Source organism: Enterococcus sp. LJL51, assembly GCF_049894025.1.
In the GTDB taxonomy this organism is placed as follows: domain Bacteria; phylum Bacillota; class Bacilli; order Lactobacillales; family Enterococcaceae; genus Enterococcus_L.
Window position 1 is genome coordinate 1 of the sequence record NZ_JBNEQE010000021.1, and the last position, 57,671, is coordinate 57,671.

58 protein-coding genes, 2 pseudogenes and 1 riboswitch (1 of these 61 running past the window's edge) are annotated in these 57,671 nt (G+C 39.7%); of the genes and pseudogenes, 12 read left to right on the forward strand and 48 right to left on the reverse strand.

The features are described from left to right. Positions 1 to 6 precede the first annotated feature (6 nt). Entirely contained in the window at positions 7 to 87 is an 81-nt protein-coding gene (locus ACPWSO_RS15660) for an IS3 family transposase (RefSeq protein ID WP_426081163.1), read from the forward strand. 610 nt (positions 88 to 697) lie between these two features. Here ACPWSO_RS15660 and ACPWSO_RS15665 read toward each other — a convergent pair. The 12 genes and pseudogenes from ACPWSO_RS15665 to ACPWSO_RS15720 all read right to left on the reverse strand — a co-directional run bounded on the left by ACPWSO_RS15665 (position 698) and on the right by ACPWSO_RS15720 (position 9,803). Then, positions 698 to 1,618 carry a helix-turn-helix domain-containing protein gene (locus ACPWSO_RS15665; RefSeq protein WP_426084525.1) on the reverse strand — a complete coding sequence of 307 codons (921 nt, stop codon included), beginning with the start codon at positions 1,616 to 1,618 and terminating at the stop codon, positions 698 to 700. 10 nt (positions 1,619 to 1,628) lie between these two features. Further along, positions 1,629 to 2,551, reverse strand: a pseudogene (locus tag ACPWSO_RS15670) (helix-turn-helix domain-containing protein). Between the two features lie 177 nt (positions 2,552 to 2,728). Continuing rightward, entirely contained in the window at positions 2,729 to 3,349 is a 621-nt protein-coding gene (locus ACPWSO_RS15675; protein ID WP_426084526.1) for a GyrI-like domain-containing protein, read from the reverse strand. Between the two features lie 207 nt (positions 3,350 to 3,556). Further along, the gene (locus ACPWSO_RS15680; protein WP_426084527.1) at positions 3,557 to 4,117 is read right to left on the reverse strand and encodes a helix-turn-helix transcriptional regulator; all 561 of its coding nucleotides are present in this window, start codon (positions 4,115 to 4,117) and stop codon (positions 3,557 to 3,559) included. Between the two features lie 252 nt (positions 4,118 to 4,369). Beyond that, positions 4,370 to 5,215, reverse strand: coding sequence for a class I SAM-dependent methyltransferase (locus ACPWSO_RS15685; RefSeq protein ID WP_426084528.1), 846 nt, complete (start codon positions 5,213 to 5,215; stop codon positions 4,370 to 4,372). A 284-nt stretch (positions 5,216 to 5,499) separates the two neighbouring features. Further along, positions 5,500 to 6,063 (reverse strand): DNA-3-methyladenine glycosylase I, encoded by a 564-nt coding sequence (locus tag ACPWSO_RS15690; protein ID WP_426084529.1) that lies wholly within the window; start codon positions 6,061 to 6,063, stop codon positions 5,500 to 5,502. A 179-nt stretch (positions 6,064 to 6,242) separates the two neighbouring features. Further along, positions 6,243 to 6,383 carry a hypothetical protein gene (locus ACPWSO_RS15695; protein WP_426084530.1) on the reverse strand — a complete coding sequence of 47 codons (141 nt, stop codon included), beginning with the start codon at positions 6,381 to 6,383 and terminating at the stop codon, positions 6,243 to 6,245. Between the two features lie 511 nt (positions 6,384 to 6,894). Continuing rightward, positions 6,895 to 7,173: a hypothetical protein gene (locus ACPWSO_RS15700; protein WP_426084531.1), complete on the reverse strand. Its 279-nt coding sequence runs from the start codon at positions 7,171 to 7,173 to the stop codon at positions 6,895 to 6,897. Further along, entirely contained in the window at positions 7,170 to 7,538 is a 369-nt protein-coding gene (locus tag ACPWSO_RS15705) for a hypothetical protein (RefSeq protein WP_426084532.1), read from the reverse strand. The genes ACPWSO_RS15700 and ACPWSO_RS15705 overlap by 4 nt, the downstream gene beginning before the upstream one ends. Then, positions 7,535 to 8,794 (reverse strand): hypothetical protein, encoded by a 1,260-nt coding sequence (locus tag ACPWSO_RS15710; protein ID WP_426084533.1) that lies wholly within the window; start codon positions 8,792 to 8,794, stop codon positions 7,535 to 7,537. The genes ACPWSO_RS15705 and ACPWSO_RS15710 overlap by 4 nt, the downstream gene beginning before the upstream one ends. Further along, on the reverse strand, positions 8,784 to 9,239 hold the full coding sequence (locus ACPWSO_RS15715) for a DUF1310 family protein (RefSeq protein ID WP_426084534.1): 456 nt from the start codon (positions 9,237 to 9,239) through the stop codon (positions 8,784 to 8,786). Before ACPWSO_RS15715 ends, ACPWSO_RS15710 begins: the two co-directional genes overlap by 11 nt. Positions 9,240 to 9,584: 345 nt before the next feature. Then, a complete protein-coding gene (locus tag ACPWSO_RS15720) occupies positions 9,585 to 9,803 on the reverse strand; it encodes a hypothetical protein (protein ID WP_426084535.1) in 219 nt (72 codons plus the stop codon). Between the two features lie 93 nt (positions 9,804 to 9,896). Here ACPWSO_RS15720 and ACPWSO_RS15725 point away from each other — a divergent pair. Next, a pseudogene (locus ACPWSO_RS15725) lies at positions 9,897 to 10,034 on the forward strand (transposase); the annotation flags it as partial. 418 nt (positions 10,035 to 10,452) lie between these two features. Here ACPWSO_RS15725 and ACPWSO_RS15730 read toward each other — a convergent pair. Beyond that, positions 10,453 to 11,187 (reverse strand): C39 family peptidase, encoded by a 735-nt coding sequence (locus ACPWSO_RS15730; protein ID WP_426084536.1) that lies wholly within the window; start codon positions 11,185 to 11,187, stop codon positions 10,453 to 10,455. 187 nt (positions 11,188 to 11,374) lie between these two features. Here ACPWSO_RS15730 and ACPWSO_RS15735 point away from each other — a divergent pair, with 187 nt between their 5' ends. Continuing rightward, complete coding sequence (locus tag ACPWSO_RS15735) at positions 11,375 to 11,740, forward strand: hypothetical protein (RefSeq protein WP_426084537.1); 366 nt, start codon at positions 11,375 to 11,377, stop codon at positions 11,738 to 11,740. Positions 11,741 to 12,351: 611 nt separating this feature from the next. Continuing rightward, entirely contained in the window at positions 12,352 to 13,113 is a 762-nt protein-coding gene (locus ACPWSO_RS15740; RefSeq protein WP_426084538.1) for a CAMP factor family pore-forming toxin, read from the forward strand. Between the two features lie 171 nt (positions 13,114 to 13,284). Here ACPWSO_RS15740 and thiT read toward each other — a convergent pair whose 3' ends face one another. After that, complete coding sequence (gene thiT, locus ACPWSO_RS15745; protein ID WP_426084539.1) at positions 13,285 to 13,893, reverse strand: energy-coupled thiamine transporter ThiT; 609 nt, start codon at positions 13,891 to 13,893, stop codon at positions 13,285 to 13,287. Positions 13,894 to 13,948: 55 nt separating this feature from the next. Continuing rightward, a riboswitch (TPP riboswitch) is annotated at positions 13,949 to 14,048 on the reverse strand. Positions 14,049 to 14,191: 143 nt separating this feature from the next. Between thiT and ACPWSO_RS15750 the strand changes: the two genes are divergently transcribed. Beyond that, the gene (locus tag ACPWSO_RS15750; RefSeq protein WP_426084540.1) at positions 14,192 to 14,575 is read left to right on the forward strand and encodes an ACT domain-containing protein; all 384 of its coding nucleotides are present in this window, start codon (positions 14,192 to 14,194) and stop codon (positions 14,573 to 14,575) included. Between the two features lie 143 nt (positions 14,576 to 14,718). Next, complete coding sequence (locus ACPWSO_RS15755) at positions 14,719 to 15,102, forward strand: DUF1622 domain-containing protein (protein WP_426084587.1); 384 nt, start codon at positions 14,719 to 14,721, stop codon at positions 15,100 to 15,102. A gap of 66 nt (positions 15,103 to 15,168) precedes the next feature. On the opposite strand, the gene ACPWSO_RS15760 is transcribed toward ACPWSO_RS15755, so the two are convergent. Beyond that, positions 15,169 to 15,951 (reverse strand): hypothetical protein, encoded by a 783-nt coding sequence (locus tag ACPWSO_RS15760; RefSeq protein ID WP_426084541.1) that lies wholly within the window; start codon positions 15,949 to 15,951, stop codon positions 15,169 to 15,171. Positions 15,952 to 16,167: 216 nt separating this feature from the next. Here ACPWSO_RS15760 and ACPWSO_RS15765 point away from each other — a divergent pair, with 216 nt between their 5' ends. Further along, entirely contained in the window at positions 16,168 to 16,923 is a 756-nt protein-coding gene (locus ACPWSO_RS15765) for a class A sortase (protein ID WP_426084542.1), read from the forward strand. Positions 16,924 to 17,010: 87 nt separating this feature from the next. Here the strand turns inward: ACPWSO_RS15765 and ACPWSO_RS15770 are convergent, their stop codons facing one another. From ACPWSO_RS15770 to ACPWSO_RS15785, 4 genes are all read right to left on the reverse strand, one after another. Further along, the gene (locus ACPWSO_RS15770; protein WP_426084543.1) at positions 17,011 to 17,286 is read right to left on the reverse strand and encodes a hypothetical protein; all 276 of its coding nucleotides are present in this window, start codon (positions 17,284 to 17,286) and stop codon (positions 17,011 to 17,013) included. An 87-nt stretch (positions 17,287 to 17,373) separates the two neighbouring features. Next, on the reverse strand, positions 17,374 to 17,844 hold the full coding sequence (locus ACPWSO_RS15775) for a low molecular weight protein-tyrosine-phosphatase (protein WP_426084544.1): 471 nt from the start codon (positions 17,842 to 17,844) through the stop codon (positions 17,374 to 17,376). Positions 17,845 to 18,117: 273 nt separating this feature from the next. Continuing rightward, the gene (locus tag ACPWSO_RS15780) at positions 18,118 to 19,458 is read right to left on the reverse strand and encodes a 6-phospho-beta-glucosidase (protein ID WP_426084545.1); all 1,341 of its coding nucleotides are present in this window, start codon (positions 19,456 to 19,458) and stop codon (positions 18,118 to 18,120) included. 32 nt (positions 19,459 to 19,490) lie between these two features. Next, positions 19,491 to 20,900 carry a PTS sugar transporter subunit IIC gene (locus tag ACPWSO_RS15785; protein ID WP_426084546.1) on the reverse strand — a complete coding sequence of 470 codons (1,410 nt, stop codon included), beginning with the start codon at positions 20,898 to 20,900 and terminating at the stop codon, positions 19,491 to 19,493. 164 nt (positions 20,901 to 21,064) lie between these two features. Between ACPWSO_RS15785 and chbG the strand changes: the two genes are divergently transcribed. After that, the gene (gene chbG / locus ACPWSO_RS15790) at positions 21,065 to 21,844 is read left to right on the forward strand and encodes a chitin disaccharide deacetylase (RefSeq protein WP_426084547.1); all 780 of its coding nucleotides are present in this window, start codon (positions 21,065 to 21,067) and stop codon (positions 21,842 to 21,844) included. 101 nt (positions 21,845 to 21,945) lie between these two features. On the opposite strand, the gene ACPWSO_RS15795 is transcribed toward chbG, so the two are convergent. The 15 genes from ACPWSO_RS15795 to chvE form a co-directional block, all read right to left on the reverse strand. Beyond that, entirely contained in the window at positions 21,946 to 22,722 is a 777-nt protein-coding gene (locus ACPWSO_RS15795; RefSeq protein WP_426084548.1) for a MurR/RpiR family transcriptional regulator, read from the reverse strand. A gap of 266 nt (positions 22,723 to 22,988) precedes the next feature. Beyond that, positions 22,989 to 23,567: a TetR/AcrR family transcriptional regulator gene (locus ACPWSO_RS15800; protein WP_426084549.1), complete on the reverse strand. Its 579-nt coding sequence runs from the start codon at positions 23,565 to 23,567 to the stop codon at positions 22,989 to 22,991. Between the two features lie 334 nt (positions 23,568 to 23,901). Next, on the reverse strand, positions 23,902 to 24,108 hold the full coding sequence (locus ACPWSO_RS15805) for a hypothetical protein (protein ID WP_426084550.1): 207 nt from the start codon (positions 24,106 to 24,108) through the stop codon (positions 23,902 to 23,904). 200 nt (positions 24,109 to 24,308) lie between these two features. After that, complete coding sequence (locus tag ACPWSO_RS15810; protein WP_426084551.1) at positions 24,309 to 25,211, reverse strand: helix-turn-helix domain-containing protein; 903 nt, start codon at positions 25,209 to 25,211, stop codon at positions 24,309 to 24,311. Positions 25,212 to 25,429: 218 nt separating this feature from the next. Next, the gene (gene ruvB, locus ACPWSO_RS15815) at positions 25,430 to 26,440 is read right to left on the reverse strand and encodes a Holliday junction branch migration DNA helicase RuvB (RefSeq protein WP_426084588.1); all 1,011 of its coding nucleotides are present in this window, start codon (positions 26,438 to 26,440) and stop codon (positions 25,430 to 25,432) included. A gap of 12 nt (positions 26,441 to 26,452) precedes the next feature. Next, positions 26,453 to 27,055 carry a Holliday junction branch migration protein RuvA gene (ruvA, locus tag ACPWSO_RS15820; protein WP_426084552.1) on the reverse strand — a complete coding sequence of 201 codons (603 nt, stop codon included), beginning with the start codon at positions 27,053 to 27,055 and terminating at the stop codon, positions 26,453 to 26,455. A 222-nt stretch (positions 27,056 to 27,277) separates the two neighbouring features. After that, positions 27,278 to 28,963, reverse strand: coding sequence for a peptide ABC transporter substrate-binding protein (locus ACPWSO_RS15825; RefSeq protein WP_426084553.1), 1,686 nt, complete (start codon positions 28,961 to 28,963; stop codon positions 27,278 to 27,280). 268 nt (positions 28,964 to 29,231) lie between these two features. Next, positions 29,232 to 29,666 carry a ribonuclease toxin immunity protein CdiI gene (gene cdiI, locus ACPWSO_RS15830; protein WP_426084554.1) on the reverse strand — a complete coding sequence of 145 codons (435 nt, stop codon included), beginning with the start codon at positions 29,664 to 29,666 and terminating at the stop codon, positions 29,232 to 29,234. A 29-nt stretch (positions 29,667 to 29,695) separates the two neighbouring features. Then, positions 29,696 to 31,351: a CdiA family toxin C-terminal domain-containing protein gene (locus ACPWSO_RS15835; protein WP_426084555.1), complete on the reverse strand. Its 1,656-nt coding sequence runs from the start codon at positions 31,349 to 31,351 to the stop codon at positions 29,696 to 29,698. Next, positions 31,341 to 31,700 carry a DUF3958 family protein gene (locus tag ACPWSO_RS15840; protein ID WP_426084556.1) on the reverse strand — a complete coding sequence of 120 codons (360 nt, stop codon included), beginning with the start codon at positions 31,698 to 31,700 and terminating at the stop codon, positions 31,341 to 31,343. The genes ACPWSO_RS15835 and ACPWSO_RS15840 overlap by 11 nt, the downstream gene beginning before the upstream one ends. Further along, a complete protein-coding gene (locus ACPWSO_RS15845) occupies positions 31,697 to 31,996 on the reverse strand; it encodes a TIGR04197 family type VII secretion effector (RefSeq protein ID WP_426084557.1) in 300 nt (99 codons plus the stop codon). The genes ACPWSO_RS15840 and ACPWSO_RS15845 overlap by 4 nt, the downstream gene beginning before the upstream one ends. 436 nt (positions 31,997 to 32,432) lie before the next feature. After that, positions 32,433 to 32,768: a PTS sugar transporter subunit IIB gene (locus ACPWSO_RS15850; protein WP_426084558.1), complete on the reverse strand. Its 336-nt coding sequence runs from the start codon at positions 32,766 to 32,768 to the stop codon at positions 32,433 to 32,435. Positions 32,769 to 32,783: 15 nt separating this feature from the next. After that, positions 32,784 to 33,986, reverse strand: a complete 1,203-nt coding sequence (gene mmsB, locus ACPWSO_RS15855; protein ID WP_426084559.1) for a multiple monosaccharide ABC transporter permease — start codon at positions 33,984 to 33,986, stop codon at positions 32,784 to 32,786. A 1-nt stretch (position 33,987) separates the two neighbouring features. Continuing rightward, on the reverse strand, positions 33,988 to 35,520 hold the full coding sequence (mmsA, locus tag ACPWSO_RS15860; RefSeq protein WP_426084560.1) for a multiple monosaccharide ABC transporter ATP-binding protein: 1,533 nt from the start codon (positions 35,518 to 35,520) through the stop codon (positions 33,988 to 33,990). Between the two features lie 116 nt (positions 35,521 to 35,636). After that, positions 35,637 to 36,731, reverse strand: coding sequence for a multiple monosaccharide ABC transporter substrate-binding protein (gene chvE / locus ACPWSO_RS15865; protein WP_426084561.1), 1,095 nt, complete (start codon positions 36,729 to 36,731; stop codon positions 35,637 to 35,639). 248 nt (positions 36,732 to 36,979) lie between these two features. Here chvE and ACPWSO_RS15870 point away from each other — a divergent pair, with 248 nt between their 5' ends. From ACPWSO_RS15870 to ACPWSO_RS15880, 3 genes are read left to right on the forward strand one after another with little or no spacing between them, the layout of a single operon-like run. Further along, positions 36,980 to 37,942, forward strand: a complete 963-nt coding sequence (locus ACPWSO_RS15870; RefSeq protein WP_426084562.1) for an ABC transporter substrate-binding protein — start codon at positions 36,980 to 36,982, stop codon at positions 37,940 to 37,942. Between the two features lie 11 nt (positions 37,943 to 37,953). After that, positions 37,954 to 39,396 carry a sensor histidine kinase gene (locus ACPWSO_RS15875; RefSeq protein ID WP_426084563.1) on the forward strand — a complete coding sequence of 481 codons (1,443 nt, stop codon included), beginning with the start codon at positions 37,954 to 37,956 and terminating at the stop codon, positions 39,394 to 39,396. Further along, complete coding sequence (locus ACPWSO_RS15880; RefSeq protein WP_426084564.1) at positions 39,389 to 40,945, forward strand: response regulator transcription factor; 1,557 nt, start codon at positions 39,389 to 39,391, stop codon at positions 40,943 to 40,945. The genes ACPWSO_RS15875 and ACPWSO_RS15880 overlap by 8 nt, the downstream gene beginning before the upstream one ends. A 98-nt stretch (positions 40,946 to 41,043) precedes the next feature. Here ACPWSO_RS15880 and msrB read toward each other — a convergent pair whose 3' ends face one another. The 13 genes from msrB to ACPWSO_RS15945 form a co-directional block, all read right to left on the reverse strand. Next, positions 41,044 to 41,478 carry a peptide-methionine (R)-S-oxide reductase MsrB gene (msrB, locus tag ACPWSO_RS15885; RefSeq protein WP_426084565.1) on the reverse strand — a complete coding sequence of 145 codons (435 nt, stop codon included), beginning with the start codon at positions 41,476 to 41,478 and terminating at the stop codon, positions 41,044 to 41,046. Between the two features lie 240 nt (positions 41,479 to 41,718). Next, positions 41,719 to 42,210 (reverse strand): acyl-CoA thioesterase, encoded by a 492-nt coding sequence (locus tag ACPWSO_RS15890; RefSeq protein WP_426084566.1) that lies wholly within the window; start codon positions 42,208 to 42,210, stop codon positions 41,719 to 41,721. 12 nt (positions 42,211 to 42,222) lie between these two features. Then, complete coding sequence (locus tag ACPWSO_RS15895; RefSeq protein ID WP_426084567.1) at positions 42,223 to 42,786, reverse strand: Maf family protein; 564 nt, start codon at positions 42,784 to 42,786, stop codon at positions 42,223 to 42,225. 22 nt (positions 42,787 to 42,808) lie between these two features. Beyond that, the gene (mutL, locus tag ACPWSO_RS15900) at positions 42,809 to 44,899 is read right to left on the reverse strand and encodes a DNA mismatch repair endonuclease MutL (protein WP_426084568.1); all 2,091 of its coding nucleotides are present in this window, start codon (positions 44,897 to 44,899) and stop codon (positions 42,809 to 42,811) included. Between the two features lie 30 nt (positions 44,900 to 44,929). After that, complete coding sequence (mutS, locus tag ACPWSO_RS15905; protein WP_426084569.1) at positions 44,930 to 47,500, reverse strand: DNA mismatch repair protein MutS; 2,571 nt, start codon at positions 47,498 to 47,500, stop codon at positions 44,930 to 44,932. A 1-nt stretch (position 47,501) separates the two neighbouring features. Beyond that, complete coding sequence (locus tag ACPWSO_RS15910) at positions 47,502 to 47,873, reverse strand: YlbF family regulator (protein ID WP_426084570.1); 372 nt, start codon at positions 47,871 to 47,873, stop codon at positions 47,502 to 47,504. 143 nt (positions 47,874 to 48,016) lie between these two features. Next, positions 48,017 to 48,169 (reverse strand): hypothetical protein, encoded by a 153-nt coding sequence (locus ACPWSO_RS15915; protein WP_426084571.1) that lies wholly within the window; start codon positions 48,167 to 48,169, stop codon positions 48,017 to 48,019. A gap of 21 nt (positions 48,170 to 48,190) precedes the next feature. Further along, positions 48,191 to 48,988 carry a TIGR00282 family metallophosphoesterase gene (locus tag ACPWSO_RS15920; protein WP_426084572.1) on the reverse strand — a complete coding sequence of 266 codons (798 nt, stop codon included), beginning with the start codon at positions 48,986 to 48,988 and terminating at the stop codon, positions 48,191 to 48,193. Positions 48,989 to 49,167: 179 nt separating this feature from the next. Further along, positions 49,168 to 50,841 (reverse strand): peptide ABC transporter substrate-binding protein, encoded by a 1,674-nt coding sequence (locus ACPWSO_RS15925; protein WP_426084573.1) that lies wholly within the window; start codon positions 50,839 to 50,841, stop codon positions 49,168 to 49,170. A gap of 574 nt (positions 50,842 to 51,415) precedes the next feature. Beyond that, complete coding sequence (gene rny, locus ACPWSO_RS15930; protein ID WP_426084574.1) at positions 51,416 to 52,972, reverse strand: ribonuclease Y; 1,557 nt, start codon at positions 52,970 to 52,972, stop codon at positions 51,416 to 51,418. A gap of 472 nt (positions 52,973 to 53,444) precedes the next feature. Beyond that, a complete protein-coding gene (recA, locus tag ACPWSO_RS15935) occupies positions 53,445 to 54,488 on the reverse strand; it encodes a recombinase RecA (RefSeq protein ID WP_426084575.1) in 1,044 nt (347 codons plus the stop codon). Positions 54,489 to 54,591: 103 nt separating this feature from the next. Next, positions 54,592 to 55,839, reverse strand: coding sequence for a competence/damage-inducible protein A (locus ACPWSO_RS15940; RefSeq protein WP_426084576.1), 1,248 nt, complete (start codon positions 55,837 to 55,839; stop codon positions 54,592 to 54,594). A 153-nt stretch (positions 55,840 to 55,992) separates the two neighbouring features. Further along, complete coding sequence (locus tag ACPWSO_RS15945) at positions 55,993 to 56,610, reverse strand: NAD(P)-dependent oxidoreductase (RefSeq protein WP_426084577.1); 618 nt, start codon at positions 56,608 to 56,610, stop codon at positions 55,993 to 55,995. 240 nt (positions 56,611 to 56,850) lie between these two features. On the opposite strand from ACPWSO_RS15945, the gene ACPWSO_RS15950 reads away from it, so the two are divergent. Next, positions 56,851 to 57,360 carry a hypothetical protein gene (locus ACPWSO_RS15950; RefSeq protein ID WP_426084578.1) on the forward strand — a complete coding sequence of 170 codons (510 nt, stop codon included), beginning with the start codon at positions 56,851 to 56,853 and terminating at the stop codon, positions 57,358 to 57,360. A 236-nt stretch (positions 57,361 to 57,596) separates the two neighbouring features. On the opposite strand, the gene ACPWSO_RS15955 is transcribed toward ACPWSO_RS15950, so the two are convergent. Further along, a protein-coding gene (locus ACPWSO_RS15955) for a hydrolase (protein WP_426084579.1) crosses the window boundary here: on the reverse strand, positions 57,597 to 57,671 show its 3' portion. Its footprint extends 624 nt past the window's final position; only the last 75 of its 699 coding nucleotides appear in the window; its start codon lies beyond the right edge, outside the window; its stop codon occupies positions 57,597 to 57,599.

Below are 57,671 nucleotides of genomic sequence, written 5' to 3' on the forward strand. Positions count from 1 at the left end.
AATTACATTAAGAATTATAATACCCATAGAATTCAACGGAAGTTGGGTTATCTATCACCGATAGCCTATCGAAAACAGACCGTTTAATCGCCTCTCTTTTGCCCTCTCACTTTTGGGGGTCAGTGCCCTTTTCTCACAACCTCTTGATGCTATCGTAACGAAGTGTAGTAAGCTGCTTCTGTCCTCCGTTGATTCGGATGGTAGAGCAGACGTAGTTTGGATATTTAGTTATATTCCAAACTTATTTTGATTCTCCTCCTATGACATCGATGTCATTTACAATCCAGCAGCCCTTACATATAATTAAAAAAACGCCAAAAGTCGTTTACGCGTTATAAAAACCCTAATAAAATCAGCATTTCTCAGGACCTTTTTAGAAATGCTGATATATCTTCACAAAAAGGAGGCAGGTAAAAGAAAACAAATTGATTCAAGTAAATAGTTGGGGAAAGAGTAAAAAATAAAAAAGTTGTTTAGATCCGTTTTAAGAACAATACGCTTCACATATGATGATTGACAGCGGCTGCCTTTACTGTTATTTGTCTCACTTACTACAATCTATTTGTACTAATCATGACAAATCAGCACTAAACAGCTAAAAGTGATGTATATTCTAAATAGCCCGGAGCATAAGATTTTAGGAGGTCTTATGTTTCGGGCTTCTTGCTGATTCGATAGCTATTATTTTTCTATTTTACTAAAACTCTCCTTTGCGAAAGCGTTCCAAGTCATCCTGCCATTCCTTTAGCAGCTTATCGCTTAGAACCTTATCACCAAAAAGCTTTGCACACTGAATACTATCCCTATATTTATCTTCAGCCTTTTTCCAGTTTTTTTGAGAAAAAAGCCAGTATTTTCCTTCCAACATTTTTACTATAGGTTTTTTTTGAAAATCTTGACTGACCTGTATAATATTATTCAAAAAATCTATTGCATCAAGTAGTCTATCATGATAATTGAATTCCAAAAAGATACTACTTGCTGTCAATGCCACTCTGTTTAATACTATTAACTCAGCTTGATTGTAATCCTCTATATGATTTACCAAATTATCAAATAAATAGTTGAATGTCTTTTCATCATAATCTTTGTAATGGATATAATGAAAATATAAATTAATAATCAGCAAATCATTGATTGAATAGTTCTTTTTTAACAGTAACTGAGAAAAGTAATCTTCCAAGAGCTCCTCTCCAAAAGCTGCCTCCTTCGTTAAGTGGATTATCATCACCGCTTGTTGAACATCAATTATAACCTGCTCTTCTTCCGGAAGTTTATCGTAATAAGTATCATAAATTTCCAAAAAATAGTTTTCTTTTTTTCCTACCAATTTTTCCTCTTTATATGTATACATTTTATATAGCTTTTCCTTTAACTGCTCATACCTTCTAGGCAACTCCACATGCCTTTCGTCAACTAATTGACCTATAGGAACACACAGCTGTTTTGATATGAACCCCAGCTTAGGCAAGGTTGGTAAAGACTCGCCAGCCTCGATCCGTGCCAGCTGACGAACGGTCAGCTCAGCTTCCGTATCACAAAATTCTGCCCGGGATAAGCCTTTGGATTCCCGTAATCCCCTGATTTTCTTACCCAACTCTTCCTTAATATTTTCCATAGCGCCACCTTTACTTATCCTTCTTGGTTTGGAATATTTCGAGATCGCTCTCCCATTCCAGCATAATCTTTTCACTTAATACTTGGTCTCCATGTAATTGTGCTAATTGAGCTCCTTCTTGATATTTCTGTTTCGCTATCTTTATATTTCCTTGGGAATGAAGATAGTATTTTCCTTCAATCATATCCATTACAGGTTTCTTTTGAAAATCTTGATTTATCTCCATAATCCTTTCGGAAACTGAAACAATCTCAATCATTTTTTCATACCTATTATTAATTTCCATTACAGTAACTGCTGTCAATAATAATTTACTTAACAAAAACAATTCAGTTTCCATAAAAATTGCTAGTTGATCTACTACTTTACTAACAATTAATATAAATATTTTTTCGTCATAATTATTATAAAAGATACAATGAAAATACAGATTAATAATCAACAAATCGTTTGTTGTATATTTTTTTTCTGCATAATTTGATAAAAATAGTCATTAAGTAGCCCTTCACCAAAATCTGCATTTTCGGTTAAATGGACATCCATCGCAGCTTGTTGTACATCAATAGCCAACTGTTCTTCTTCAGGTAATCGACTATAATAATTTTCATATATTTCACTAAAATATTTTTCTTGTTTTAAAAGTCGTTCTTTTTCATTATAGGTAGAGAGTCTATATAATCTATGTTTTAGTTGTAAATATCTCTTTGGTAATTCAACATGTTCTTTATCAATCAACTGACTAACAGGAACTGATAACTGTTTGGCTATAAAATCTAACTTAGGCAGTGTTGGCAATGATTCTCCCGCCTCTATTCTAACCAGCTGGCGAACAGTCAGCTCAGCTTCCGTATCACAAAATTCTGCCCGGGATAAGCCTTTTTCCTCCCGCAGCTTCCTAATTTTCTTTCCTAATTGATCTTTAATGTCTTCCACATTTTCACCCCCTCTTCTCGACTATAAAACAATTGAAAACAAGAAGCAATAGCTTGCTGACCTATTGACCATTTTCTCTATGTATTTCAGTATTTTAGCCTTGATATAAAAGAGAAGCAGCAGCTGTTTGACGGCTACTGCTTTTGTCCTGCTAAATCAATCTAGGCATCCTATTACTTATTCAACATAGTATCGCAACACGGTATGCATCTTTTCGAGGGCAGTTTTTCTTGCGTCCTTTAAATAAATTTCTTTATGTGCTAGGGTTCTGCGAGTCAAACCGTTTTGCTCGCAATACACATCCATTTTAGCAAAGCTCTCCGGCTCATCATCATAGGGACCCACATGAAGAATCTGAACACAATGTCCCTCTTCCAACTCTTCAAATTTTACGCTGTTGTTACTGGAACTAGGTTTCTTTTTACTCACCTGCTCGATATTCATCAACGCTACTTCTTCAGTGACAAAATCCGGCTGGCGAATCATCAGCTTATAAATCAAATCTTCCTTATCAAATGTGCCATCCGGCCGAACATCTTCCTTGTTTAGCGTCCAGATACCTTCTAATGGATATACTACATACTCCTCATAGCCTTCTGGTATGAAGCCACTCTTCGGCATCATTTTCATTCCCCACGACATAGCAAATAATGCTCCAGTATCTATACCAAACTGCTCGTTATTTGGATTTCCCTTCCCAGTAATTGTGTAAAATTTTTGTTTAGGAATCGTTAGTTCCATCGGTTTTTTCTTGGGAAAATACAATTCTTTTTCTTCTTTGCGCCATTCATGCTTCATATGTTTGCCCTCCCTGATACTTTGTTTTTGTATAGTCCTATTATAAACTATGACCTTAAGGAACGAGTCAAGAGATTTTGTTTATTATAGAATTAACAAAGAGGAGATAAGACAATCCTATGCCCTATCTCCTAGAATCTGGCTAAAGAAGAAGCCTACGACTTCCCCTAATCCGAGAAGACCGCTCAGCGATACATGTTAGATACTTTAGAAAATTTTTAATACAATATAAAGAAGAATGATTGTTAGAATTCCTGACCCCAAAGCCAACAGCCATTTTTGCCGTTTCAGGTGGCGGCGTTCTTTTTCAACCTGCTCAGTCGTCATTTCTTTATTCTCCATAAAACTTAATATTTCAGAATAGGTTTGAACATCATGCTTCTTCTTCAGGCGTTCAATCGCAACTGCGGCTCCCAGCATGATACTCATGCCAATAGCGGGACCCACGGCTCCTAACCAGCCATAATATTTTACCAAGGGCATTAAGGCAATCATCAGGATAAAGCCTCCACACATCACCCACGCCAAATGGTTCATCTTTCTTACCTCTACTGTTTTTTTCATCATTGGAACATCTCCTCTCACTAATTCGTCAAGAGAGACTTCAAAATAATCACTAAGCAGAAGCAGACTCTGCAAATCAGGATAGCTTCGTCCTGTCTCCCAATTCGAAACGGTTTGTCTGGAAACATGAACGACCTCAGCTAACCCTTCTTGAGAGAGCTGTTTTATTTTTCGATGTTTTTTTAATTGCTCACTGATTTTCATAAAATCTCCTTTCGACACCTTAAAGATAGCCAATAATATATCTTCTTTCTACCAAATCTCTTTGACAAAGAAGAAAAAACAGTGATAAAAGTTTTTGACAAGCTTATTATATCAGTATTTCCTGTAAATTTGGGATTTTTTCTTGCTTTTTATTTCTAAACAAATGAACAAATATTTTTCTACATTTTATTAACGTCAACAAATAGCTTACTAATAAAATCACGTTATTTTATCTCTATTCTTTTCTATTATTTAATCCAGGCTTCCGGGCTTTTCTGCGATGACTGCTACTGTTTCACTATTCACATTAAAAGGAGCTCCTGCAACATTCTCATAGAACTCTCTAACTACAAAACCCGCTGCTTCTAACTCTCCGAGCAATGTTTCCCTAGTTGAAAAGTATTTCCAGATATTGTATATCTTTTGCTGTTCATTCGTATTAACAATCGCTTGATCTAAAACAAGATTTCCGCTATATTTCTTTGTTCGACTTAGAACAATATGCTCCCCATCTGACCAGAAGCTGCTTTCTCCCCAATAACTCCACTGTGATTTTTCTTGGACTTCTGCTAACTGATTGATTGTAAAGTTATCCATCAGTAACTGACCGCCTTCATTCAAAGAATCAAAGATTACAGCTAATGTTTTCCTACGTTCTTCTTCATTAAGTGCTCCATAATCGCAATAAATGAAGAGGGCTAAATCATACGCTGTAGACGGTTGCCACTCTAAATAGTTAGCTTGAATATACTTAATCCCCAACCGCTGTTCTTCAGCCCTACGCTGCCCTTTTGTAATCGACCGCCGAGAAAAATCAATGCCTGTTACTTGATACTCTCTCTTAGCTAAGCGTTCTGCATATAAGCCCGGACCACAACCAAAATCAATCACTTTTGAAAATTGTTTAACAGGAAACTCTTTTTCGATCCAATCTACAGAAGCATCAATAAATGCCGCTTTTCTACTAGCACCATCAAAATCGGGATCTAAATGTGCCGTTAACAGCTGTTGGGAAATATAGGAATCATTCCAGATATTTCCATTGCCTTTTTCATAGGCCTGCGGCAGCCTATAGTCCTTTACTTGTCTTTTTGTCATTTCCTTTCCCTCCTAAATAAAATAAAACACAAAAAAAGCTGTAGAGTCTATTTACTCTACAGCTTAGAAAAAGGCTCAGCTAGAGTAAATAAAACCATTGAAGCAAGCCTAAATAAGCATCCCCTTTGAGAATGTTTTTTGCTTGTTCAATTGATTTTATCTACTCGTTTCCAATAACTTTTATCCTGCCGATTATACAGAATCAAAAGAAATCGGATGCTTCACCAGCCTTATTTTTGTGTTTCAACTAGTTTAACAGAATTTTTCTAAAAATGAAACCCTGTTTATGTGGCAGCTCGTTTGAAGCAATAGGGTAAATGATCATCAACAAGACCTGCTGCCTGCATAAATGCATAAACTGTTGTGGTACCTAAAAATTTAAAGCCTCTTTTTTTCAAATCCTTGCTGATTCTATCTGATAGTCCTGTCGAAGCTGGCACTTCGTTTGCTTCTTGCCAGTGATTAACTAGCGGCTGGTAGTCAACAAATGACCAAATATATTGATCAAAGCTGCCAAACTCTTGCTGAACAGCTATAAATTTTTGAGCGTTGGTTATTGCTGCTGCAATCTTTAGTTTATGCCTGATAACACCTGGATTTTGAAGCAGCGCCGCTTCTTTCTGTTCCGTATAAGATGCAATCTTCTTATAATCAAATTGATCAAATGCCTCTGTCAACGTTGCTCTTTTTTTCAAAATTGTTGACCAGCTCAGACCAGCCTGCATGCTTTCTAATAATAAAAATTCAAAGAGCTTTTGATCATCATGAACAGGTACACCCCATTCTTCATCATGATATGTTTGGTCCAATTCACTAGTGTTTGCCCACTCACATCGTACAGTTTTCATAGATTACCTCCGTTATCCTTTTATTTAGGATACCACAAGAACGTACGTTTGCATACGCGAACTATACTTTTTTATGAAGAAAGCGATACAACGTCAAAAAAAAAACAGAATAAAGACACTGAGACTGCTGCAGCTTCTGAATGCCGGATTTTACTCAAACACTCAGAAGCAGTTTCTCTTTAGAAAATTCTTCTGGTTTTTTCAGTTATACAATAAAGAGCCAACTGTTCCATGTATTGGAATTCCAAAGTATGGTTCATTTGTGTTACTGTGCCCATATGTTCATCTTGAATTAAAAAACCAGTCATTTCTACAGTCAAAATACTCCCCTCCTTCCTAAAAATAGTCTATAAAAGTGTAGCATAAAATGTCTCGCGGATAATTGTTTAACTAGAATCAAGTTAAGGGGATCGGGTCGCTTCGCCTCTGTGCGCCAAAACGAACAAAAACCACTATCTCATGGCTTCTAGCCATTCGACCTACGACGGCAGCCCCAACAATGGGTTGGGGGATTCAAGAGCATGAGGTCTTTCTTTTAGCCGTCCATTCCTTAAAGCCTCTTAGAGTACTTAACAGGCTCTCTACGTTGATTTACCATGGACACAATACCTTGCTTATCATTCCGCTTTTCTACTAGCGACTATTGCCGATAACACACTCTGCTGAAAGTAATAAACTGCTTCACTTATACAACTTAATCCTCATGTTTTTGTCTCTGGCAAGCATAGCAAGTGCATATACACTTACAAAAAAATTGGAAATTTAGGGCACACCCCAACCCCAATTTTTCGCCATATGTTATCATGTTGCTCTGCTCGCAAAACGAAAAGATCAGGACAATGTTGTCATTTTTTCGCTATTTCTTGCTAAACTTTCTTTTGCTTTCGTTCCCCATGATCCTTTGAGCGAACTAGACAAATCACTTGTTATACCGTCCATGCTTCCTTTAGTAACGGCTAAAGTATCTGTCTTACTTTTCTTTAGCTTATCTTTTTTCGTTTTTACCTTTGCAAGAGCTGTACTTGCAATCGAGGTCTGAATAATCATCTTTTCCATCTGTTTAACCATTTGTTTTTTTAAATCTGCAATATCCAACATTTCTTGTGTCATTCTTCTTCTCGTCCTATCTCATACAACTGTTCTTCTAAATTATCTCTTTCTCGTTGATACCTCAATCTGTGGTTTTCTAATACATCATCTACTCGTTGCTGCTCTCTTTGGATCTCATGCATAAGTTCCTCTCGTCCATTTTCAATCAATCGCATAGAGGACAAGAGTTCACTTTCTTCTACACCAAACTTACGTAAATAATACGCTGTAGAATCTGAAAATTCATCCAATGAACGATTGACCTGATTTCGTTCATACATCAATTGTTCACCCTGATCTTCATAATATCGACGGTTAGCTAAATAATCTGTTTCAATGTCTTCTAGTGCAAGGGGTATCGATTGTTTTTCTTGTTCTTTCGTCATCCAATCCCCACCTGTCTAGCTAAGTCTTTATCAGTAGCCAACTGCTGAGCAACACTGGATTGAATTTGATTGGCTAATGAAATAAAATCTGCCCCAATTGCCTCTATCTCTCCAAAATCACTCTTTAAATCAGAAATAGGTTCTGTAACTAGCGTACTCTTCGTACAACCTCCGGCAGACAATGCAGAGAGTATTTCTCCTTCTTCCAAATGCGCCCCTACATTTCGGGCAGTTGTAAGAGTTTCTTCCCATAACGGTTCAATTGCGCTGATTTCTTGTTTATACTCTATTTCTAAGTTACTGATTGCCTGTTCCACCAACTGGTAAATACCGTCAACAATCGCTAACACTCGTTGACTATCTATAAAAATTTCTTCCGAAGAAGACAACCCACCACCGCTTGTTTTCAATTTTTGCTCAAGTAATGCTAACAGATTCATCTGTCCTTGAATAAATATTTTTGTCTGTGCCGTTCGCACCGCAATCATTTTTCCTTGAGGCACACGTAAATTTCCGTGCTGATCATAATCATAGCCACCCCACATGTGGCGGTCAATTAGCCCAACATCTTCTTTTGAATCGACAGGAATAATCATTCCTATTCCTTTCAAGCCGTAGCCAATTGGCACATAATCTTTCATATCCACATAATTAAATACACGATCTCGTAATTTATCGGCTTGCTTTTTTTGATCGTCTGTCAATAAACCATAAATATTCGGCCCTTGATACAAATAAGCACTACGAATACGATCTGAGTATTTACTTTCAGAGAGCGCATATTGACCGTTCATTGAACCTAATGAATGCCCATAAATATCAAAATAAGCATTCTCATATAATGCCATTTGTTCATTCAATGTTTTTGCAGAAGAAACCAATTGAGGAGTCGGTCCTGTAAACTCATTTGAAAGAATCTGTTTTGCAATAGCAGCATCATTCGTTACCCAGTCTTTCCAAACATCTCCAATATCACTGTTCATTGGATTCATTGTCTGCAACGACGGAGCAGTAGATCCTCGATACAACACAGTAACAGTTGTCACACTAGCTAATTCTTCTTGTGTGGGATTAGTAGGTAATTTCTTATCTGTCACAATATAAGTTTGTTCGCCAGTCTCTGTATTATTTACTACTTTTGATACATAGCCTATTGAACCTATATTTTCTACAGGAACTTTATCTCCAACTTCATAATCAGAGTATTGCTTCCATGCAATATTTTCTCTATCTTTATCGGTAAATTTATTCATCATAAACACCACTTTCGCCTAGATAATCATCTAAATCTGCTGATATTCTTACAGGAATAAGCTCAACATCGCTATATTCTTCTGTCTCAGCCTGTACATATTTTCTAAAACCAACAGAAAAAGCTAATTCCTCATCATTATTTACATACCCTTGAACCATTATTCCTCCCATAGGATTATGCTTTACAGTAGAATAATCAATTTCAACAGTCTTGATTTTACACAAGGAATCATTTTGCTTTAACCACTCATCTACTAAAAATTTATTCTCCTCAACCACCTTTGTCATCTCATCTTGAAATTGCTTTTCATCCATATACCATTTCACTCCTAGTCCTATAATAATTAACGAAACCAATCCAATAAGCTTGAAAAAAACACTTTTCCTAATTTTTCTTATTTCAGAAATATGCGGTTCTTCTTCCATACCTTTATTATGTTCAGTCATAAATACTTCTCCTATTTTGTATATAATAATTTAGTTTACCATACAAAAAGATACACTTAAATAAGCCTATGCCCTTTTCTGATTTTTTTACATAGTCACGTTCTAACTTTCTCAGATAGGCTCGCTTTTTCAGCTCATACAATGCCCCTCCTAAGCGTGAATAATACCAATCACTTTTTGAGATATGGGCTAACTCTTCTCGACATAGAGCTATTTTAGCTAATAAGCCGTCAGGACAGCACGCCTTTTTATTGTATTGCTCTTTCACCAATACAGAAGAATAATTGGCTTCCGTATCCTCATTTTTTACACTTTTCCGCAAAGTTAAATTCGTGTTTTTATCCCCTAAACCTCTTTAAATCGCTGATACGACATTTCTCGACGTGTTGGTTCAATACAATTTACACAGTTAAACAAACGAGTACCACTCGGATAAAAGCGCAAACGTCCGCCTTTAATTACCGCTTTGCTGGGGTTCGATTTTGTCGTGTGAAGCCCTCTTGTATTCGCCAACGATTCATCCAATAAATCAACAGTTTCATTGTCGAAATATTCCTCCTCCAAAATAGCCTGTTCATAGTTATCGACACGCTAAGGGATACCTAAATCTTCTAAAGGCAAATCAGCCATTTACTCTCTTTGTAAGAGAGTAAATGGCTGATTTATCCGTATTCAAATGGGAAGCTGGAAGCTATGAATACTCATATAAAGACATTGAAACGTGTCTCTTATGGTTTTAAATCCTTTCAAAATATGAAAACACGGATTTTTCTTATGAACGATTTGATGAAAATGAACGAACAAAGAAGCTGGTTATCGAAAGTCTTTCTCTTTCAACAACCAACCTCTTTTTTCTACTCATCAGCCCGATTTGACAATGAGCCCGGATAACATGCGTAATGTACCTAAATGCGCAGAAGCACGCTCAAAACAACGCAGAAAGTTAAAATACTGATTCGACGCTTCTTTCACATCAGATACACGCTCACGAAATGTCACCGTTAAAAACAGCTCATTTTTGCACCTGTGAAATTGGCATTAATCTGATAACCCAGATTTTTAAACGTCTGACGTAACGAATTTTCATTATCTGCTCGAGTTTCAGATTGCAATTGAAACTCTTTGATCTCCCCTGTCGCCAGTAATACATAGCGGTGTTTATCTAATTTTTTGATACGAGCTTGCCGGTTTGCATGCTCATATACATCAATAGCTATTTATAGATTGCCCAGTAATTCAACGCTTCATTTCCTAGCTCTTCAGCTGTGTACTGGGTTCTTGAATGCCCCTTCGTCTCGGAGTCATTGGGGTCATTCAACCAGAATTTTCCGTCACTAACCCCTGTTAGAACCATAATATGACCAGTTTCAGTGAATTTTCCCGGCTGCACGGAAATGAGTACTGGGTGTCCCTGACTCAAATGATTTTCCACCATACTCATATCACTCAATTCTTCATACATATAGCCTTTTGCTACAGCAAAATCATAAAATATGGTCCAATTTGTTCCCTGTCCTTCAATGAAATAGTTGCTTTGAGACCAATCCAAAATAGCCTGCGGCTGAACATCTCCCCCATCTAGGTAAGAAGAAATCATCGCCAGAGATACTATGGCACAACCATTTTTTTCTAACGTGTTATTTTCACCAGTGCCGTACGGAGTTGCTTTCCAACGTTCATCTGTCTGTAAAATCAGCGGCACTTTAATTCTTCCTGCAAATTTATCCTGTTGAATCTCTTGATTGATTTGTTCCACATAACTTAGCGGTTGTACTTCCTGTGTTTCCTGGGTACTTTCCTCGGTCTTTTTCTTTTCAACCGGCACTTCTTTTTTGAATAGACTTGAAAATCCCGCTTCCATTGGAGCTGCTTTCCCTAGCAAAGCACCTAGTAACGCTGCAGCTGCCAATAATCCTATTATCAGTTTCTTAGGTTCTATTTTCTGCATAAATACGCTCACTCTCTTCTATGTCTCCTCGTTTAAGAGGCTCTCTCTTAATCTTACAGAAATGAGAAAAAAAAGCAACAGAAAATCTAATGAGAAAAGGGAACATATTTTCTTGAAATTCAAGAGAAATTTGGTTAGAATAGATATAGTATTATGCAAGGTGTCTTTACATGAAGGAGGTAGAAGAATGGATAACAAACATAAATCAACAATGAAAAGTATTTCCAGACTCATTACCCAATCTTCTCAAAATTTCTTCTCAGCTCTTTTAGAGGATGGTAAAGATAAAAAAGAAAAATCAAAAGAGCTGGAAAAAATTCTGAAAGAATTACAGTTGGCGGCTGCACAAAAAAGTCTTGTTGTCCTTCAACTGAAAGAAAGTCCGGCTTCCCAAAAGTTTGAAACAGTTTCCGGGTGGATTGTTTCAAAAAATATTACGGATACAGTTATGCTGCGTTCTCAAGAAGATTCACAGCAAATTCGAATGATTGCTGTAGAGCATATCAAACGAATTAGTCGATTAACTACTTCTGATAAACGTCAGATTAAATAGCAAGTATATAAAGATATAAATGTAAAGCTGTTTTCTCATAGTTCCCCTATGAGAAAACAGCTTTTTTATTTCCAATTAAACAAAACCTTAAATTGGTATATATGAAAAAACACAATATTAATAAAGGTTTTTACTATTTTATAATTAAATGGTATACTTGTTATGTAATAAGAAAGGAGGAAAATAAATAACGAAGAACCTGATTCATTAACTAAACTGAGCTTGCTGAAAACTACTTCTTTTTATAACGCCAACGGTGGACCTAAAGTCCCTGTTATTTAGGAAGCCGTCACGGCAAACAAGTTAATGAGCACACTACAAAAGTTGCTTAATTTTACATCTATTAAGACATCACATGTTCCGGGTCTAGCTACACATGGATGGATTTGATTGGCACTAAGCGACGATGTTTTACCTACGAAAATGGTAGCGCTATCATTTATATTGAAGCTATTCAAAATAAAACCAACCCCCTTTAAGACGCTTTTATTTGTTATAATAAAAAATATTTTAATTTTAATGTAAGAAAAGATTGTAATTTTCAAAAAAATTAATTATAATTACGTTTAACCATGATTAAGTTCAATGGAAAAAATTTTGGAGGGATTTAAATGAAAAAAGTGAAATTAGTAAACACATTTGCATTGATTATGTTAGGAATGGGTATTGCGTGCTCAGCAGGTCAGCCTGCATTTGCAGAGAGTCAGACTGCTGCACAAACACAAGTGGAAACAGTCCAGCAAGAAAAATATGCACTAGAAGACTTAAAAGAGAAAGTTGCTGGAACCTCTTATGAAGATGAAGTTAATCAGTTACTTCCAGTAATAGAAAACATTGAGCATGATGTGAATCTACCAGCTAAAAGTGCGCGTTTCAACTCAGTAACCATCTATGATCTTGATAGTATCGGCGCTCGGTTAGAGCTAATTGTAGAAATCGGAAATGCTATCGCATTTTCTGTTGAAAAGTTAGAGAACAAGGTTGAACAGGCTCATCGGGAGATTGGTGTAGAAATTACACGGGCTATTATAAAAGTTGCTGACCCATTTGCCACTACAAGTGAAATTAAACAGCAAATCATTGCATTACAGCAGTTAATGGCTAAAATTGCCGCATATCCTGACTTGGATTTAGACTCAACAGCTACCGCACCTGTGAAGCAAAAATTAAGTGATGCCATTTGGCATACACGTTTTGAGCGTGATAAAAAAGTGCTTGGAAAGGTTCCTTTTGCTGTATACAACAATCTAAATAAAGTAATAACAAAAGCTGTTTTTGTTCAGCTTAACCCTAAATCAACAGTTAGAGACGTTTATGCTTCAATCCAGAGCTTGGAAGACGCTCTTGCTTTTGCAGTAAGCCAAGCAAAATAAATTCCCCTTATTTCCAGATAAAGATTGAAAATAGTTACAACTGAATTAAAAAAAGCTCCCGTAAAGACTCTTTCTAAAAGGGGCTTTACGGGAGCTTTTAGTTATTTAACTGAGATTTTTTTATAAATATCCTACAGAAAACTTCAAACAAGCATGTCCTCTTATCAATTCCTACTTGTTTTGGGACTGACTAGTTATATAATGTCCGTTTTTGGGCAGAAACAACCTAGGAGCGAGGTTTGCAACGAGAACTAAAACAACACTCACAAGAACAGTATTGGCAATGGCGCTGCCCCCATTAAATACCAAAGAATACCAGTACGGGCTCATGCCTGCCGGTGCATAGGCGCCCCACACCAAAACTCCTGCCCAATAATGCCAGAACCAGCGGGAAACTACTGCAGTTATACTCCCTAAAATAATAAAACGAATACTTTTAGCCTTCTCTCCTTTTGAAACAGCTGCTTGAATCTTGTCCGCAAATAAGCCGCCCATACCGCCAAATGCAAAGGCAAAGGGATACTCAAAGATGATTTGAGGCACAGAAATAAAATTTTTCATCGCTGAACCAAGTACGATACTTAAAAGCCCCCAGATAAACCCTGACGTAAGTCCTGGCAGAACCCCTCTCCGATAGGAATACAAGACTAACGGAATCATCCCCAATGATAAATCAAAGGCGGCATTTGCCGTTTCCAGCGGAATAAAGGAAAGTGCCATCGCCATTGCTGCAACTACTGTTCCCTCAATCCAAACCCGTAAATCCATTTTTTTCGACATAAAAAAATCCTCCCTTAAAATTAGAACGAACCATTCAACAAAGGAGGAGTATATCTATCTACTCCATCACAACTTCCTACGCACGCATTAACGCAACAGGTTCAAGGGTTTAGAGTGACCTCATTCTCAGCTGTAAAGCTCCCCTATGTGATGGTGTTCTATTCAATTGATTGTCTGTTTAAAGACAAACCCAGTCTAGCATAAAGAAAAACACTTGTAAATTACATTGCTTCTTGTCCCTGCTGTTTCATCTATGATAGACTAAAACAAAAACATCTCTATAAAAGGAGTTCTTTACATGGAATTAAAACTTCACGACACGCTGGACTACTCAGTTATAAAATTTCCAGCTACCTATGAAATCCCTGAAGCATTCAATTCTCTGACGGCTTTCAAAAGTATAACCTATACAAATGATGAATGCTCTTTTGTCGTACCGACCGATTCTTTAAATACTAATCAGGCTACTGCCGTTGATTCCGGTTGGTTCATCATTCAAATCGTCGGTGAACTGGATTTTTCTCTAGTAGGCATTTTAACCCAGCTGGCTAATCCTTTGGCGGAGCAGGGAATTTCTATTTTTGCCCTTTCAACGTATAATACAGATTATCTGTTAATAAAAAACACCGAAAAAGAAAGAGCTCTCCAAACACTGATTCAAGCTGGTCACACCTTTAACTAGCCATTTACTGCTATTGATAGGAATCGTCACTCAAAGGACAGCTGCCTGTGGGCTTCATCCTTTTTTTGTAAAAAAACAGACAACCAACACTATTTACGAAACGATAAGGAGGTCTTCCATTGTCTCATTTGGCTGAAACACTTATGAATCAACTAACACCCTTCTTTGATTTATTTATTCTTTGTCTGAACGTTCTCGCAATCATCGTTCTGATTTGGGGCGTAGTTATCGCTGCTGTCGATTTTTTCAAGAGCAGCCTGGATCGTAGTCAAAAGCTGCTGATTGCTAAAAACAATAACCTGATTAAAAACTTTCTCGGCAGTTATATCCTGTTGAGCTTGGAAATCCTGATTGCCGCGGATATCATTGAGTCTGTCATTAAACCAACCTTCCAAGATATTTCCAAGCTGGCTGCTCTGGTCGTCATTCGAACGGTCATCTCTTATTTTCTCCATAAAGAAATTGAAGATGCCGAAAAGAATGAAACGGAGACAGCCACTACACTTGAAAAAAAACAGCAAAACTAATTTTCTCAAAAAAAGAGACTGGCTACCAAGCACCAGTCTCTTTTGCATTTTTATATTCTACCTTTTCTAGGCATGCTTAGGCAGTTGAATATCTAAGGCTTCCCCATTATTTTCAAAATGCCATGTTCGTTTTCCTGTATTATAGACTAAAGAAGCGATTATCGGGTCTTCTTTATAGGCATAATTCTTCGTTTTCCACAAAGAGTCCTCAATCATATAAATCGGAATGCGGTATTCCTTCCCCTGTTGTTCAATATTCTGAAAACAGAATACTACGCCTTCCTGTAAAATTGGCTTCATTTCCTTTAGCAGATCACTGCTAAGCTTATCTACAGAAACACCTCTGCGGAAAAAGCTTTTTTTGTCATTAACCTTTTCTAAGATGACACTACTGATTTTATCCGCTAAAATCTGATAGAATTCATCAATATAGCGATAATAAACTCTAGTCATTTGATCAGCAAACTCAAAGAAGACAAAGTTATTCTGCAATTTATAAAAGAACGGTGAATGCAGACTGGTTTTGGTGTGCCCAAAATACAGCAGCTCTGAGATTTCAAGAGGCGTTAATTCCTTCAGCATCGCTATGTCAGAAAAATCCATCCACTTGATCTCTTCTCCTTTTCTTCTGCGGCCTGCATCAGAAAAATGCTGATTCACATTGTCCAATCCGCGAATAATTTTCAGACCGCTATGTCTTTCATACTCACCATCTTCTGCATAAGGGTTCAGCAAAAGAAGATTTTTCGGCTTATGTACGACAGATCTGACAAAATCATAATGCGTTATTCCTTTGGATAAAACTGCGTTGCTTGTTATATCCACATGTACATAAATTAAATCCAACAATTACCAATCACCCCTTCACGGATTTCTACTTATTCCATTTTACATTATTTATCATAAAAAAGCTTATTTCTTTTTGTTTAAAATTCAATTACAAAAGCAGATAATTCAGTCACATTTCATTTTATTTTAAAGTACCTTTTTTAGTTTAAATTTAATTAAATTTATGGGGTTTACATATAAAATATGATACACTATAAAAAAATAGGAGTGTGACGAATGAGTAAAAAGAAACGGGCGTCAGCTGCGCCAAAAAAACAAAAGAAGAAAAAGAAAAAAAGCAACTGGCTAATCAATATTTTATTGGTTTTACTTTTACTTGTCGGTTTAGCTTTGATTTTCAATACACAAATTAGAAACTTTCTTATCCAGCAAAACGGCAAATCTTATAACCTGGATGGAGTTACTCAGGAAGATGTTGCAAAGAACCTGAAGGCCGATACTACTTTTGATTTTGACTCTGTTGAGTCAATCAGCACAGAAGCTGTTATCAAAGCACAGTTTGAAAACAAAGATTTACCAGTGGTCGGCGGTATTGCTGTTCCAAGCGTGGAAATCAATCTGCCAATTTTCAAGGGGCTTTCCAATGTCGCTCTGCTCACAGGTGCCGGAACGATGAAGGAAGATCAGGAGATGGGCAAAAGAAACTACGCACTAGCCAGTCATAGAACACTGGACGGGGTTTCGCTATTTTCTCCTTTAGAATATGTAGAAATTGGCGCAACCATCTATCTAACTGATTTAACTAATGTGTTTACCTATAAGATTTTTTATAAAGAAAAGATTGATCCTTCCCGAGTTGAGCTAATCGACGATATTGAAGGGAAAAATATTTTAACACTGATTACCTGCGGCGACATTCAGGCAATCACACGGATTGCTGTTCAAGCGGAGTTGGAAGCTACTACACCAATAGCAGACGCTACGGATGATATGTTGACTGCTTTCCAAATGGAACAGCGCCTATACAAATAAACAAGAAGGGAGACAGACTGATTGACTAAACAAATCAGCTATCTCCCTTTTTTTATTTAAATGGACGATACTCTTCGTATCCAATAATCAATGGCTGTTTCTCTGATAGCCATGCTTAAGCCGCTGGTAGCTGTAGCGAAAGGCTGACAGCAAAAGAACAAGCGGGTAGACCGCTGCACAGGCAAATAACCATTCCAGCGAGAAAATACCCATCATGGGCAGATGATAAGTCACAGCATACACTAAAGGCAATCCAACTGCCAATAACAGATAAAAGAGCGACAGTTCAAAAACGATTGATTTAAATGACCGCATGTTTTCATCCTCCATTCGTAAATTCTCCAGCTCTGATAATGCATTCATAAGCTTACTCCTTTATTGTAAAAGGTTGCTCATAAAATTACATCCTCCTTAGGACTGAGATTATCACGTAAAAAAGTATGAGTTTTTTTATTTTCCCGCTTCTTTTTTCAAGTGTTCCAGCCAGGCTGTGGTTCCTTCATTCACCATTCGATATGTCGTCTCAAAATCTCCAGTATAGTAAGGATCAGGAACTTCTGTCTCTTCTTGGTGCTCAACGACAGACATAAATAGATGGATATTTTCTTCCCTGCCTGCTGGTGCTGTTCTCTTCAAATCAGTCAAGTTGCTATAATCCATCCCGATAATATAATCATAAACCACAAAGTCCTGTTGGTTAATCTGTGTCGACCGCAGCCCATCAACAGAGATGCCATGCGCCTCCAATATCTGCCGCGTTCCTCGATGCGGCGGATTTCCTGCTTCCCATCCACTGGTTGCGGCAGAGGACACTTGAATCTTTTCCTCCAAACCAGCTTTCTTAACTTTCTCCCTCATTACCGCTTCAGCCATTGGTGAACGGCAAATATTGCCTAAACAGACAAATAATACACGTATCATCTTCATTCCTCCCAAGCTCTCTTTCCTTCAGCATAACAAACTTCAAGTCCCTTTGTAAAATACTTCAAAAAGCCTTTCGACTACCTAAACTGTGGAAAAATTTTGGCCTCACTGTAACCCTTAGAGTTTCCTCTGAAAATAAAAGAGAATTCACAGAAATCTAAAGAACAATTTCTGTGAACTCACTCTTACTATTGGAACTTATCATTTTATCCCTACGGCTATTCAGCACTCGGAAAAGCTGTACAAAAAGTTTTTATAGTGTTTAGATACCTATTCCTTGTTTTCTGCAAACCATTGACTAAACTGTGGCAGATATTCCTGATTCGCCCACAGCATATCCTGCAGTACCGCACCAGCTTTATCACTATCATTGACTAACGGGTTAATGGTTAAAGCTTTGAGTGCCGCCAGATAATCGCCAGTAACTCCTGCTTCAATGACTAATTCTTCATAAGCTTTCATTAACGAAATTTGTCCTCTAACGCTAGTTTCCAGCTCTCCTACAGTCACCGGCAACGCCCCGCGATGTGTCACTACACAATTACATTCAATAGCAGCATTCTCAGGAAGGCTGGAGATTGTCCCATTATTACGAACATTGACATAATGAATTTTTCCGTCGCCATTGTAGATGGAATCAATTAAATTGACAGCTGCTTCACTATAATGTGCGCCGCCGCGTTCCTCCAGTTGTTTTGGTTTTACAGCTAGTTCCTGATCCTTATATAGCTCAAACAACTCTTTCTCTGTCTGAGTCACTACTTCCCCCCTAGTACCTTCTTCTTTCGCTGCACGCTTACAGTCCTCCAGCATTTTTTCCCGAGTATAATAATATTTCAGATAGCCAGCTGGAATCATGCCGATGGAGTCAAGAACGTCAGCCGGAAAAGAGAAATTCGGAATATTCTTCGCAGAAATTTCTGTTCCATCTTTGATTTTTTCAATAACATCCAATGTTACATCTTCGCCATTTACATAGATGTTTTTCCCAAACACGAAATGATTTAATCCAGAAAATTCTACAGAAACATTCTCCGGTGTCGTCTCATACAGCTTGGCTATCTTATTTACAATCCCAATTGGAATATTGCATAGGCCGACTACCTTAATAGAAGAATGTCTAAGTACCGTTTCAGTGATGATGCCTGAAGGATTAGTAAAATTAATCAGCCAAGCATTCGGACACAATTCTTCCATATCACGACAAATATCCAAAATTACCGGAATGGTGCGGAGTGCCTTCATCGCTCCGCCAGCACCGTTTGTTTCTTGCCCAATTAAATCATACTTCAAAGGAATTTTTTCATCTCGAATTCTTGCCGGCAACAGTCCTACACGAAACTGTGTGGTAACAAAATCAGCATCTTTTAATGCCTCTTTACGATCCAGCGTCAAGTGAATGGTGATATCTGCCTGTGCTTTCTCAACCATCCGTTTTGCTAATCCACCGACAATTTCTAATTTTTCTTTTCCTGCTTCAATATCAACTAAATAGATTTCTTTGATTGGTAGTAAACCATCCAGCTTCTTTTGAATAAAGCCTTCAATAATTTCCGGCGTGTAGCTGGAACCGCCGCCGATAGTAACGATTTTTAATGCATCTTTTGACATGTGCTGTCTCTCCTTTAGTTAAAGTTGTCTGTTTAGATTGTTTCAGTCTGTATTCCTTTAGCTTTCAGCATTTCCTGTTCATCTTCTTTTTCTACTTGAACAGCCTGTTTATCTAAAACCTTGAAAAATGGATAGTAAATCAGCAAATCAACAAGCAGGAGTCCGATAACAAACAGCCCCGCCCGAATATCCATCGTTCCTAACGCAGCCCCTATCGGCGCTGGTGTTGTCCATGGTGTCTCCACCACACCTTTACCAATCCAGCCGAAATACATGAAAGCATAGCCAAAGATAGCGTTAATTACTGGAACAAAAATGAATGGCAGCATCATAATTGGATTAAGAACGAGCGGCGTACCGAAAATCAGCGGCTCATTAATGTTAAACAGTGAGGGAATAATAGATATTTTCCCAAGCTGCCGCATTTGTCCTGAACGAGCTCGAAGCATCAGTATCGCCAATGCCAGTGTAGAGCCTCCACCGCCAATCGCGATGATATACGACCAGAAAGGCTGAGTAAAGAAGTGAGGAATAGCCTCTCCTTGAGAAAAAGCTGTCGCATTCGCTACAATATAAGCACTCATGAAGGGTAAGCGAACAAACTGGGTGATACTGGCTCCGTGTAAACCAAAGAACCAGAATAACTGCGCCAGGAAGGTAATCAGGCAGATGCCTACTAGCGAATCCAAACCGGTCATTGCCGGTGCTAAAAGCTTCATGATCATCGCAGGAATCAATTCTCCATTTGTAATATTTTGAATCAGCAAGCTAACACCGTAAAAAAGCCCCGTACATAAGAACAATGGCAGAATGGCATCAAAAGAAGCAGCAATAGCAGGTGGAACGCCGTCCGGCATTTTAAATCGAATATTTTTCTCCGCTAACAAACGCATAATTTCCACACAGCTGATACTTACAATAATTGCAGTGAATATTCCTTTTGCATCTAAATACTGCATTGGCAAACTAAGCAGCCCTAGCTGACTAAACTCTTCTACTGCCATATTCTCCGTCAGCTTGTCTAAAGGAACTCCGGAAAATGCCGGCGAGCTAACCAGTAAAAACGTAACTGTTGATACAATCGATGCATCTAGTGCAGGCATGCCATATTCCTCAGCCAGATTATGAGCAATTGAAAAAGCGATAAATAATCCCATCAGTCCCATACTCATCATAAAAGGCAGTTTTAGTGTATAAGCATTAGCCTGAGCCCAGTCATACCATACGGACAGAAAATTCGTCAGTACATTCCTCTGAGACATCTGTTCCGGGTTAAACGGAGGTGTAGCAATGATCAGGCTGACACCGCCTAAGATAGATAATGGGATGGAAGAAACCATTCCATTTCTAAGCGCTGACAAGTGGCGTTGTGCTGCCAGCTTGTTGGCAATCGGCAGTAAGCTTTTTTCAGCGACCTGGTTAAATTTGTCCATGATACTCATTTCATCATCTCCTTTTTTCTTGTTAGGCATAGTATAGCGGTTACATTCTAGCTATTACTTAAATTTCCATGATTTGGAAATGATTTCCAATTAATGGAAAAACAGAGGGCTGCGAGAAATTAACGAGTACATTAAAGATACTATTATTAGAAAGGAGCCGAAAAATGAAGCTACTAATAAATGCTGATGATTTTGGCCTAAGTAGAGGACAGAATTACGGAATCATCGACTGTTTTAAAAAAGGAGTTGTTGCTTCGACTACTCTTTTAAGTACCACACAGGCATTTGAACATGCCTGTCAGCTGGCAAAGCAGCATCGCACCCTAGACATCGGCGTGCACCTATCCTTGGATTTAGGACAGCCAGTTTTAGATTCTCATATGATTCCCAGTCTAGTCAGTCAACCACAAACATTCAAACGCTACAATTTGGAAGCAAATGAACTTGATGTGTCTGAGGAGGAGGTTTATAAAGAGTGGCGTGCCCAAATTGAAAAAGTGTATGCTCACGGCTTAACACCCAGTCACATCGACTCTCATCACCATATTCATATGATGACAAATATTTTTCCTGTTTATACTCAGTTAGCCAAGGAATTCCAGCTGGCTGTTCGTTTTCATCCAAGAAAATGGTCTGACGAGCAGATTCAAGCCTATCAGCCGTTGCTTGACGGGCTGCCCCATGCGGATTATTTTTTAAATTCTTTCTATTTAACTTCGATTACACCTGAGTTTTTTGCAAACTTACAGCTTGAAGAAAATCAAATCTATGAAATGATGTGTCACCCCGCATATGTCGATCAATGGATTTTTGAAAACAGCAGCTACAATATCCAGCGTTCTTTAGAAGCAGAGACGCTGCAGTCAGAGCGGACAAAAGCATACATTAAGGAGAAGCAAATTGAACTAATCAATTTTGAACAATTATGTAATTTAAAAGGATAAAATACACAATCCCAGAAAAAATTCACTTTACTGGTAGTTAAACAAGCAAAAAAGATAGAACACTATGTGCCTTACCGCGCATAATGTTCTATCCTTTTTATCTATTCATTTTTTCTGGCAAAAACCTCCAGCGCCAAAATTCCCGTTATCACTTCAAAGGCATAAGGATACGCTGTGAACCCTTCTTTTTCTTCATAATAAATAAACTGATCAATGTATTTATTGCTTCGAATATTTTCACTAGCTGTTATCATCACAAGCTTCGGTTTGCTATTTCGGCTCAGCTGCAGATCATGTACTAAAAAGCGTTTAAGATGGCTGCCGCCACGAGAAAACAAGAGAATTAACGTGTCTTCTCCAGCATTTTCAATATATTCCAGCTGTTCCTGAAAACGAGTTCGAGTATCCATAACAATACCGCTTGTTAATAAATCCGTCTGCAGATTTAATACCACACTTTGAGAATGAAGGGAGCCGAATGCCGCTACTTTAGGATAGGTTAGAATATCCTTTGCCAGCTGCTGCAGCTCTTCGTTTCTAACACTCTTCTTCAAAAGCAGGAGGTTCTCTATAATGCTGTCTATATAAGTATCCTTTAAGGCTGTCGTTAAGCGACCTTCATAAGCAAACTTTTTTTCTCCAATATCTGTCCATTGAAAAAACTGCTGCTTCAGTTCATTGAAATCTCGAAACCCTATTTTCCGGCAAAAACGGGAAATACTGGAATTTGATACAAAGCATGCCTGAGCCAGTTGAGAAATATTGTATGTTTGAATACTCCTTAAATTGCTCAAAATAAACCGGGAAATCCGATAATCATTTGTTCCAACTGGTTCACTGTTCAATGTTGCCAGCAATATAATAATCATATTAAACATCTGTCTGCACCTTCTTCAATATGTATTAACAGAAAGGTCGATGCTTTACTTCCAATAAAACCGTCAATCCTCACTATCCCCTTGTACTCTCTTGTCTTCACCTTACCGTGCTTCTATCGGCACTGTCAAGAGTTAATTCGCTTCAACTGTCCAATGGTTCTAATTACTAAATCCAAGCTAGATAAAAGCTGTAAAAAGTGGTATTGGATACTTTTTTAGATTTCGGAAGAGTATGCCTTATATCTATAGTAGTCTTTATAATTCGGCTACATAAAATCGTCAGAATCTTGCTGATACAACCGATAAGAGAAGAATTCAATATCCTTTGCTAAACGAAAGAGCTGAGTTGCAATTGTTAATGGTGTTTCCTGATAACCTTCCATAATCCAAGTAAATAGGACACCGCTGCAGCCATAGGATAGAAAACGGGCATAAAACCGCTTATCCTCATCCAGCAGTTCATGCTCAGCATCCATCTGTTCAAATAGATTAAGAAACAGCTTTTTTGTAACCTCCGCAAAATCAGTCCGAATAATATCCGGATAAGCGTTCGCTGTATTGTAGTAAAAATCTCTTTTTTCCTGAATAGCTTTCAGCATCTTTAACGCCTGTTCTTCCCAATTATCGATATTAACATCCCTTGTATCTAGATAGAGAAATGCATTCTCCTGATAAATCCAGCGTAGCAGAGCATATTTATCAGAAAAGTGGTAATAAAATGTCTGCCTATTCAACCCAGCTGCATGGGTAATATCTTGAACGCTTATTTTATTGAATGCCTCTGAGCCGCATAAGTCTATCAGCGCTTGAGCAATTACTTTTTTGGTTTTCTGCGATTCACTCATAGCTTTCCTCCCTACTTTCTCTCATTGTACTTTCGTCATTTGTGCATCTATTGTATCAAATATTTTTGAAATGACAAACTGCCTTTCAGCTAACCAGCAGTCCGCCGTTAAGCCTCTTTACTAAAAATGCACAGAAAAAAAGACACCTTAGCTGTCAGTGTCTTTCTTTCCCTATTATTTAACCAGACCCAATTAAGAACAATTTGCATATTGCCCTAACCCTTTTCTTATCGATAAATAACTAACCCAATTATTTATCGATAAGAAAAGGGGCATCCAACTACAGTGATACCATCCCTCTCCTATGTATAAAAGAAAGAAATACATTGGATACCTACTTGATTTCCGATATTTCTACCTTACCAATCATATGATTATTCAAAGCCAGGATTTTTTTCTCCCACTGCTTTAAAAGAATAATCTTAAATAATTCGTCATCTAACATAACTTTTAATAATTTCTCATGCTCTTCTTCATTAGAGATGACAAGATTTTGAACAGTTACTTGCTTGGTTTCTATAGAATAACCTACTTTGCTCAAACTTATCCCCCTTAATCTCCAAACCAATAAGCGCATAAAGCAAATCTTAAATAGTATAGCATTCCTTATTTCCCCCTGTTTTATCTTGATTTATATCAATCACAAGGTTAGTATAAGCAATTCAAAAAAAATCCAACAGGACATTAATGTCCTACTAAAAAAGATTAGGAAAAAATATCCTAATCTCGTATAAGAAGTATTTAATTCATTTTTAAATCGGTTTCCCATTCTTGGACAATTTTTTCGCTTAGTATTGTATCACCGAATAATCTGGCACATTGTGCCCCATCCATATATTTTTGGTATGCTTGCTCAGTATCTTTTTGAGAAAATAACCAGTATTTCCCTTCTATCATATCCATTATTGGTTTTTTCTGAAAATCTTGATTTGTCTGCATAATGACATTAGAAACTCTTACAATATCTATCAATTTATCATAATTTCCATATTTGATAAATACATTAACAGCTGTTAATAGTAATTTATTAAGTAGAAATAACTCAATATCAACAGAATAGTCTACTTGCTCAATAACTCTATCAACTAAATCTATAAAAATATCTTCTTTGTAATTTTTATAAAAGATACAATGAAAATATAAATCTATCGTTAGTAAGTCATTGATTGAATACTCTTTTTTATTCAAAATTTGTGAAAAATAATCATTCAATATTTCTTCACCAAAATCGGCATTTTCTGCTAAATGAACATCCATTGAAGCTTGTTGAACATCTATTGCTAATTGCTCTTCTTCTGGCAGATTATCATAATAATTTTCATAAATTTCATCAAAATATTTTTCTTTCTTGGCGATTCTTTCTTTTTCCTTATAAGTTGAAAGTTTATGTAAACTGTATTTTAACTGTAAATATCTCTTTGGGAGCTCAATATGTTTTTCATCTATCAAATGATGGATTGGGACAGCCAGGCGCTGAGAAATAAAGGTTAGCTTAGGTAATGTCGGTAATGACTGTCCGGCTTCGATTCTTGTCAGCTGCCGCACGGTCAATTCTACTTCATCATCGCAAAAAGCTTCCCTGGTCAAACCATTTTTTTCTCTGAGCAGTCGAATTTTCTTTCCTAACTCAATTTTTATATCCATGACTTTCTCCCCCCAGTCACTTATATTGTATAGTTAGTCACAAGCAACAAGCAACTGAATACCTGCATTTCGCTATATTTGTTAGCGTTTTCCTATGCAAAACTTACGGAATCATCATCGGATTATTCCTCTATACTTACAGCATTTTAAGAAATTCAAGCAACTTATTATATCATAAATATAATTACATTATATTGTTTGCTTTTTATATCATTTTTCTATTCTTGGGAAAAATATGGATAATCAAAATGTTCATATGCTAATGGCGTAGCGATTCTACCGCGCGGGGTACGCTTAATAAACCCTTTTTGGATTAGATAGGGTTCATACATATCTTCAACGGTTTCTGTCTCCTCCCCGATATTCACAGAAAGGGTGCTTAGCCCTACAGGACCGCCGCCGTACAGTTCAATTAATGTCCGCAGCAGCTTCTGATCTACATAGTCCAGCCCCTGATGGTCCACTTGAAGCAGAGTCAACGCCTGATCTGCAATATTTTTGTTAATCACACCATCTGATTGAACCTGAGCAAAGTCCCTGACTCTTTTAAGCAGACGGTTGGCAATCCGCGGTGTTCCCCGTGAACGCCGTGCAATTTCAAACGCGCCTTCTGTGACAATTTCAGTTTGAAAAATATCCGAAGAACGAAGAACAATTTCCTGTAAATCATCATCTGCATAATATTCCATATGCGAGACAATTCCAAATCGGTCTCTCAGCGGTGCAGAGAGCTGTCCAGCTCGAGTTGTTGCACCAATTAGCGTAAATGGCGGCAGCGGAAAATGAACTGGATGAGCCGTTGTTCCCTGACCAACCATGATATCTACAAAAAAATCTTCCATCGCTGAATACAGCATTTCCTCTACTACTCGCGGCAGACGATGAATTTCATCAATAAATAAAACATCGCCAGGCTCTAGTTCATTCAAAATAGCAACCAAATCACCGGGACGCTCAATGGCCGGACCACTAGTGGTTCGGATATTTACAGCCATCTCATTGGCAATAACCATCGCCATTGTCGTTTTCCCTAATCCTGGCGGACCATATAATAGTGTATGGTCCAAAGATTCCTGCCGTTTTCTGGCAGCTTCTATATAAATACTTAATTCCTGCTTTACTTTATGCTGCCCAATATACTGCTTTAAAAATTTAGGACGCAGAGAGATTTCCAACGATTCTTCTCCATCATTGCTTTCTCCTGAAAGAATCCGCTCTTCACTCACTATTCTGCTCCTCCTTTATCGTTTCATCATTAGTTTCAGTGCACTTCTTAGATAAACATCTGTTTGAGAAGCTTCAAGAGCTTCCAACTGAGGTGTGACCTTTTTGATTTCCTTTTCACTATAGCCAAGTGCACTAAGCGCCTCTAGAGCTTCTGTCAGCTCCTTGGTGCCGGTTTTCACTGTAGACTTAGCCATTGCTTCCGCAGCAGCTTCAGAGCGTTCCAACTCTCCCAGCTTGCCCTTCAAATCAAGAACCATCTGCTGCGCAGTTTTCTTGCCCACGCCGGGGAATTTCGTCAGATATGCCGCATCTTCTGCTTCAATAGCATGGATTAACCCGCCGTGATCTTCCGATGCCATGATAGCCAGCGCACTTTTAGGTCCAATTCCTGAAACACTAATCAGTTTTAAAAACAGCTGCTTTTCTTCTAAATCTGCAAAACCGTACAAGCTATGAGCATCTTCCCGAATAACCTGATGTAGATAAACCTTTGTCTCTGTTTTCCCTGAATACCTGTAGGGATTACCCACAGACACCTGATAACCGATTCCATTTGTCTCTAAAACGATGTAATACGGACTGATATATGTAATGTTGCCGATGATATATTCGTACATGTTTTCACCTTTTCTAAGTAGTTTGTGCCGTCTTTAGTTTATCACAAAGCAGCAAAAATCTATAGTCATCCTATTTAAAAAGGGGAAAATACGTTTGCTTTTCGAGCCGTTCCGAGCACTGCTTCCAGCTTTGCTGAACGGTTCTTCTACAACAATATAAACTCTAAAAAAAAACAGAGACCGGAATAACTACTCCCGGCCTCTGCTTCAGTCAGCTTTTATTTATTCTTCAATGTATGTCCACTTGAAGTCGTATTGTGCACCTGCCGCATGAGCAACAACGCCTTTTACTTTGGCCTTTCTCATATGCGCTTCTGATTTTTGATAGATTGGAATCACACCCATATCATCCATCAGTAGTTTTTCAGCTTTCAGCATATCTTCCCAACGTGCTTCAGGATCTGCTGCATGTGTAACATTCGAAGACTCAATCAGCTTGTCATACTCTTTATTTGAGTAACGACCTCTGTTGTAAGCATTGCCTGTAACAAACAAGTCTAGGAAGCTGCTTGGATCCGCATAGTCTGCGCCCCAGCCGCCCATGATTGCTTCGAAATTCCCGCTGTTCCCTCTATCCAAACGAACAGAGAAAGGTACAGGCGTTACGGTTACTTTTATACCGTCCAGCGTATCATTCAGCACACCTTGGATATATTCTGTCAGCTTTTTCGTTGAATCGGTATCGTCATGGACAATATCCATTTCAAAGGTTTCAATCCCTAATTCTTTTTTCGCTTTTTCCCAATATTCTTTTGCTTTTTCTTCATTATGGGTCAATACATTTTCGTTTTCTTCTGCAAAATCTTTATTATCAGTTGGTGAGAATGACAGCTCCCCTGGAACTAACCCTTGTGATACGACTGAACCATCGCCTAGAATCTGATTAACTAGCGCTTCACGGTCAATAGCATAAGAAATTGCTTTACGCAGGTTTTCATTGTGGTACGGAGAATCTGCTTCACGCTGATTTAATTCCATATAAACTGTACGTCCATCTTTTTGACTGATAAATTCTGGGTCACTTGCCATTTGCTGTGCAAGCTCGCCATTTAGGATTACATCGTCCGCTTGACCATCCTGGAACAAGTTCAATGAAGTCGGTGCTTCTTTTACCACATCCACGTTGATTTTTTCAAGCTTAACTGTATCTTTATCCCAGTATTCTTCATTTTTCGTATAAGACCATTTAGTGTCTGTTCCCGGACCGTCAAAGTCAGTTAATGTAAATGGACCATTATAAACCGACATGTCACTTGATGTAGCATAGTCTTTACCATTTTTTTCAACAACTTTTTGATTTTGCGGGAAGAAGGACGGAAACGCCAGCAGGTAATCAAAGTAAGGCGTTGGTTTTTCTAAAGTAATTTCCAGTTCATAATCACTAACTGCTTTAACACCCAGCTCTTCAACATCTTTCTCGCCGGCATTGACTGCCGCACCATTTTTAACTAATTCAAACAGATACGCATACTCTGCTGCTGTCTTAGGATCTACTGTTCTTTGCCAGCCATAAACATAGTCAGCAGCTACAACAGGGTCGCCATTTGACCACTTTGCATCCTCATTCAGTTTGATTGTATACGTCAAATTATCATCACTGATTTCAGCCATTTCAGCCGCACCGGCTGGCTGCGGTTTACTATTTTCATCTAAACGATACAAGCCTTCATAAACATTATTCAATGCTGAAAAGCTGATTGTATCTGTTGCCAGTGATAAGTCAGCACTAGGCATTTCTTGTTGAACAACCTGATTAAATACCTGTTCTCCAGAAGCTGATCCAGAGCTTGAGCTGCCTCCGCTTGTATCTGTAGAATCAGAACTCCCCCCAGTGGTTCCGCATGCAGCCAATGTTACTGCTGATAAAAGAATGATACTCGTAAATTTCTTCATATTATGCTTTTTCATCCAATTCTCTCCAATACATCATATTATTCTTTTCATTTTTTAATTTTTAGAATATTCATATAATACTAAAAATTCTGAACGAGCGCAATCCTTTTCTACCGATTCTATTAAAAATACGCAATATCGACGATTTATTTTAGTCTAATAGGTAGATTTTTATAAAAAAGAAGTGAGGATAGGCAATGAACTACTCCTACACTCACCCATTAATTAAATTATTAAACCTTCTACTCTTATTCGGGTTTTTAACTTTCAATCTGCTTTATCACTAATCATCAAATATCAACGTTTGAATCACATGATCCGGCTCATCCTCATGACCGACCGCATATTTTTCTCTGATTTCTTCCAATAATTCCAAGATTTCAGTTTTATGCCTGGGATACAACTCTACATATGCTTTTACACCACGGCTGAGATAACGGTAAAAGGTTGCGTCGCTGACTATGACACCTAATCCTCCCCATTGAAACATTACACCTTTTTCAAAGTAATCTTCATCCCATGGATCAAAGCTTCGTGGAAAAAAAAATCCAATATTACCTCCACTTAAGCCACAACCTGCTATTATATTTTTTAAATTTTCTACAAGTTCTGAATCTGTGTAGTAATTTAGACTCATAATCATTGGGTATAATGAATCCTCGTATGCTCCATAGGTAGCTTCAAAAGCTTCCTTATCATTTATATTTTCTATAGACATTTTATAAGCCCCTTTGTTTTACTAAACTTTTAGTCTTTCCATTTCGATACTGGGTATAAGCTATCGATATCCCCAGTATCAGGGTTTTTCCATCCCTCAAACTTCAGTCCATTTTTAGCAATCCCTTTAAAGTATAAGTTTTTATTATCTTTTCTAACTTCAAACACTCCATTATTTATTGCTTCATTAGCCCAGTTATTAACAGTACCTTTTGATATCTTTGCTTCATCAATTAGTGTTTTTTTATACTGAGAAATATTAAACTGTCCTTCAATAGGAATACCTCGATGATCTTTTTGTTGAATTTGATAACGCATATCTCTAATTCCATCTATTGTTGGATGTGGAGTGCTTCCCACCTCTTTATAGCTAAGACCTTGATCTTTAAAGTATTGATTAAATGCTGCTTCAGTATGAGCACCTTTCACACCACCTCTTTTGGCAAATCCTTCTGCAACAGATAGATGATTTAACCAGTTACCAGGAATAACTGGGGCTGGTTTGGTATACCCGTAATTCCCCAGACTATTCGCTCGATTCAACGAATAGGTTATTCCATGCTTCGTTCCTGTCACCGTGGTCGGCAGTGGGTTTTCTACTGTCTTTGTGCCGCTTGCTGTAAGCAGTTTATAGGAACCATAGGCAAAGCCCAATGTGGACAAGGCTGCGGCTAATTCGCTTTCATTCAGCCATTGATAAAAATCATAGGCCGCCATTGAGGTTTTACCAATTCCGGAGATAAATGTGTTGTAGTCTTTCCCTGTAGTATAATCATACCCGTTTCTCAGGCCTTCATCAATCTTGGCTGCCCAGAAATCAAAGCTGATAAATGTCACCTTGCCATCTTCCAAGTAGTTCCCTGCCCTTTTCAGATAATCTGTCAGACGTTTGTTCACCACACCTCGGCCATCTTGTTCCAGCTTCCAGAAAACCTTAGGATTGCCGTTACCGTCTAAACATACCATGGCATATACCGTGTAGTCCTCCAACTCATTCACAAGGGCATCATCAATTCCTCTAAGGCGCTTGTCTCGTGCCAGCCATTTGTCTTGAATAACAGCTGTCCAACTCAGCTGATTCATACTAGGTAAATCAAAGACGCCTGTAGCGGCATTCCATGAACCATTGGCTTGGTCTGCTCCTTGAATTACCAACTGCTCCAGCTGACTGATTTCTGAAAATATCTCAGGGGATTCTCGATGGAAGTCCATTAGCTTTTCCAGCTTTTCTTCCAAAAGACTCTTTGCCACGTGATAGCGTTCCATCATCAGAGCGTTCCTCATTAATTGACTGCTTTTCAGTGTATCTGGAATCTCTAACCGCTCAATTCCATAACGTAGCGCCTGCGCTTCCTGAATCTGCTGTGCCAGCTGGTCGATTTTTTCCTGTAGTGCGGCTGATTTCAAATCCCCGCTGTCTACTTTTACCTGATAATCCACTGGAAACTGCTGACAGGCTGTACCAACGGCTTCCGACAGAAGTACACCCGCCTGAACCAGCGGCACCAGCACTGCCCCATACAGCATCTTTGCTGAATCATACGCCTCAGATCTCAGCTCCTGATCCTTCACAAACTCCTGCAATGCCTGAATTACCTGTGCATAGCTCTGCTGTTCCCGCTTACTAGCAGAAAAGGCGCTACTACCTTGACTTTGGGAAGCTCCGACAAACATGTCAATACTCATCGGCTACCTCCTCGTTTACAAGAAGTCGCTTGCGTGCATAAAACAGTGTATCGCCTTCTTCCCTAAGCTGACTGTTCTTTCTATTTAGCTCCTCTCGCTCTTCCTCAAAACTATCTGTCAGCTGTCGCTGATCTTTTTGGATATCATAATGGACCTCGTCAATTGTATTAAAGAAATCATTCTCGACAGATTCATCCTTGATTTCTTCCAACAAGCGATTGGTAGTAGCGAAGTGCGCCTCATGAGCGTCACTCAGCTGCTCCAGCTTTTTTTGGTATAACGTCAACTCCTCCTGCACTGTTGTTAACACCTTTTCCTGTTCAACCAACGCTGCCAGTTCTTGATTCATGACTGTCCTCCATTTCCTTGAGGGATTTGAGCAAGCCCTTCCCTCAAAGCACGGTCTGCCGCTTCAAATTCTACAGCAACGGTTTGAAGTGCAACCGATGCCTGACCCACTGCTCCAATGATTAGATTTGTTGCATTTCTTGCAGAGTGTAGCGCTTCTTGGGCCTTCGTATTTCCAGCCACTGTTGTTTGGGTATCTGAAATGACCGCCTGTACGCTCTCCAAACCATCCAGTGAGCGGGCAATATTCGTTGCCAATTGATTGGCTAATCTAGGGTTATTATGAACCTGTGTCATTTGTATTTCCTCCTTGATATCCCCTCTTTTTGACTAAAAAATACAGCCTATAGTTTAAGTAAGCGAGCACAAAAGAAATCTGACAAATTATCATAAATTTAATTAAATAACGAAGTTTTTGATAATATAACTATTCATTAAGTTGTTTAAATCTAATAAATATATACATTTATATTCAATTCAAGTTATACATCCAGATAAACAATGCCTTTACTGCAAAAGCAAATAAGAGAAGCTCTTGTGAAAATCCAATCTATTAACAACACCCCATATAACAATTCAAAATATTTAACCTCAAAAAAAGAAGCCTATTTTCATTATCGAAAACAGACTTCTCTATTAAAACTGGCTATCCTGAACAAAGCATTGCTGCTCAGGTATCATTGGGGGGGATTTGCCAGAAATGCTCTTGCCAAACGTTACTAACAACGGAAAGTTAGATTTCTTCCTTTAGCAGCACCAAGCTTTCTTTTAAGACCGCTTCGCCATCTAAGGTTTCATAGTCTTCCTTTGAAATCAGCTTGTAAGGTACTGCTTTATAGTTTAGAAAATCCTTCAGACGATTCACTTCATACTTTGATTGGGGACCAATCAACAAAGCATCAACTGACTGCGTTTGGATAATCTGTTCAGCAATAATCGCTGGAGCCGAATAGACATGGACATTAATATTTTTCTCATCTGCTGCCTGCTGAACATTTCTAACTAGAAGCCCAGTAGTAATTCCAGCCGTACAGATCAACAAAAGTGTTTTTTGCTCGTCGTTGCTCATTACTTCCAGCTCCTTTTAAGATATTTTTTTCTTTTTATTGTAGATATCCAGAACAACCGCCAGTAGCAAAATCAAGCCTTTAATCGCCTGCTGCCAGTCAACACCAATACCAAGGATAGACATCCCGTTGTTCAGCACTCCCATAACTAAACCACCGACGATGGCACCCATAATGGTTCCAATCCCTCCAGAGGTTGAAGCTCCGCCAAAGTATACTGCAGCCATCGCGTCCAGCTCCATTGATGTACCAGCCTGCGGCGTTGCTGCATTCAGACGAGCAGCCAATACCAAACCGGCTAAGGCAGCCATTGCACTCATATTGACGAAAACCCAGAAAGTAATTTTCTTTGTTTTAATTCCGGATAATTCGGCAGCTTTTTTATTACCGCCAGTAGCATAAATTTGCCGGCCGGCTACTGTTTTATTCGTTAAGAAGCCATAAACTGCAACGATGATTCCTAAAATAATCAAGATAATTGGATAGCCTTGATAAGCTGCAAAGATAAAGGTTACACCGACTACGAGAATACCTGTAAATAACGCCTTGATAATAAATGCATTCATTGATTCTACTTCAAAAAGATTTTTTTTGCGTCGTTCACGTGTCCGCCACTGGCCGATAATCAGTGCTGCAGCAATAATCAGACCAATAATCATGGAAAGGATATGCAGATGATCTCCTCCTGCTACATCCGGCAGGTATCCAGTGGAAATTTTTTGAAAGGCTGACGGAAACGGAGCTAGAGACTGTCCGCCTAAAACAACCTGTGTCAATCCTCGGAACATCAGCAAACCAGCCAGAGTTACAATGAAAGCAGGAATACCAACATATGCGACCCAAAAGCCCTGCCAAGCACCAATCAGCGCTCCAATGCCAATACAAAGCGGAACTGCCAGCCAGGGGCTCATGCCATTATTAACCATTAGCATTCCGGCAATTGCTCCCACGAAGGCCATCACTGAGCCTACCGATAAATCAACATGTCCTAACAGTACAACTAGCAGCATTCCGGCAGAAAGAATTAAAATATGACTATTCTGCAATACCAGATTGGTAATATTCAGCGGCCGCCAGAAGATACCGCCGGTCATGATTTGAAAGGCAATCAGCAGCGCTACTAAAATGATTACCATACTGTAGCGGCTGAAAATATCCATTGCTTTATCTTTTAAATTGAGCTGCTTTTTTTCTTTTTCTAATTTATCTGTGTTTTCCATGTTAACTCACACCCTCTTCTTCCATGGTCATTAAGTTCATCAACACTTCCTGATTGGCTTCTTCTCTCATTACCTCACCGGTAATCCGACCTTCATTCATGGTATAGATACGGTCACACATTCCTAAAATTTCAGGAAGCTCTGAAGAGATAATGCAGATACTTTTACCAGAAGCTGCCATCTCTTCAATAATTGTATAAATCTCGTATTTAGCACCCACGTCGATTCCTCTGGTCGGCTCGTCTAAAAAGAGAATATCCGGCTCAGTCATCAGCCATTTTGCCAGTACAACCTTTTGCTGGTTCCCACCGCTTAAGCTGCCGACATTTTGAAATACCGAGCTGGTTTTAGTCCGCATTTTTTTACGATACTCCTCCGCAGCCAATACTTCTTTTTCTTTATCAATGACGCCGCTGCGGCTGATTTTCCCAAGACTAGCAATGGTTGTATTTTCGCAGATATCCATCAACAGATTCAGTCCCAATGCCTTACGGTCTTCTGATACATAAGCCAGTCCATTCTGAATGGCAGCTGGAACATCCTTCACAGATATCTCCTTGCCATCCTTATATGCTGTTCCACTAATATTGCTGCCGTAGGAATGACCAAAAACACTCATGGCAAACTCGGTCCGACCTGCTCCCATCAAGCCGGCAATACCAACAATTTCTCCCCGACGGATAGAAACATTGATGTTATTATTCATAATTCGGCTGCCGTCAATAGGATGATGAACCATCCAGTTTTTCACCTCAAAGTACACGTCGCCAATATTCGGATGACGATCTGGGTAGCGGTTCGTTAAATCACGTCCAACCATCCCTCGAATAATCCGTTCTTCAGTGATCGCTTCATTTTCCAGTGTTTCAATCGTCTGACCATCACGCAGAATCGTAATTCGATCGGCGACATTTACGATTTCATTCAGCTTGTGGGAAATGATGATAGAGGTAATTCCCTGACCCTTAAATTCTTTGATAAGTTCTAACAAATTAGCACTCTCTTCTTCATTTAGGGCTGCAGTCGGCTCATCAAGAATCAACAGCCGAACAGATTTTGAAAATGCTTTAGCGATTTCCACCAGCTGCTGATGTCCTACGCCAATCTGGGAAACCAATATATTAGGATTAATTTTCAATCCTACTGTTTTCAATAAATTATCTGTTTTTTTCTCTGTTATATCCCAATCAATAATGCCGTGCTTTGCTTGTTCATTGCCTAAAAATATATTCTCCTTAATAGATAAATAGGGACTTAGAGCTAATTCCTGATGAATAATAACAATTCCTTTATTTTCACTATCCCGCAAATCTTTAAATTTGCACGTTTCTCCATCATAGATAATCTCGCCGTCATAACTGCCATAAGGATATAATCCGCTTAAAACATTCATTAGCGTCGATTTACCCGCTCCGTTTTCACCGCATAATGCATGGATTTCACCCCGCTCGATTTTCAGGTTTACATTATCTAAGGCTCTTACCCCGGAAAATTCTTTAACAATATTCTTCATTTCCAGAATATAATCTGACATACCGTCCATCCTCTCTTTCAGTTTTTTGATTTTTACCGGTCTGCCGGCTGTCTTCTACAGCACAGCTTTTGAAAAGACAAGCAGGAATCGAAGCTGATTCGATTCCTGCCTCCTGTCTATTCTTTCAGATCTGCCTCTGTATAGTAATCTGTATCAATCAGCTCAACTTTATAATTGTCTTTATCAACAGATACCGGATTTGCCAGATAGGTAGGAACGACCTTCACACCATTGTCATAAGTTTCTGTATCGTTTACAGGCACTTCTTTGTCGTTATTGATTGCTTCAATCATTTCAATCGTATTTTTAGCTAAAATACGTGTGTCTTTAAAGATTGTTTGTGTTTGTTCGCCGGTAATAATCGATTTTACCCCGGCAATTGTTGCATCTTGCCCAGTGATTGTTGGCAGTGGTTTATCAGAAGATCCGTAACCGACCCCTTTCAGAGAAGAAATAATCCCTAAACTGATTGGATCATATGGAGAAAGCACCGCGTCTAATGTTTTATCTGTATAGTTTGCACTCAGTAGATTATCCATCCGGGCTTGTGCAGTAGAACCATCCCAACGCAGTGTTGCAATTTGATTAAAGCTCGTTTGACCAGAAGGTACCTTTAGCTGACCGCTGTCTAGATAAGGCTGAAAAACTGACATTACCCCATTAAAATTAATTAAGGCATTGTTGTCATCTGGAGAACCGCCGAACAGCTCAATATTGTAAGGACCTTCACCATCCTTCAGACCTAGCTTATCTTCAATATAAGAAGCCTGCAGTACCCCAACACCAAAGTTATCAAAGGTTGCATAATAATCAACGTGCTCTGAATTCATCAACAGTCGGTCATAGGCAATTACCTTGATGCCTTCTTTACTTGCTTTTTCTAGTACATCCGTCAATGCTGAGCCATCAATTGAGGCAATCACCAGAGTATCAATTCCTTTGGTAATCATATTTTCAATTTGAGCGACCTGGTTTTCTACCTTGTCTTCCCCATACTGTAAATCTGTTTTATATCCTAGCTTTTCTAATTCCTTCACCATGTTGTTGCCGTCCGCAATCCAGCGCTCTGCTGATTTTGTCGGCATGGCAATCCCCACGTACCCCTTATCTCCACTGCCTCCGGAAGCCGAACCGCTGCAGGCGGTAAGCACGAAGCTTCCTGCCAATAATAATGCAGCAAATGCCATTGCTTTCTTAAAAGCTGATTTCATCTTGATCCCTCCAAATTTTATAATTGCTTTACACTCCGAAGTATAGCTGTTTTAGATACCGCTTACATTAAATGTTTTTCATGTTTTCTAGAAATTCTTTTTGTTCTTTTTTGCACAAATGTCTTTTTCTGGGAATTTTTTTGATTCTCTTGATTTTTTTTCGTTTACTGTTCTGCAACCCCTGTTAGTCATCATATTTTGGTAGAATAGAGATAACAAAGAATGTCTTGATAGAAAGAGTGAAAACGATGAAGAAAATAGTATTATTTATTTTTCCGTTACTGTTTCTTTTAACTTCCTGCACAGCAGCTGCTGATATAGAGGAAGAAAAAAATCTGGTAATCGGCTTTTCTCAATCAGGAACGGAAAGCAAATGGCGCAAAAAACATACTGATTCCATCAAAACCGAACTTGAAAAAAACAATCAGGTTTTATACCGCAACGGCTACATGAGTCAAGAGCGGCAGATTCAGGATATTCGAACTTTTATTGCCTACAAAGTAGATTTAATTGTATTTACCCCATTACAGGAAGATGGCTGGGAGCTTATATTAACGGAAGCTAAACAGGCGGACATCCCTGTAATTGTCGTTGACCGTCACATTAGCGTTTCTGACCAAAGCCTATATATCACGCATATCGGTCCAAGCTTTAAAGCTGAGGGAAATCGGGGTGGCTTATATGTCACCAATCATTTTGCGGACAGTCAGAAAGAAGAGATTAACATCCTTGAGCTATCCGGATTACCGGAAACTTCTCCGACAACTTTACGAACAGAAGGTTTTCAAGAAACCATTTCCCGTGATTCACGGATGAAGATTGTGGATACTTTATCTGGAGACTACATTCGAATGAAGGGAAAGGAACAGATGGAGCAGTATATTGAAGAACATGATATTTCTTCAATTGATGTCCTTTATAGCCACAACGATGAAATGACCCATGGTGCGTTGGAGGCTTTGGCAAAAACAGATGTTGTTCCAGGTAAAGATATCATTATTGTAACGATTGACGCGCAGGAGGATATGATTCGCAAGCTGCGGGCCGGCGATGTCAACTGTGTCGTTGAATGCAACCCGAATGCCGGCTGGTTTGTGGCTAACGCCATTGAACGTTACTTTTCTGGTCATGAACTAGCTCATGAAATTTATATGCCGGAAACCGTTTTTTCTGAATCCAATCTGGATACGATTCCCACTAGAAATTATTGAAGGAGCAGCTTATGAAGAAGAAGGTTCTCAGCATCCAGCAAATATTTTCCCAGGCGAATAAGCTAATGTTTGCACTAGCAGTCATTCCGCTACTCGTTAGTGTAATCCTTTATTCCAGACAGATTTTCATTTATCAGAACACGGTCACTAACATTCAGGAGGCGAATGAAATTGCCGCCAAGGTCGACGACACTGTCTTAGAGGAGATGTGGGATGTGGTGACAGGTCAAATTCAGCTAAATGATTATAAGAAAAACAGCATCGTTGACGAGCTCCGCAAAGATATCTACCACATTCAGGAGAATACCAGCACCAAAGGCGAACGCAGTATTCTCGAGGTTAGTTTAAGAATAATTGATACACTGGAGAACTATCAGGAAGACATCCTTAATAACCTGACCAAGGAAAACTCCTATGAAAAAAACAAAGAGGTTATGGTTCAGGTGGAATCTATCACGCAGCTGCTTTCAGATATTCTACAGGAATTTGTCCGCATTGAGATTAATCTGGCGAGTCAGAAAAACACCGAGCTAATCCAATCATTGGTTTTTCTCAGTCTAATCGAGCTGCTCATTCTTGTCGGAATCATTTATTTTGTCAGCAAAAACCGCCGCTTTCTAAATGAACGAGTCCAAGAGCCTTTAAACAACCTCATCACTATGTCTAACGAGCTGGCCAAAGGACATCTGGGCTACCGGTTGGCACTTCCTGAAACACCAGAATTCTCTACCTTAACAGAGAGCTTAAATAAGATGGCGGATGACTTAACACAACTACTCGAGGAAAATGCTCTTAAGCAATATCATCTTGCCCAAAGTGAAGTTCGAGTACTACAGGCTCAAATCACCCCTCATTTTGTTTATAACAGCTTGGATGCAATCGTCTCACTGATTGAACAGGAACGCTATGAAGAAGCCAAGGAAATGACCTTTGCTTTATCTGATTTTTTCCGGATATCCCTAAGTAAAGGCAAGGACTGGATTAGTGTGGCAACAGAAATCAGGCATATCAAGGATTATCTAGTAATTTTAAAAATCCGCTACGGTGAGATGCTTAACTTTGAAATCGATGTACCCGATCAGCTGCAGGAATACAAGATTTTAAAAATGATTTTGCAGCCTTTGATTGAAAATGCTGTTTATCATGGTATTAAGTTCATCCGTAGAGCGGGATTAATTCAGGTCGCCGCACAGGAAACAGAAGACAGCCTGATTTTTACTGTAACCGACAATGGTCTGGGTATCACATCAGAACGGCTGCTTGAAATTCAAGAGGAGCTGGCAAAGGGCATTGATTCTGATTTTAGTACGGGTTACGGATTGTATAATGTGAATAAGCGGCTGCTGCTTTATTATGGCAGACAAGCCGGCATTACCGTTGAGAGTCGCTACCGACAAGGAACAATCGTGACTGTGACTGTTCCTAAACAGCAGGAGGGGCAGGAAAATGTATAAGGTGTTTATTGTAGAAGACGAGCATTTAATTCGGGATAGCTTGCGAAAGCAGGTGTTGAGTTTTAGCGAGCATTATCCAATTACCTTTATTGGTGAAGCAGGAGATGGGGAAATGGCACTGGCTTCCATTTTGGATTTACAGCCGGATATCATTTTGACAGATATCAAAATGCCATTCATGGACGGACTAACCTTTGCCAAGGAAGCCCGCAAGCTGCTCCCTTGGACAAGAATTATCTTTATTAGCGGCTTTGATGATTTTGAATATGCCAAAGGCGCCATTCAGGTGCAAGCAGATGAGTATTTGCTGAAGCCAATAAAAAATAAAGAGTTAGAACACACGATTGCCAAAGTCGTTCGCCTTCTGGAACAGCAAAAGCAGGTACCGACAACAGCATCTGACTCAGATGTCCTGATTACGGAAATCAAAAAAAACCATTTTCTCAACGGCTTATTCAAAGGAGAGCTGGCAATTTCTACTGCCATTAAAGAGGCCGAGAGCTTTCAGCGATCGATTATTGGTAAAAAGTTCACGGTGCTTCTTGCAACAAATCAGTTTAACAGTGCTTTTGAAGACTATACTCATTTCAGTGAATATTTGAAATTTCTATTTAAAGAAGACGAAAACCTTTTGTTTTCCAGTGTTTCTTCACGCTTTATCAAATTTCTGGTATTTGACTCCCAAAAAGAGGATGTACTGGAGAAAAGCTATCAGGTAGCTCATACCCTTATTCACGAGCTGGAACAGAATTCTCAGGATGACATTGCAGTAGCTATTGGTCCGGTTGTGGAACGACTAAGTGAAATTCCTACAGCCTTTGAAAAAGCTCGGGAAATGCTGGGAACCTATGGTTATTTTCGAACAGAAAAAATCATTAGCTATGAAGACGATATGAAGGAAGGCGAATTATCTCCTACCCATCCGTTTAAAATGGATCTGGCCAAGGAAATTTTCCTGTTGACAGAAACAAATGTGGAAAGCTTGGTTCAAAAGCTCGCACAAGAACAAGGAAATTACGAACGAACACGAATGATTCGATTCTTTATCCTGACTGAGCTGAATGGTTTGGTGAAAAAGAAGCAGAAGTCAGCTGCGGAAGATTTTCCCTTTCAAGAGTCTCTGACCAATTTGATTGATGTTTCCTCCAACAGTGCGCAATATGAAGACTTGCTTAGAAAAATGATTACTTACTTAATTGAAGTTAAAATTCATCCGTCCATGTCAAAATACCACAGCGTGATTACACATGCGATAAACTTTATCAATGAGAATTATACCGACCCTGATATTTCTTTGAACATGGTTGCTGACGAGTTGTCGTTGAGCCCCGCTCATTTTAGTACCATCTTCTCGCAATCTTTAGGGAAAACCTTTATTGAGTATTTAACCGATAAACGAATTAGTCTTGCTAAGAACTTATTAAAAGAAACGAACCAGAAACTATCTGAAATTGCCTTCGAAATTGGCTATAATGACCCTAATTACTTTAGTTTTCTGTTTAAGAAAAAGAAAGGTATTTCGCCAAAGGAGTACCGCCAAAACCATTAGGCTACAATAAAAAACCATTGGAAAGCAACAGTGCTTTTCAATGGTTTTTTGTCAAGTTATGGTTCACTTTTGAGTAAGCTGTCATTGTTTCCTCAGTCTTATTCGAACAGCTTTCGATAGTCTCCATATCCTGTTTTTTCCAGTTCAGCTACCGGAATAAATTTCAATGCTGCAGAATTGATACAGTATCTCAACCCGCCTTGATCCGCCGGACCATCTGTAAAGACATGTCCCAGATGGGAGTCAGCCTCTTTGCTTCGAACCTCAACTCGATGCATGCCGTGAGAAAAATCGGCTTTTTCCTGTACGTCCTGCTTTTGGATAGGCTGAGTAAATGCCGGCCAGCCGCAGCCAGCATCATATTTATCCTTTGAACTGAACAATGGCTCGCCGCTCACCACATCAACATAGATGCCGTCCTGATAAAAATCATCATACTCTCCTGTGAACGGACGTTCCGTTGCATTCTCCTGAGTGACAGCAAACTGCATATCCGTTAATTTTTCTTTCAGTTCTTTTTCTGACGGTTTCATAACGAATCACTCCTTCTTTATTTCTTTTATAGTATCATTCCTTTAAAAAAACCAGAAGTAAGACGTCTTATACCTTATTTAACTGCTGATATTCCTATCGCAGCTGTTTTTTCATTTTAAAAAGGAGTAGGATAATAATCACTTCCCACTCCCCCTTATATTTGAATATTTGAATCTTTGTTTTTACTCTGTAGTTCTCTTACCTTTTTTTACTGCCACGGCTGCTTCAAAAACGTCAAACTATTTCCAAGGCATGTCCAGATCAACATGTGCAGCAAGTGAAAGACTTTCTGAACGTTTTTCCTGCCGATTCTCTTTACGACCTTCATAGCCGCTGCAAATAAACTGCTCCTCTTTTGTTACCGGTTCAATCTTCGGCAGCTCGTTGCCCTTTGGTACTACAAAAGTCATAAAGCTCGTTCCAGCTAAATACCGCTCTCCCGTACCTAAATCTTCACCGATTACTTTCGCAAAGACCTCCATCGAACGCTTACCGGTTCCTGAAACAAAAGCTTCGATACAAGCGGAATGACCAGCCTTCAAGGGCGCCAAAAAATCTAAATGATCTACTGAAGCTGTGACAATAGGTTCTCTGGACAAACGCATTGCAGAGATACCGGCTGTTTCATCCAGCCATGCCATCAGCTGTCCGCCGAATAATGTTTTATGATAATTCAAGTATGGAAAGGTAATAATATGAGTCTGTACAGACCTTGTTTCAGAGCACTTCATTTTCTTTCACCTCTATAATTGTTCATAATCGCCAGCCAACAGCCGGGATAAGCTGGCAATCGGTAAGCCCATAATGGTATAGTAATCGCCTTTTATTTCCTTCACAAAAAGAGCACCCTGCTCCTGTATGCCATAGGCTCCGGCTTTATCCATGTATTCTCCGCTGTCCAGATACTGATTAATCTCTTCATCTGTTAACTGATAAAAGGTTACATCTGCTGGAACAAGCATTGAAACGGTTTTGCCCTCTTCCATCACAACAACTGCTGTGTATACCTGATGGGTTTGACCACTCAACTTTTTTAAGATTTCGAAAGCGTGCTCACGTGACGTTGGTTTACCAATAATTTCATTCTCTACTGCCACAATCGTATCACAGCCAATCACTTTAGCTTCTGGATGCTTTTTAAAAATACACTGAGCTTTATCCATCGCCATCTTTTGAACATAGTTCTCCGGCAGCATATTTGGCGGCACTGCTTCATTGATGGCAGCCGCTTCGACTTCAAAGTTTGGAAGCAGACGCTTTAGCAGCTGCTGTCTTCGTGGCGATTGTGAAGCTAAAATAACTTTCATTTTCCTGCCTCTTTCATTTTCTTTAGTGGGGATCTTGAATACGTTTAAACATTTTTTCCATATCAGAATTTGTAAAGTGAATCAGCACCGGACGTCCATGAGGACAATTAAACGGATTCGCGCAAGTAGCTAAATCAGCCAATAATATCCGAGCCTGCTGCTCATTCAGGTAATGATTTGCTTTAATCGAACGTTTACAGCTCATCATAATCGCTGTCGCTTCTCTAAATTTCTTCACACTGACCTGACCGGTGATTAAAAGCATGTCAATCATTTCCCGAATAATCGCTTCTTCTTCCCCAGATGGATACCAGGTTGGATGTGCTCTAATAATAAAGCTGTTTTGACCGAAGCCTTCCAGATAGATGCCCACACTTTCCAGCTTTTCTTTCTGTTCATTGATCTTTATTGCATCGCTGTTCGGATAGTCCAGAACAATCGGTACCAGCAGTTCCTGCAAATCACTGCTTACTTCACCAATCTTTTCACGGAAATATTCATACTTAATCCGCTCCTGCGCTGCATGCTGATCAACGATATACAAGCCATTCTTGCTTTGCGCAAAAAGATACGTACCGTGCATTTGTCCAAAATATTCCAATTCCGGAAAGCGCTCGGTCTTTCGTTCCTGCTCCAGCCGATCAACCGTTCGGTTTAATTCTTTTATTTGGTCTTTGTTCGAAACATCAAAATCCGGGTGTTCCCGTTGAAGCTCTTCCTCGACAACAGTCTCGACCGACTGCTCTACTTCTTCAGGAGTATCCTGCTGCACCTGATACTCAGCCATGCTTTCGACAGAGCCTTTTACGAATGTCGGTTTGGTCTTATAATTATTTGAAAGGTCTTCATTAATAGTACCCGTCATTACCGGCTCCGCTGTATTACTCAGCTGTTGCGCTGGTTCTTCAGCTTCCTGTTCACGTTCATTCTGCTGTTTTTTGTCCTCTACAAAGAAACGGCCGCTTGTCGAATCAAAGCTGAGGCTGCCTGGTTTACGCACTTCCTCCGTCTGCCTCATTTCACCTGACTGGTCTTCAGTCAAAGGAATTTCCAGCTGTTCAACCTTTTTTTGATTCTCGACTTTTGTCTTGAATTTAAGATTTGCAGCGGCATTTGGAATCAGCTGTTCCTGGCTTAACGCTTCTTCAATCGCCTGACTAATAAGCGTCATCAGCTCTTTTTCTTTACTCAAACGTACTTCCTGTTTTGTCGGATGAACATTCACATCCACTAATAGCGGATCCATAGTGATTTCCAAAACGGCAATTGGAAAACGGCCTACCATCAGCTTAGAGCCATAGCCATTAATAACTGCTTTATTTAACATAAAATTTTTGATATATCGGCCGTTGATAATCGTCGAAAGATAATTTCTACTGGCTCTAGTTACTTCCGGCAGTGAAACAAAACCGTAAAGCTCGAAATCTAAATCCTGTCCACGAATTTCCAGCATCTTTTTCGCTGTACTTATCCCGTAAATTCCGGCAATCGTCTGTTTTAAATCTCCAGTGCCGGCGGTGCTCATCATCTTATTGCCATCGTGTACCAGCCGAAAAGCTATAGCCGGATGACTCAAGGCCAGCCGATTGACAATATCGCCAATGGTTGCCAACTCAGTCTGAATGGTTTTTACATACTTCAAACGGGCCGGTGTATTGAAAAAGAGATTTTCTACGGTAATTTTTGTTCCTTTACGTAGAGCTCCTGGTTTATTTTCCGCTACTTTACCACCAGTTAATCGGGCAAAACTGCCTTCAGACTGGTCAGCTACGGCTGTTTCAATCGTCATTTCAGATACTGAAGCGATACTGGGCAGAGCCTCGCCGCGGAAGCCAAGACTTCTTATCCGGAATAAATCATCACGCGTATGAATCTTACTTGTCGCATGCCGTTTGAAGGCATTCAAAACATCATCCTGAGCGATGCCGTCGCCATTATCAATCACTTGAATTTTTTTCAACCCGGCTTCTTCAATAAAGATATCAATCTGTGTACTTCCCGCATCTATTGCATTTTCAATAAGTTCCTTCACAACTGAAGCCGGGCGCTCAACTACTTCCCCGGCAGCAATCTGGTTGGCAAGCTGCTCTGATAATTCTTTAATCTTTCCCATGGCTTGGACTCCTCTCTTTTATGGAGTGAATCAAATTCTTTTTTGCAATTCGTACAGTGTATTCAACGCATCCATCGGCGTCATCTCCAACAGGTTCAGCTTCTTCAATCGATCGATTACACTGAGTTCGTCTGTTGACACTTCCTTGAACAAGGAAAGCTGTTCGCTCTCTTCCTCAATTACAGCTGGACTTTCTGCTAGTGGAATGGCCGCAGTTTCCTGTGATTCTAAGGAGGAAAGAATAGCTGCTGCCCGTTCCAGTAAATCAAGAGGCATGCCGGCTATTTTTGCAACATGAATACCATAGCTTTTATCTGCTGGTCCTTCCATCATCTTATGGAGAAAGACTACGTCGCCATCTTTTTCAACCGCACCAACGTGAATGTTTTTTAAGCTGCTTAGTGATTCATCCAGCACAGTCAACTCATGGTAATGGGTTGAAAATAAGGTTTTTGCTTTAACTTTTTTATGAATATACTCAATAATCGCCTGTGCCAATGCCATACCATCATATGTGGCAGTTCCCCGTCCAAGCTCATCAAATAGAATCAAGCTGTTGGGCGTTGCATGTCTCAATGCCTGATTAGCTTCCATCATTTCTACCATAAAGGTACTCTGACCAGCAATCAAATCATCTGAGGCACCAATTCGAGTGAATATTTGATCAAAAATCGGCAGTTCAGCCGACTCGGCTGGAATAAAACAGCCGATTTGAGCCATAACTACGGTTAACGCCAACTGACGCATATAGGTACTTTTACCAGACATGTTGGGTCCGGTAATCAGCAGCAGCAAGTCATCCTGAGCAAAGCTGATGCTATTGGGGATATACTCCTGATGTCCCAGCACTTTTTCTACAACGGGGTGGCGGCCATCCTTAATATATAAGCTGCCGTTTCCAGACCGCAGTACTGGCCGAACGTATTGATAGCGTTCGCTGACTACCGCAAATGCCTGTAAAACATCCACTGTACTCAGTGATTTCGCCAATCGCTGCAGACGGTCGATGCTCTTCTTCACTTCTTCCCGAACTTCTAAAAACAGCTGATACTCCAAATCAACAGATTTTTCTTCTGCTTCTAAAATCAGCTTCTCCATCTCCTTCAATTCAGGCGTGATGAAGCGTTCCGCATTTGCCAATGTCTGTTTACGTTCGTATTTGCCTTCTTCCAGATTAACCAGATTGGCCTTTGTTACTTCGATATAGTAGCCGAATACCCGATTAAAGCCTACCTTCAATGTTTTGATACCCGTTTCTTGACGTTCTTTAGCCTCAAGCTCTGCCAGCCACTGCTTGCCATGACGCATGGCATCCCGGTATTCATCCAGCTTTTCATGGTAGCCATCTCGAATGACATTTCCTTCTGTAATCTGTAGAGGGGCGTCCTCTCTAATCGCCTGACCGATTAAATCAACAAGATCCTCTATCGGATTCAGTTCAACTAAAAGCTCATTCCATTCGCCCTGATTAATTCCGACAATCAGCTCCCGAATCATTGGTACTTGCTCAAGAGAGGTTTTCAGCTGAATCAAGTCCCGTCCATTGATGCTTCCAAAAGCCACCCGGCCGGCAAGACGTTCCAGGTCATAAACCTTCGTCAGCGCTGCTTGCAAATCAACACGCTCAAAATAAGCATTGAGTAAGGATTGAACCATCTCCTGCCGACGAAAAATTTGTTTTTCTTGTATTAGCGGACGATCCAGCCACTGCTTCAGAAGACGGCCGCCCATCGCCGTTTTAGTTTCATCCAGCAGCCACAGCAGTGTTCCCTGCTTCTTACCAGAACGAATAGAGCGGGTAAGCTCCAAGTTAAATTTTGAATAATAATCCATTTTTAAAAAATGATTTGGCTGGTATTCCACTGCTTGTTGAATATGATCTAGACTGCGTTTTTGCGTTACCGCAAGATAGGTCAGCAGCTTTTGCGTCACTTCGATTTCCAGCGGTTGAGATAATGTGCTGGTTAAAAAACTAAACTCTGCATTTTCCTGCGTTTCCAATTGTTCTGAAAAAACAATCGTCAGCCTTTCCTGCAGCACATGAGACAAGCTTTCTGGTATCTCGCTGCCTAAAACTACTTCTTTTGTTTGTAGAGCCGCAGCTTCATTAACAACATTTTCTTCTCCAGTCAACAGGGTGCTTTTCAGCTCTCCGGTTGTTAAGTCCACATAAGCCAGACCATATGCTCCGTCAGCTGCTACCAGGGCTGTCAGGTAGTTATTGTCTTTAGCCTCCAAGCCTTTACTGTCCATTACAGTTCCAGGAGTAACGAGCTGAACTACTTCCCGTTTAACCATGCCCTGTGTTGTTTTAGGGTCTTCCACTTGCTCACAGATAGCAACTTTGTAGCCCATTTCAACCAGTGTGTCAATATAACCTTGTGCTGCATGGTGCGGAACACCGCACATTGGTATTGGATCATCAGCATTTCTATTTCTACTTGTCAGCGTCAGCTCTAAAAGCTGTGCTGCTTTTTCTGCATCTTCATAAAACATCTCATAAAAATCGCCTAGACGGTAAAAAAGAAAGGCATCAGGATACTGCCCTTTTATTGTCAAATATTGCTCCATCATAGGGGTGTGTCTGGTTTTTTGCGGCAATTTATAGCCCTTCCTTCTCTAATTGATCATTGACGCCTCGCTGAATCATTGCCGTAATATGCTGCAAAAGGTCATTTGCTTCCTTTAACTGTTCTCTATAGGCAACAACCAGAGGATGATTATCAAATTCAGCTGTCAATTCATCCGCCCGCTTCAATGCTTCCTGCTCAGCAGCCGGTTTGCCGTAATGAGCAAACTGAACAGCATCTTTCTGGGCAGCTTTTATATTCTCTACAAGCTCTGTCAGCTTTTCGTTGTCCTTTACTCTCTGTTCAATCCGCTTATATGCTTGAATTGTCTCATTTTCCTCCAGCAGCTCCAATAGCTTCGTCAGCTCTGCATCTATGTTTTTGTCTCCAATAGGCTGCTCCATTTTTCACACCTTCACTCATTTAATTTTGTAAAAATATGTATGTTTATTTTAACACATTCTGAAATTTTGCCAAACGTCAATTCCGACAGCTAAAAACTACTTTTGGTTATTTTTCCCACCATAGACAGTTTGCAGCGCTCACATCATTCTGTTCTATCCAAGCTTTTTGAACCGGCACTCAAAAAGCGGAGTAGCTTGACTAAGCAAGCAGTCTTCAGCCCTGCAGCTTTTTCACCGGAAACAGGAATGAGCGAGGCATCATCTCTATCCCCGCTCTTTCCAGCTTTTGCTCTCATATCTTTAACCACCAGCCGCTGTTATTCATGAAATGGACGGTCTTCACTAATCTGAATCAGCTGGATATCCTTAGCCTGACCCGTTTGATCATCAAATTCAATATAGCAAGCGGATAAAATAGTTCGTCCGCTTTCGACCACTTCAAAGCGCTTAGGCAATGCTGTCCAAAACTTCTCAATGATTGGCTCCCGCTTCATCCCTAATATACCATCATAAGGACCAGTCATCCCAACATCTGTCAGGTACGCCGTTCCCTTTGGTAAAATACGGGCATCATTCGTCTGTACATGAGTATGTGTACCAACAACTGCGCTGACCTTCCCATCTAAGAACCAACCCATTGCCTGCTTTTCACTTGTTGTTTCTCCATGAAAATCAACAAAAATTAAGGGTGTTCGTTTTCTGGCCTCTTCAATCAATTCCTCCGCTTTGCGAAAGGGGTCATCCAAATCAGCCATAAAGGCACGAGCCTGTAGATTAATAACTGCCAGTTCAAGCTGGTTCACTTTCACATAGACAATCCCTTTTCCAGGCGTTCCTTCCGGAAAATTCGCCGGCCGAATCATCTTCTTAGCTTCGCCGATAAAGTCAAAGATATCCCGGTTATCCCATGTATGATTTCCCAGTGTTACTACATCTACACCGTCCTGCAAAAATTTTTTATATATTTTCCCGGTGATTCCCCGCCCAGCAGCAGCGTTCTCCCCATTTGCGATTGTCACCTGCGGCTGATACTTCTTTTTCAGCTTAGGTAAATAATCTGTTATGGTCTCTCTTCCAAGTGAACCTACAACATCTCCAATAAATAGTATACGCAAATATTCTTCCTCTTCTCTTTTATTCTTACTGATTCATTATAGTAGTTTTCCCAGTGAATGAAAAGCTCTGCCAACTGAAAAAAGAGAGGAGAACAACGAGTGTTGTTCTCCTCTCTTATTAATAGTGTCCTTAAAAGTCTATACAGGCTCCTCCATTAGATAGTATTGGATGAGGCTGATTAGTCTTCCATATATGCCCATTTGAAGTCATATTTTGCACCAGTAGAGTGATAGAAGATATCCTTCGCTTTTGGCGTACGTAAGTGCGCTTCTGCTTTTTGATAGATTGGTACAATACCCATGTCGTCCATGATTAATTTTTCTGCATCCAATAAATCTTTCCAGCGTGCAGCAGGATTATTAGCATTTGTTGTTGAAGCACTCTTAATTAGTTCATCGTATTTAGTGTTTGAATAACGTCCGCGGTTGTAAGAGTTTCCTGTTACAAATAAATCAAGGAAGCTGCTTGGGTCCGCATAATCCGCTCCCCATGCACCAAGTGCCACTTCAAAATCACCTTTTTCAGTACGGTCCAGACGTACAGAGAACGGTACTGGACTAACTGTTACCTTCAAGCCTTCCAGGGTTTCGCCAAGAGAGCCCTGCAGATATTCACCTAGCTTCTTACCGCCATCTGAATCATCAACTAGAAAGTCCATATCCAATGAATCAATTCCCAATTCTTTCTTCGCTTTTTCCCAGTATTCTTTTGCTTTATCTACATCGTAAACAATTGGATTTCCTGCTTCTTCAGCAAAATCTTCGTTTGTATCTGGATTATTCGTCAAACCTTTTGGAACTAGACCTTCAGCAGAAGTAGAACCATTTGCTAAAATTTGAGTTACCAGAGATTCACGATCGATTGCATAAGCAAAAGCTTTACGTAAATTGACATTGTTGTACACAGAATCTTTATCACGCTGATTCATTTCTAAATAGAAGGTAGAAGCCGCTTCAAGAATCATGTAGTCCGGATCATCCTTCATCTGCATAGCCAGCTCACCAGACAATGGCACATCGTCTGCTTGACCATCTTGATACAGGTTCAATGATGTTGGTGCTTCTTTTACAACATCGATAACTACTTTATCCAATTTCACTGTATCTTTATCCCAGTATGTGTCATTTTTTGTAAATGACCAGTTTGTATCTGTACCAGGACCGTCAAAATCAGTTAAAGTGAATGGACCATTGTAGACAGACTTATCACTTGCTGTTGTATAATCTTTGCCGTATTTCTCTACGATATCCTGACGTTGCGGCAGGAATGAAGGAAATGCCAGCAGATAATCAAAGTAAGGCGTTGCTTTTTCTAATGTGATCTCCAACTCGTAGTCACTTACAGCTTTAATTCCCAGCTCTTCTTTATCCATTTCTCCAGCTGTAATTTTTTCTGCATTTTTTACAGGTCCAAACATATATGCATATTCTGAAGCTGTTTCAGGTTCTACAGTTCTCTGCCATGCATAGACATAATCTTTCGCTGTAACTGGTTCGCCGTCGCTCCACACTGCATCTTCTCTAAGTTTGATTTTGTACGTCAAACCATCTTCGCTTAATTCTGCCATTTCTGCAGCACCAGCTGGCTGTGGATGATTATCTTTATCTAGTCGATAAATCCCTTCATACACGTTATTCAAGGCAATGAAACTCACCTCATCAGTTGCCAAAGACGGATCTGCACTTGGAATTTCCTGTCTTTCAACATATCTAAATACCTGTTCACCACTAGCTGTTCCACCTGAACCGCTATCGCTGTCAGATGTTCCTCCGCCAGTAGTTCCGCAAGCAGCTAGTGTTAATGCACATGTCGCTGCAACAAACCCTAAAGTTGTTTTTCTTTTGATCCCCATTAGAAAACCTCCTACATAAAATTAAATCTAGTATGAATATATCAAAAATACTTTCCTCCCGCAATGATATACCCTTATGAAAAATTAAGCAACCAGTAAAATTTAGATGAGCTTACGATGAAAAAAACTATATACAGTGCAAAACAGCTTAGGATGGAACAGAAGTGTTTAGTCTCGAGAACCAAATAGGTACTGCTTAACATCAGCTCGTTCCTCACTGTGTTTCTCAGTAATAAGAAGAAATTCACGGAAATACCAAGAAACACAAATGTGAGCCAATCGATGTTGACTGATTCCTACCTGATGTTTCTCAAATTTTTGTGAATTTTGGTTTATTTCTGAAGGTTTTGCTCCTGCGGTTACTCGTCGCAGTTCAATACTTGGAGAGTGCTCCTGCGGTTACTCGTCGCAGTTCAATACTTGGAGAGTGCTCCTGCGGTTACTCGTCGCAGTTCAATGCTGGTATGTGCTACTGCTCCCACCGTTTATTCGGATTCCACGTGAGTAGGACATGACTCACTTTAACAAAGCGTTCAAAAAAAGCTGAGACAGTCACTATCTCAGCTTTACTTAACTATTTTGCGTAGTCAACTGCACGGGTTTCCCGAACGACAGTGACTTTGATATGTCCTGGATAATCCAGTTCATCTTCGATTTTCTTACGAATATCTCGAACCAGACGAACAGCTTCTAAATCGGAAATTTCTTCCGGCTTAACCATAACGCGAACTTCACGTCCGGCCTGCACGGCAAAACTAGATTCAACACCAGTGAAGCTATTAGAAATATTTTCCAGATTTTCCAATCTGCGAATATAGTTTTCCAATGACTCGCTGCGTGCCCCAGGTCTTGCTGCTGATAGAGCATCCGCTGCTGCAACTAATACAGAAATAACTGAAGTTGCTTCGATATCGCCGTGGTGAGATGCAATCGCATTTATTACGACTGAATTCTCTTTATATTTAGCAGCCAGTTCAGCGCCAATTTCCACGTGAGAACCTTCAATTTCATGGTCTAATGCTTTTCCGATGTCATGCATCAGTCCGGCACGTTTCGCTAATTGTACATCCTCACCTAGCTCTGCTGCCAGAACACCAGTCAGCTTCGCAACTTCAATTGAGTGGTTCAATACATTTTGACCATAGCTGGTACGGAAACGTAAACGTCCCAAAATCTTAATTAAATCAGGATGAAGTGTATGTGCGCCAACTTCAAAAGCAGCCTGCTCGCCATACTCGCGAATCCGTTCATCCATTTCTTTCCGGGATTTTTCAACAGTCTCTTCAATTCTGGCTGGATGAATCCGGCCATCCTGAATTAAGCGTTCAAGTGTCATCCGGGCGATTTCTCTTCTGATAGGATCAAACCCTGAAAGTACAACTGCTTCCGGCGTATCATCGATAATTAAATCAATACCAGTCAGTGTTTCCAGCGTTCGAATATTCCGACCCTCACGACCGATAATCCGACCCTTCATTTCATCGTTCGGCAGGCTCACAACAGAAACAGTTGTTTCTGAGATTGAATCGGCTGCACAACGCTGAATGGCTAATGACAGTAGATTTTTAGCTTTACGATCTGCTTCTTCTTTTGCACGCTGTTCTGATTCTTTAACCAGCACAGCCAGCTCATGACTTAACTCTTGTTCTGTTGACTCCATGATGATATTTTTTGCTTCGTCTTTAGACAAAGAAGCAATACGTTCAATTTCCTGATGTTGTTTTTCCACCAGTTGTTCTACTTCTTTTTCCCGCTCATCAATTAATTGCTGTCTAGCACCTAGCTTCATTTCTTTTTCTTCCAGTGAGTTTTCACGTTTTTCAAGAGTATCATCTTTACGATCCAATGTCTGTTCTCTTTGAAGCAGACGATTTTCCTGTGTCTTTAACTCTAACTTGCTTTCCTTCAACTCACCTTCAATTTCTGACCGATACTTCTGATTTTCTTCTTTTGCTTCAAGCAAAGCCTCTTTTTTCAAAGTCTCTGCTTCTTTACGGCCATCTTCAATAATGCCAGCGACAGTGTTTTTAGCACCATCTACTGCTTTTTCGTGACGAGATTTTGCAATAAAAAACCCAACTCCAAGACCGACAATTAATGCGACGATAGCGAGTGGAATGACTAAACCCATTGTTTCCACCTCCATACTATCTTATTATTCATTTCAACTATTCATGTAGTTTATTGACAAACTAATGTCATTATCAATATTTCTACTGTGTGCATACAAATACACACAACTTTATTCTAATGTTTGTCCCTCAGTGTGTCAACTTAAAATAACCATTATCACACCGCTCTGCCAGACAGTCTGAAAGCTGTGAACAAAAGACTGGACATTCATTTTCAATCGTCTGACTTCTATTTTTTAAAATTTCACTTACAGTTATTTTATGATTGTTCATTTCGGCTCGCTCTCGGAAGGAAGGCTTCATAAAGAGATGCACAAAATGATTGTTATCTGAAAGCCATGCCTTCAGATAAATAATTCTCAAAAGCAAATGTGTTGCTGTAGGCTGCACCAATTCTATAGCTATCTTAAAAAGCAAAAAACAGGTAAGTGCTCTAAAAAAGCAAACTTACCTGTTAATTTATGATTTATATTATTCTTCATCCAAAGGCAGTTCTTCCTGGCCTTCTTCAACAACGATAGAACCATCACCGATTCCATATGCTGCCCGAACTTTAGTAGAAAGCTCCTCAATCATTTCAGGATGTTCCGTCATGTAGACCTTCACATTTTCCCGTCCCTGACCAATTCTTTCGCCATTGTAGCTGTACCAGGCACCGCTTTTTTCTACCAAATCCTTCTCAACAGCCATATCCAGAAGCTCACCTTCCTGAGAAATACCTAGACCGTACATTACGTCCACCTCTGCTACTTTAAAAGGCGGTGCAACTTTATTCTTAACAACTTTGATTTTCGTACGGTTACCGATGATATCTGTTCCCTGCTTCAACTGCTCTGCACGGCGCACTTCTAATCTGACAGTGGCATAAAATTTCAGGGCACGTCCGCCAGGTGTTGTTTCGGGATTACCAAACATTACACCCACTTTTTCACGAATCTGATTGATGAAAATAGCGATTGTTTTTGTCTTGTTGATTGAACCAGACAATTTACGTAGTGCTTGAGACATCAGACGAGCCTGTAGCCCGACGTGACTCGCACCCATCTCTCCATCGATTTCCGCACGAGGTACTAATGCTGCTACAGAGTCAATAACCACAATATCAATCGCTCCACTGGATACCAGTGCATCTGCAATTTCCAATCCCTGTTCACCTGTATCCGGCTGAGACAGCAGCAATTCGTCAATATTTACACCCAGCTTCTGAGCATATTGAGGATCAAGTGCGTGCTCGGCATCAATAAAAGCTGCTGTTCCACCTTGTTTCTGTACTTCAGCGATAGCATGCAGCGCTACTGTTGTTTTACCAGAACTTTCAGGACCATAGACTTCGATAATTCTTCCGCGAGGATAACCGCCGACTCCTAAAGCAACATCCAGCGCCAAAGATCCGCTCGGAATTGTTGATACCTGCTGATCAATCTTTTCCCCCAGTTTCATGATGGAGCCTTTACCAAAGTTCTTTTCTATTTTTTTCAATGCAGCATCTAGTGCTACTTTACGATCATCAGCCAATTGATAATCCTCCTTATATGTTAAACATAGTTTATTTCCGATAATTCTATATTAACTTTTTTGTTCGTAAAAATCAAGAAGAAAGCGAACAAACATTCGCATTTTATTTTTTCTTTAGAATTGCTCGGCGAATTAGGTCCAGCCCTTTCATCGCCGAGCTATATCGAATGTATTGACGGTCTCTAGTGAAATGGAATTTTTCTGCTGTAGTCTTTCCTCCCCGCTCAGCAATCCCTATCCAGACAGTGCCTGGAGGATGTCCTTCCAGCGAATCAGGACCAGCAACGCCAGTAAAAGCAACTGCATAATCGGTATCTGTCAGCTTTCTCGCTTGCTCAGCCATTGCAGCTGCACAGGCTTCGCTAACCACACCATGCTCTTTTATAAGTACTTCTGGAATACCCAGTAAAGTTTCTTTCATTTCTTCCGAGTATGTTACAAAGCCGCCTTTTAAAACCTTCGAGGCCCCTTGTACACTACCAATCATACTTTGAAAAAGCCCAGCCGTCAGGCTTTCTGCGGCAGTGATAGTCTTGCCACGCTCAGTCAACAGCTTCACCGTAGTCGCTTCTAAAGAGTTATCATCTCCATAACCATAGAAATACTCTCCTACAACTGCCATAATCCGCTGTTCCATCTCAAACAGCAGCTTTTCTCCCTGTTCTTCAGAAGCCACTTTAGCAGTTAGACGCAGTGTCACCTCATTAGGCTTCGCATAAGGAGCCACGGTGGGGTTCGTCTGACTATCAATCAAATCCTTTAAATCAGTCACTAGCTGAGATTCACCAATTCCATAGAAACGAAGAACTTTAGACACCAGCTGCTCGGCTGCTGGAAACAGCTCTTTGATTAACGGGCGGACATGCTGAAAAAACATCGGCTTCAGCTCACTCGGAGGTCCCGGCAGCAGCAGATAACTAGTATCAGCCTTTGTTATTAGTGTACCGATAGCCAACCCGGTGGGGTTTGGGATACTTATTCCTCCCTCAATAGTCAGCGCCTGCTGCATATTGTTTTCGGTCATCGGTCGTTTAGAAAACGTGAAAAATTCCTGAACCCTTTCAGCACCCGCTTCATCTATAATAAGATCCCGATGAAGATGCTCTGCGACTGCTTGTTTCGTCAAATCATCTTCGGTTGGTCCCAGACCGCCGCATAAAACAATCAAATCACTTCTCTTTTCTGCTTCCTGCAGCAAATCAGTCAGCCGCTGGAAGTTGTCTCCAACAACAGTATGGTAGTATACCTCAACGCCGAGACTGGCGAATTCTTCGGAAAGAAAGGTTGCATTTGTATTCACTACTTGACCGAGCAGCAGCTCTGTTCCTACGGCAATAATTTCTGATTTCATACTTTTCCTCTTCTCAATTAATCTACGTAAAATTTCTTTCATTCATTTTACCACAGACCATTTTTTTCAGGAAAGCTCTGAGATTTTTATTAATTTAAGGAATGTCCAATTTGAAAATGGTTATAACTTATATCAATTTTCTGTATTGACCAGTTAAGAATAAACACTCATTTGCTGGTTTGGATAATTCTTATTTTCAATTTCGTCTACCATCGCTAATGCATAGTCGGCATAGCTGATATAGCTTTTTCCTTCTGCATTTTTTGTCAAAGTATCACCTGCGGCAAAATACTTACCTGTCCGATCTCCTTTTGCATCAAAGTTTTGAGCAGGGCTAATATAGGTCCAATTTACTCCCTTAGATTCTTTTAGTAGCTGCAGACTTTCACCCATGGCTATCGGAACCGTCTTATATTCATCAGGCAGGGTATCTTTGAGCTGCTGACTTCTATCTGCATTTAAATAGAGACTACCCGCACCCCCAACAACTAGCAGACGAGTTGGAAGACCTGCTAAGAGACCAATCAAATGTTTCATTGATATAGAAAATTCTTCAACATTTCCCCAAAATCCTAGCGCACAGACTAATACATCAAAGTCCTTAACATCTTCTCTCGTCAATGAATACACGTCTTTTTCAATCACCTGTTGATTCGGTCCGACTTTATTTTTGTCTCTGACAATTGCTGTTGTCTGAAATCCTCTTTTTTCTGCTTCCTGAATAATCAGTGAACCTGCTTTTCCATTTCCGCCAAGTACAGCTATTTTCATAACAATCCAACATCCTTTCTTTTCTGTATTAACTCTATGTAGTTTCCTCATAAAAAAACATAGTTTATAGTTAAATTTTAGTCGTCAGACTCAATTAAATCAAATCAGAAGAACTTTTTCAGGTTCTAAAAAAATTACATGCATATTTTAATAATCTTATAGATTTACACTTTGAAAAAATGGTAGAATGAAAACAGAATAGACGTTAAAATGTATTTCGTACATAAGGGAGAGAACTATATGAAAAAAGGAGTCACTTTGAGTTTATTGGGTATCTGTTGCTTCCTGCTGATGTCCTGCAGCACTCCGGACAAAAAAACGACGGCAACAAGTAGTTCGGAAACAACCAGCAGCACTACTATTGCTTCCAATGAAGCACCAGCCCAAGCCAGCATCACTGCACAAGAGGTTGTTCAAAAATTTAAAGACGCCGGACTGGCTGTGTATGAAGAACGGGATATGACACAGGAGGATTATGGTCTGGCTCCAATGAAAGCGGCTACGGGCGTTATATTTGGTGTCTACTATTCAGAATATACCGCTTCCTATTTAAATGGCCGTGTAACTGTTTACACAAACCTAGCTGATTTGCAGGAGGTCAAAAAATTCTATGATGACTTATCTGCCGAAGATCCTAAATTCAAATCCTGGACAGCTGTAAACGAAGAAAAGCTCGTGCTGTTCCAAATGAACGGCGGTATCGACGAAGCTGCCTTCAACGAATTCCAATATGTTCTGGGCACGCTGTAAATCAAATCATTGTATTTTTTAAGCTTGCCTGTACTAAGAACATTGACTGACTATAAAAACAGAGATGAGGCTTAAAGCTTTGGACATCAAAGCTCCAGCAGCTGCTAAATCAATGTTAACTGCTCCCAACTAGTGCTTTACAAAGTAAAATAACACTCAGCTTCTAATAAAAACAGAGAGCGGGATTTATCTACATCCCGCCCTCTGTTATTTTATTTCCTTCAATTCGATACACTTTAAGCTTCCATCGTATCATCAACCGATTGTTCCCGATACTGCTCCATTTTTTCCTGGAAGTAGGTCTCTGTCTT

What these genes read in the sequence shown, in the direction of transcription:
- ACPWSO_RS15665 (WP_426084525.1), bottom strand. Translation starts at nt 1,618, where the DNA reads ATGGAAAATATTAAGGAAGAGTTGGGTAAGAAAATCAGGGGATTACGG.
- ACPWSO_RS15675 (WP_426084526.1), bottom strand. Translation starts at nt 3,349, where the DNA reads ATGAAGCATGAATGGCGCAAAGAAGAAAAAGAATTGTATTTTCCCAAG.
- ACPWSO_RS15680 (WP_426084527.1), bottom strand. Translation starts at nt 4,117, where the DNA reads ATGAAAATCAGTGAGCAATTAAAAAAACATCGAAAAATAAAACAGCTC.
- ACPWSO_RS15685 (WP_426084528.1), bottom strand. Translation starts at nt 5,215, where the DNA reads ATGACAAAAAGACAAGTAAAGGACTATAGGCTGCCGCAGGCCTATGAA.
- ACPWSO_RS15690 (WP_426084529.1), bottom strand. Translation starts at nt 6,063, where the DNA reads ATGAAAACTGTACGATGTGAGTGGGCAAACACTAGTGAATTGGACCAA.
- ACPWSO_RS15700 (WP_426084531.1), bottom strand. Translation starts at nt 7,173, where the DNA reads ATGACACAAGAAATGTTGGATATTGCAGATTTAAAAAAACAAATGGTT.
- ACPWSO_RS15705 (WP_426084532.1), bottom strand. Translation starts at nt 7,538, where the DNA reads ATGACGAAAGAACAAGAAAAACAATCGATACCCCTTGCACTAGAAGAC.
- ACPWSO_RS15710 (WP_426084533.1), bottom strand. Translation starts at nt 8,794, where the DNA reads ATGATGAATAAATTTACCGATAAAGATAGAGAAAATATTGCATGGAAG.
- ACPWSO_RS15715 (WP_426084534.1), bottom strand. Translation starts at nt 9,239, where the DNA reads ATGACTGAACATAATAAAGGTATGGAAGAAGAACCGCATATTTCTGAA.
- ACPWSO_RS15730 (WP_426084536.1), bottom strand. Translation starts at nt 11,187, where the DNA reads ATGCAGAAAATAGAACCTAAGAAACTGATAATAGGATTATTGGCAGCT.
- ACPWSO_RS15735 (WP_426084537.1), top strand. Translation starts at nt 11,375, where the DNA reads ATGGATAACAAACATAAATCAACAATGAAAAGTATTTCCAGACTCATT.
- ACPWSO_RS15740 (WP_426084538.1), top strand. Translation starts at nt 12,352, where the DNA reads ATGAAAAAAGTGAAATTAGTAAACACATTTGCATTGATTATGTTAGGA.
- thiT (WP_426084539.1), bottom strand. Translation starts at nt 13,893, where the DNA reads ATGTCGAAAAAAATGGATTTACGGGTTTGGATTGAGGGAACAGTAGTT.
- ACPWSO_RS15750 (WP_426084540.1), top strand. Translation starts at nt 14,192, where the DNA reads ATGGAATTAAAACTTCACGACACGCTGGACTACTCAGTTATAAAATTT.
- ACPWSO_RS15755 (WP_426084587.1), top strand. Translation starts at nt 14,719, where the DNA reads ATGAATCAACTAACACCCTTCTTTGATTTATTTATTCTTTGTCTGAAC.
- ACPWSO_RS15765 (WP_426084542.1), top strand. Translation starts at nt 16,168, where the DNA reads ATGAGTAAAAAGAAACGGGCGTCAGCTGCGCCAAAAAAACAAAAGAAG.
- ACPWSO_RS15770 (WP_426084543.1), bottom strand. Translation starts at nt 17,286, where the DNA reads ATGAATGCATTATCAGAGCTGGAGAATTTACGAATGGAGGATGAAAAC.
- ACPWSO_RS15775 (WP_426084544.1), bottom strand. Translation starts at nt 17,844, where the DNA reads ATGATACGTGTATTATTTGTCTGTTTAGGCAATATTTGCCGTTCACCA.
- ACPWSO_RS15780 (WP_426084545.1), bottom strand. Translation starts at nt 19,458, where the DNA reads ATGTCAAAAGATGCATTAAAAATCGTTACTATCGGCGGCGGTTCCAGC.
- ACPWSO_RS15785 (WP_426084546.1), bottom strand. Translation starts at nt 20,900, where the DNA reads ATGAGTATCATGGACAAATTTAACCAGGTCGCTGAAAAAAGCTTACTG.
- chbG (WP_426084547.1), top strand. Translation starts at nt 21,065, where the DNA reads ATGAAGCTACTAATAAATGCTGATGATTTTGGCCTAAGTAGAGGACAG.
- ACPWSO_RS15795 (WP_426084548.1), bottom strand. Translation starts at nt 22,722, where the DNA reads ATGTTTAATATGATTATTATATTGCTGGCAACATTGAACAGTGAACCA.
- ACPWSO_RS15800 (WP_426084549.1), bottom strand. Translation starts at nt 23,567, where the DNA reads ATGAGTGAATCGCAGAAAACCAAAAAAGTAATTGCTCAAGCGCTGATA.
- ACPWSO_RS15810 (WP_426084551.1), bottom strand. Translation starts at nt 25,211, where the DNA reads ATGGATATAAAAATTGAGTTAGGAAAGAAAATTCGACTGCTCAGAGAA.
- ruvA (WP_426084552.1), bottom strand. Translation starts at nt 27,055, where the DNA reads ATGTACGAATATATCATCGGCAACATTACATATATCAGTCCGTATTAC.
- ACPWSO_RS15825 (WP_426084553.1), bottom strand. Translation starts at nt 28,963, where the DNA reads ATGAAAAAGCATAATATGAAGAAATTTACGAGTATCATTCTTTTATCA.
- cdiI (WP_426084554.1), bottom strand. Translation starts at nt 29,666, where the DNA reads ATGTCTATAGAAAATATAAATGATAAGGAAGCTTTTGAAGCTACCTAT.
- ACPWSO_RS15835 (WP_426084555.1), bottom strand. Translation starts at nt 31,351, where the DNA reads ATGAGTATTGACATGTTTGTCGGAGCTTCCCAAAGTCAAGGTAGTAGC.
- ACPWSO_RS15840 (WP_426084556.1), bottom strand. Translation starts at nt 31,700, where the DNA reads ATGAATCAAGAACTGGCAGCGTTGGTTGAACAGGAAAAGGTGTTAACA.
- ACPWSO_RS15845 (WP_426084557.1), bottom strand. Translation starts at nt 31,996, where the DNA reads ATGACACAGGTTCATAATAACCCTAGATTAGCCAATCAATTGGCAACG.
- ACPWSO_RS15850 (WP_426084558.1), bottom strand. Translation starts at nt 32,768, where the DNA reads ATGAGCAACGACGAGCAAAAAACACTTTTGTTGATCTGTACGGCTGGA.
- mmsB (WP_426084559.1), bottom strand. Translation starts at nt 33,986, where the DNA reads ATGGAAAACACAGATAAATTAGAAAAAGAAAAAAAGCAGCTCAATTTA.
- mmsA (WP_426084560.1), bottom strand. Translation starts at nt 35,520, where the DNA reads ATGTCAGATTATATTCTGGAAATGAAGAATATTGTTAAAGAATTTTCC.
- chvE (WP_426084561.1), bottom strand. Translation starts at nt 36,731, where the DNA reads ATGAAATCAGCTTTTAAGAAAGCAATGGCATTTGCTGCATTATTATTG.
- ACPWSO_RS15870 (WP_426084562.1), top strand. Translation starts at nt 36,980, where the DNA reads ATGAAGAAAATAGTATTATTTATTTTTCCGTTACTGTTTCTTTTAACT.
- ACPWSO_RS15875 (WP_426084563.1), top strand. Translation starts at nt 37,954, where the DNA reads ATGAAGAAGAAGGTTCTCAGCATCCAGCAAATATTTTCCCAGGCGAAT.
- ACPWSO_RS15880 (WP_426084564.1), top strand. Translation starts at nt 39,389, where the DNA reads ATGTATAAGGTGTTTATTGTAGAAGACGAGCATTTAATTCGGGATAGC.
- msrB (WP_426084565.1), bottom strand. Translation starts at nt 41,478, where the DNA reads ATGAAACCGTCAGAAAAAGAACTGAAAGAAAAATTAACGGATATGCAG.
- ACPWSO_RS15890 (WP_426084566.1), bottom strand. Translation starts at nt 42,210, where the DNA reads ATGAAGTGCTCTGAAACAAGGTCTGTACAGACTCATATTATTACCTTT.
- ACPWSO_RS15895 (WP_426084567.1), bottom strand. Translation starts at nt 42,786, where the DNA reads ATGAAAGTTATTTTAGCTTCACAATCGCCACGAAGACAGCAGCTGCTA.
- mutL (WP_426084568.1), bottom strand. Translation starts at nt 44,899, where the DNA reads ATGGGAAAGATTAAAGAATTATCAGAGCAGCTTGCCAACCAGATTGCT.
- ACPWSO_RS15910 (WP_426084570.1), bottom strand. Translation starts at nt 47,873, where the DNA reads ATGGAGCAGCCTATTGGAGACAAAAACATAGATGCAGAGCTGACGAAG.
- ACPWSO_RS15915 (WP_426084571.1), bottom strand. Translation starts at nt 48,169, where the DNA reads ATGAGAGCAAAAGCTGGAAAGAGCGGGGATAGAGATGATGCCTCGCTC.
- ACPWSO_RS15925 (WP_426084573.1), bottom strand. Translation starts at nt 50,841, where the DNA reads ATGGGGATCAAAAGAAAAACAACTTTAGGGTTTGTTGCAGCGACATGT.
- rny (WP_426084574.1), bottom strand. Translation starts at nt 52,972, where the DNA reads ATGGGTTTAGTCATTCCACTCGCTATCGTCGCATTAATTGTCGGTCTT.
- ACPWSO_RS15940 (WP_426084576.1), bottom strand. Translation starts at nt 55,839, where the DNA reads ATGAAATCAGAAATTATTGCCGTAGGAACAGAGCTGCTGCTCGGTCAA.
- ACPWSO_RS15945 (WP_426084577.1), bottom strand. Translation starts at nt 56,610, where the DNA reads ATGAAAATAGCTGTACTTGGCGGAAATGGAAAAGCAGGTTCACTGATT.
- ACPWSO_RS15950 (WP_426084578.1), top strand. Translation starts at nt 56,851, where the DNA reads ATGAAAAAAGGAGTCACTTTGAGTTTATTGGGTATCTGTTGCTTCCTG.